This is a genomic window from Streptomyces sp. NPDC003327 (assembly GCF_053589515.1).
On the sequence record NZ_JBSFSA010000011.1, the window covers coordinates 1 to 53,923 of the forward strand.

The 53,923-nt window shown below is 74.1% G+C and carries 55 protein-coding genes and 1 tRNA gene (1 of these 56 cut by a window edge); 23 read left to right on the forward strand and 33 right to left on the reverse strand.

Features of this window, described 5'->3' with window-relative positions; translation table 11 throughout:
* Positions 1-533: ATP-binding protein (locus ACWDVG_RS12595; protein WP_451699195.1), on the reverse strand; the 533-nt coding region annotated here is incomplete at its 3' end.
* 130 nt (positions 534-663) lie between these two features.
* Positions 664-1,323: an HdeD family acid-resistance protein gene (locus ACWDVG_RS12600; protein WP_451698893.1), complete on the reverse strand. Its 660-nt coding sequence runs from the start codon at positions 1,321-1,323 to the stop codon at positions 664-666.
* 66 nt (positions 1,324-1,389) lie between these two features.
* Between ACWDVG_RS12600 and ACWDVG_RS12605 the strand changes: the two genes are divergently transcribed.
* Positions 1,390-2,136, forward strand: a complete 747-nt coding sequence (locus tag ACWDVG_RS12605; RefSeq protein ID WP_451698895.1) for an enoyl-CoA hydratase/isomerase family protein — start codon at positions 1,390-1,392, stop codon at positions 2,134-2,136.
* 57 nt (positions 2,137-2,193) lie between these two features.
* On the opposite strand, the gene ACWDVG_RS12610 is transcribed toward ACWDVG_RS12605, so the two are convergent.
* On the reverse strand, positions 2,194-2,835 hold the full coding sequence (locus ACWDVG_RS12610; RefSeq protein WP_451698897.1) for a DJ-1/PfpI family protein: 642 nt from the start codon (positions 2,833-2,835) through the stop codon (positions 2,194-2,196).
* A 51-nt stretch (positions 2,836-2,886) separates the two neighbouring features.
* Entirely contained in the window at positions 2,887-3,858 is a 972-nt protein-coding gene (locus ACWDVG_RS12615; RefSeq protein ID WP_451698899.1) for a GlxA family transcriptional regulator, read from the reverse strand.
* A gap of 241 nt (positions 3,859-4,099) precedes the next feature.
* Here ACWDVG_RS12615 and ACWDVG_RS12620 point away from each other — a divergent pair, with 241 nt between their 5' ends.
* From ACWDVG_RS12620 to ACWDVG_RS12630, 3 genes are all read left to right on the forward strand, one after another.
* Positions 4,100-4,966 (forward strand): SCO6745 family protein, encoded by an 867-nt coding sequence (locus ACWDVG_RS12620; protein ID WP_451698901.1) that lies wholly within the window; start codon positions 4,100-4,102, stop codon positions 4,964-4,966.
* 117 nt (positions 4,967-5,083) lie between these two features.
* On the forward strand, positions 5,084-7,531 hold the full coding sequence (locus ACWDVG_RS12625; RefSeq protein WP_451698903.1) for a Tex family protein: 2,448 nt from the start codon (positions 5,084-5,086) through the stop codon (positions 7,529-7,531).
* A gap of 234 nt (positions 7,532-7,765) precedes the next feature.
* Positions 7,766-8,218, forward strand: a complete 453-nt coding sequence (locus ACWDVG_RS12630) for a DUF2690 domain-containing protein (protein WP_451698905.1) — start codon at positions 7,766-7,768, stop codon at positions 8,216-8,218.
* Positions 8,219-8,311: 93 nt separating this feature from the next.
* On the opposite strand, the gene ACWDVG_RS12635 is transcribed toward ACWDVG_RS12630, so the two are convergent.
* From ACWDVG_RS12635 to ACWDVG_RS12650, 4 genes are all read right to left on the reverse strand, one after another.
* Positions 8,312-8,716: a hypothetical protein gene (locus ACWDVG_RS12635; RefSeq protein WP_451698907.1), complete on the reverse strand. Its 405-nt coding sequence runs from the start codon at positions 8,714-8,716 to the stop codon at positions 8,312-8,314.
* Positions 8,713-9,459: a 2-phosphosulfolactate phosphatase gene (locus ACWDVG_RS12640; protein ID WP_451698909.1), complete on the reverse strand. Its 747-nt coding sequence runs from the start codon at positions 9,457-9,459 to the stop codon at positions 8,713-8,715. Before ACWDVG_RS12640 ends, ACWDVG_RS12635 begins: the two co-directional genes overlap by 4 nt.
* Positions 9,459-11,096: an ABC-F family ATP-binding cassette domain-containing protein gene (locus ACWDVG_RS12645; protein WP_451698911.1), complete on the reverse strand. Its 1,638-nt coding sequence runs from the start codon at positions 11,094-11,096 to the stop codon at positions 9,459-9,461. Before ACWDVG_RS12645 ends, ACWDVG_RS12640 begins: the two co-directional genes overlap by 1 nt.
* Positions 11,097-11,205: 109 nt before the next feature.
* Positions 11,206-11,628 carry a hypothetical protein gene (locus tag ACWDVG_RS12650; RefSeq protein WP_451698913.1) on the reverse strand — a complete coding sequence of 141 codons (423 nt, stop codon included), beginning with the start codon at positions 11,626-11,628 and terminating at the stop codon, positions 11,206-11,208.
* An 82-nt stretch (positions 11,629-11,710) separates the two neighbouring features.
* Between ACWDVG_RS12650 and ACWDVG_RS12655 the strand changes: the two genes are divergently transcribed.
* Positions 11,711-12,676: an NAD(P)/FAD-dependent oxidoreductase gene (locus ACWDVG_RS12655; protein WP_451698915.1), complete on the forward strand. Its 966-nt coding sequence runs from the start codon at positions 11,711-11,713 to the stop codon at positions 12,674-12,676.
* A 97-nt stretch (positions 12,677-12,773) separates the two neighbouring features.
* Here ACWDVG_RS12655 and ACWDVG_RS12660 read toward each other — a convergent pair whose 3' ends face one another.
* The gene (locus ACWDVG_RS12660; RefSeq protein WP_451698917.1) at positions 12,774-13,079 is read right to left on the reverse strand and encodes a hypothetical protein; all 306 of its coding nucleotides are present in this window, start codon (positions 13,077-13,079) and stop codon (positions 12,774-12,776) included.
* Between the two features lie 147 nt (positions 13,080-13,226).
* Entirely contained in the window at positions 13,227-14,537 is a 1,311-nt protein-coding gene (locus ACWDVG_RS12665; protein WP_451698919.1) for a M14 family metallopeptidase, read from the reverse strand.
* Between the two features lie 234 nt (positions 14,538-14,771).
* On the opposite strand from ACWDVG_RS12665, the gene ACWDVG_RS12670 reads away from it, so the two are divergent.
* Positions 14,772-16,358, forward strand: coding sequence for a M1 family metallopeptidase (locus ACWDVG_RS12670; protein ID WP_451698921.1), 1,587 nt, complete (start codon positions 14,772-14,774; stop codon positions 16,356-16,358).
* 54 nt (positions 16,359-16,412) lie between these two features.
* On the opposite strand, the gene ACWDVG_RS12675 is transcribed toward ACWDVG_RS12670, so the two are convergent.
* Positions 16,413-17,312 carry an oxygenase MpaB family protein gene (locus ACWDVG_RS12675; protein ID WP_451698923.1) on the reverse strand — a complete coding sequence of 300 codons (900 nt, stop codon included), beginning with the start codon at positions 17,310-17,312 and terminating at the stop codon, positions 16,413-16,415.
* A 181-nt stretch (positions 17,313-17,493) separates the two neighbouring features.
* The gene (locus ACWDVG_RS12680; protein ID WP_451698925.1) at positions 17,494-17,979 is read right to left on the reverse strand and encodes a F0F1 ATP synthase subunit B family protein; all 486 of its coding nucleotides are present in this window, start codon (positions 17,977-17,979) and stop codon (positions 17,494-17,496) included.
* A 172-nt stretch (positions 17,980-18,151) separates the two neighbouring features.
* On the opposite strand from ACWDVG_RS12680, the gene sph reads away from it, so the two are divergent.
* On the forward strand, positions 18,152-19,156 hold the full coding sequence (sph, locus tag ACWDVG_RS12685; protein WP_451698927.1) for a sphingomyelin phosphodiesterase: 1,005 nt from the start codon (positions 18,152-18,154) through the stop codon (positions 19,154-19,156).
* A 6-nt stretch (positions 19,157-19,162) separates the two neighbouring features.
* On the opposite strand, the gene ACWDVG_RS12690 is transcribed toward sph, so the two are convergent.
* Complete coding sequence (locus tag ACWDVG_RS12690) at positions 19,163-19,621, reverse strand: hypothetical protein (protein WP_451698929.1); 459 nt, start codon at positions 19,619-19,621, stop codon at positions 19,163-19,165.
* Positions 19,622-19,783: 162 nt separating this feature from the next.
* On the opposite strand from ACWDVG_RS12690, the gene ACWDVG_RS12695 reads away from it, so the two are divergent.
* On the forward strand, positions 19,784-20,521 hold the full coding sequence (locus tag ACWDVG_RS12695; RefSeq protein WP_451698930.1) for a MerR family transcriptional regulator: 738 nt from the start codon (positions 19,784-19,786) through the stop codon (positions 20,519-20,521).
* On the opposite strand, the gene ACWDVG_RS12700 is transcribed toward ACWDVG_RS12695, so the two are convergent.
* The 4 genes from ACWDVG_RS12700 to ACWDVG_RS12715 all read right to left on the reverse strand — a co-directional run bounded on the left by ACWDVG_RS12700 (position 20,508) and on the right by ACWDVG_RS12715 (position 26,296).
* A complete protein-coding gene (locus ACWDVG_RS12700) occupies positions 20,508-22,682 on the reverse strand; it encodes a 3-hydroxyacyl-CoA dehydrogenase NAD-binding domain-containing protein (protein WP_451698932.1) in 2,175 nt (724 codons plus the stop codon). The two genes, ACWDVG_RS12695 and ACWDVG_RS12700, sit on opposite strands and share 14 nt — an antisense overlap.
* 39 nt (positions 22,683-22,721) lie before the next feature.
* A complete protein-coding gene (locus ACWDVG_RS12705) occupies positions 22,722-23,936 on the reverse strand; it encodes an acetyl-CoA C-acetyltransferase (RefSeq protein ID WP_451698934.1) in 1,215 nt (404 codons plus the stop codon).
* Positions 23,937-24,008: 72 nt separating this feature from the next.
* The gene (locus tag ACWDVG_RS12710; RefSeq protein ID WP_451698936.1) at positions 24,009-25,151 is read right to left on the reverse strand and encodes an acyl-CoA dehydrogenase family protein; all 1,143 of its coding nucleotides are present in this window, start codon (positions 25,149-25,151) and stop codon (positions 24,009-24,011) included.
* Positions 25,148-26,296, reverse strand: a complete 1,149-nt coding sequence (locus tag ACWDVG_RS12715) for a CaiB/BaiF CoA transferase family protein (RefSeq protein ID WP_451698939.1) — start codon at positions 26,294-26,296, stop codon at positions 25,148-25,150. The genes ACWDVG_RS12710 and ACWDVG_RS12715 overlap by 4 nt, the downstream gene beginning before the upstream one ends.
* Positions 26,297-26,500: 204 nt before the next feature.
* On the opposite strand from ACWDVG_RS12715, the gene ACWDVG_RS12720 reads away from it, so the two are divergent.
* On the forward strand, positions 26,501-27,706 hold the full coding sequence (locus ACWDVG_RS12720; protein ID WP_451698942.1) for a saccharopine dehydrogenase family protein: 1,206 nt from the start codon (positions 26,501-26,503) through the stop codon (positions 27,704-27,706).
* 128 nt (positions 27,707-27,834) lie between these two features.
* Here ACWDVG_RS12720 and mmpA read toward each other — a convergent pair whose 3' ends face one another.
* Together mmpA and ACWDVG_RS12730 are read right to left on the reverse strand one after the other, a co-directional pair.
* A complete protein-coding gene (mmpA, locus tag ACWDVG_RS12725) occupies positions 27,835-27,969 on the reverse strand; it encodes a morphogenic membrane protein MmpA (protein WP_451698944.1) in 135 nt (44 codons plus the stop codon).
* An 82-nt stretch (positions 27,970-28,051) separates the two neighbouring features.
* Positions 28,052-28,756: an endonuclease V gene (locus tag ACWDVG_RS12730; protein ID WP_451698946.1), complete on the reverse strand. Its 705-nt coding sequence runs from the start codon at positions 28,754-28,756 to the stop codon at positions 28,052-28,054.
* A 77-nt stretch (positions 28,757-28,833) separates the two neighbouring features.
* On the opposite strand from ACWDVG_RS12730, the gene ACWDVG_RS12735 reads away from it, so the two are divergent.
* Positions 28,834-29,136 carry a YciI family protein gene (locus ACWDVG_RS12735; protein WP_451698948.1) on the forward strand — a complete coding sequence of 101 codons (303 nt, stop codon included), beginning with the start codon at positions 28,834-28,836 and terminating at the stop codon, positions 29,134-29,136.
* Between the two features lie 6 nt (positions 29,137-29,142).
* Here ACWDVG_RS12735 and ACWDVG_RS12740 read toward each other — a convergent pair whose 3' ends face one another.
* Positions 29,143-30,261, reverse strand: coding sequence for a WD40/YVTN/BNR-like repeat-containing protein (locus ACWDVG_RS12740; RefSeq protein ID WP_451698950.1), 1,119 nt, complete (start codon positions 30,259-30,261; stop codon positions 29,143-29,145).
* Between the two features lie 206 nt (positions 30,262-30,467).
* On the opposite strand from ACWDVG_RS12740, the gene ACWDVG_RS12745 reads away from it, so the two are divergent.
* The 3 genes from ACWDVG_RS12745 (at position 30,468) to ACWDVG_RS12755 (ending at position 34,048) form a co-directional block, all read left to right on the forward strand.
* The gene (locus tag ACWDVG_RS12745; RefSeq protein WP_451698952.1) at positions 30,468-30,884 is read left to right on the forward strand and encodes an SsgA family sporulation/cell division regulator; all 417 of its coding nucleotides are present in this window, start codon (positions 30,468-30,470) and stop codon (positions 30,882-30,884) included.
* A gap of 239 nt (positions 30,885-31,123) precedes the next feature.
* Positions 31,124-32,773 carry an ABC-F family ATP-binding cassette domain-containing protein gene (locus ACWDVG_RS12750; protein ID WP_451698953.1) on the forward strand — a complete coding sequence of 550 codons (1,650 nt, stop codon included), beginning with the start codon at positions 31,124-31,126 and terminating at the stop codon, positions 32,771-32,773.
* Positions 32,774-33,073: 300 nt separating this feature from the next.
* Positions 33,074-34,048: an acyl-ACP desaturase gene (locus ACWDVG_RS12755; RefSeq protein ID WP_451698954.1), complete on the forward strand. Its 975-nt coding sequence runs from the start codon at positions 33,074-33,076 to the stop codon at positions 34,046-34,048.
* Positions 34,049-34,109: 61 nt separating this feature from the next.
* Here ACWDVG_RS12755 and ACWDVG_RS12760 read toward each other — a convergent pair whose 3' ends face one another.
* The gene (locus ACWDVG_RS12760; RefSeq protein WP_451698955.1) at positions 34,110-34,364 is read right to left on the reverse strand and encodes a WhiB family transcriptional regulator; all 255 of its coding nucleotides are present in this window, start codon (positions 34,362-34,364) and stop codon (positions 34,110-34,112) included.
* Between the two features lie 133 nt (positions 34,365-34,497).
* Here ACWDVG_RS12760 and ACWDVG_RS12765 point away from each other — a divergent pair, with 133 nt between their 5' ends.
* Positions 34,498-35,166 (forward strand): TetR/AcrR family transcriptional regulator, encoded by a 669-nt coding sequence (locus ACWDVG_RS12765; protein ID WP_451698956.1) that lies wholly within the window; start codon positions 34,498-34,500, stop codon positions 35,164-35,166.
* A 16-nt stretch (positions 35,167-35,182) separates the two neighbouring features.
* Here ACWDVG_RS12765 and ACWDVG_RS12770 read toward each other — a convergent pair whose 3' ends face one another.
* Together ACWDVG_RS12770 and ligD are read right to left on the reverse strand one after the other, a co-directional pair.
* A complete protein-coding gene (locus ACWDVG_RS12770) occupies positions 35,183-36,106 on the reverse strand; it encodes an alpha/beta hydrolase (RefSeq protein ID WP_451698957.1) in 924 nt (307 codons plus the stop codon).
* 106 nt (positions 36,107-36,212) lie between these two features.
* Positions 36,213-37,229 carry a non-homologous end-joining DNA ligase gene (gene ligD, locus ACWDVG_RS12775; RefSeq protein WP_451698958.1) on the reverse strand — a complete coding sequence of 339 codons (1,017 nt, stop codon included), beginning with the start codon at positions 37,227-37,229 and terminating at the stop codon, positions 36,213-36,215.
* A 52-nt stretch (positions 37,230-37,281) separates the two neighbouring features.
* Here ligD and ACWDVG_RS12780 point away from each other — a divergent pair, with 52 nt between their 5' ends.
* The 3 genes from ACWDVG_RS12780 to ACWDVG_RS12790 all read left to right on the forward strand — a co-directional run bounded on the left by ACWDVG_RS12780 (position 37,282) and on the right by ACWDVG_RS12790 (position 41,183).
* On the forward strand, positions 37,282-38,340 hold the full coding sequence (locus tag ACWDVG_RS12780) for an ATP-dependent DNA ligase (RefSeq protein WP_451698959.1): 1,059 nt from the start codon (positions 37,282-37,284) through the stop codon (positions 38,338-38,340).
* A gap of 393 nt (positions 38,341-38,733) precedes the next feature.
* Complete coding sequence (locus tag ACWDVG_RS12785) at positions 38,734-38,928, forward strand: hypothetical protein (RefSeq protein WP_451699197.1); 195 nt, start codon at positions 38,734-38,736, stop codon at positions 38,926-38,928.
* A gap of 155 nt (positions 38,929-39,083) precedes the next feature.
* Complete coding sequence (locus ACWDVG_RS12790; RefSeq protein WP_451698960.1) at positions 39,084-41,183, forward strand: MDR family MFS transporter; 2,100 nt, start codon at positions 39,084-39,086, stop codon at positions 41,181-41,183.
* An 88-nt stretch (positions 41,184-41,271) separates the two neighbouring features.
* On the opposite strand, the gene ACWDVG_RS12795 is transcribed toward ACWDVG_RS12790, so the two are convergent.
* On the reverse strand, positions 41,272-41,715 hold the full coding sequence (locus tag ACWDVG_RS12795) for a YchJ family protein (RefSeq protein WP_451698961.1): 444 nt from the start codon (positions 41,713-41,715) through the stop codon (positions 41,272-41,274).
* A gap of 105 nt (positions 41,716-41,820) precedes the next feature.
* On the opposite strand from ACWDVG_RS12795, the gene ACWDVG_RS12800 reads away from it, so the two are divergent.
* A complete protein-coding gene (locus tag ACWDVG_RS12800; protein WP_451698962.1) occupies positions 41,821-43,164 on the forward strand; it encodes a 6-phospho-beta-glucosidase in 1,344 nt (447 codons plus the stop codon).
* A 142-nt stretch (positions 43,165-43,306) separates the two neighbouring features.
* Positions 43,307-45,214: a M64 family metallopeptidase gene (locus tag ACWDVG_RS12805; protein WP_451698963.1), complete on the forward strand. Its 1,908-nt coding sequence runs from the start codon at positions 43,307-43,309 to the stop codon at positions 45,212-45,214.
* Between the two features lie 57 nt (positions 45,215-45,271).
* Here ACWDVG_RS12805 and ACWDVG_RS12810 read toward each other — a convergent pair whose 3' ends face one another.
* From ACWDVG_RS12810 to ACWDVG_RS12820, 3 genes are all read right to left on the reverse strand, one after another.
* Positions 45,272-46,078: an SAM-dependent methyltransferase gene (locus ACWDVG_RS12810; RefSeq protein WP_451698964.1), complete on the reverse strand. Its 807-nt coding sequence runs from the start codon at positions 46,076-46,078 to the stop codon at positions 45,272-45,274.
* Between the two features lie 77 nt (positions 46,079-46,155).
* Positions 46,156-46,392, reverse strand: a complete 237-nt coding sequence (locus ACWDVG_RS12815; RefSeq protein WP_015037566.1) for a DUF397 domain-containing protein — start codon at positions 46,390-46,392, stop codon at positions 46,156-46,158.
* Positions 46,393-47,256 (reverse strand): helix-turn-helix domain-containing protein, encoded by an 864-nt coding sequence (locus tag ACWDVG_RS12820; protein ID WP_451698965.1) that lies wholly within the window; start codon positions 47,254-47,256, stop codon positions 46,393-46,395.
* 243 nt (positions 47,257-47,499) lie between these two features.
* On the opposite strand from ACWDVG_RS12820, the gene ACWDVG_RS12825 reads away from it, so the two are divergent.
* From ACWDVG_RS12825 to ACWDVG_RS12835, 3 genes are all read left to right on the forward strand, one after another.
* A complete protein-coding gene (locus ACWDVG_RS12825) occupies positions 47,500-47,949 on the forward strand; it encodes an ATP-binding protein (RefSeq protein WP_451698966.1) in 450 nt (149 codons plus the stop codon).
* The gene (locus ACWDVG_RS12830; protein ID WP_451698967.1) at positions 47,943-48,401 is read left to right on the forward strand and encodes a hypothetical protein; all 459 of its coding nucleotides are present in this window, start codon (positions 47,943-47,945) and stop codon (positions 48,399-48,401) included. Before ACWDVG_RS12825 ends, ACWDVG_RS12830 begins: the two co-directional genes overlap by 7 nt.
* Before the next feature lie 87 nt (positions 48,402-48,488).
* Complete coding sequence (locus tag ACWDVG_RS12835) at positions 48,489-49,199, forward strand: class I SAM-dependent methyltransferase (RefSeq protein WP_451698968.1); 711 nt, start codon at positions 48,489-48,491, stop codon at positions 49,197-49,199.
* A gap of 24 nt (positions 49,200-49,223) precedes the next feature.
* Here the strand turns inward: ACWDVG_RS12835 and ACWDVG_RS12840 are convergent, their stop codons facing one another.
* The 5 genes from ACWDVG_RS12840 to ACWDVG_RS12860 all read right to left on the reverse strand — a co-directional run bounded on the left by ACWDVG_RS12840 (position 49,224) and on the right by ACWDVG_RS12860 (position 52,857).
* Complete coding sequence (locus ACWDVG_RS12840) at positions 49,224-49,934, reverse strand: hypothetical protein (protein ID WP_451698969.1); 711 nt, start codon at positions 49,932-49,934, stop codon at positions 49,224-49,226.
* Positions 49,935-50,057: 123 nt separating this feature from the next.
* Positions 50,058-50,145 (reverse strand) — tRNA-Leu (locus ACWDVG_RS12845).
* Between the two features lie 207 nt (positions 50,146-50,352).
* On the reverse strand, positions 50,353-51,036 hold the full coding sequence (locus ACWDVG_RS12850; protein WP_451698971.1) for a class F sortase: 684 nt from the start codon (positions 51,034-51,036) through the stop codon (positions 50,353-50,355).
* A gap of 125 nt (positions 51,037-51,161) precedes the next feature.
* Positions 51,162-51,770 carry a hypothetical protein gene (locus ACWDVG_RS12855; protein ID WP_451698973.1) on the reverse strand — a complete coding sequence of 203 codons (609 nt, stop codon included), beginning with the start codon at positions 51,768-51,770 and terminating at the stop codon, positions 51,162-51,164.
* Between the two features lie 142 nt (positions 51,771-51,912).
* Positions 51,913-52,857, reverse strand: coding sequence for a beta-ketoacyl-ACP synthase III (locus ACWDVG_RS12860; protein ID WP_451698975.1), 945 nt, complete (start codon positions 52,855-52,857; stop codon positions 51,913-51,915).
* A gap of 217 nt (positions 52,858-53,074) precedes the next feature.
* On the opposite strand from ACWDVG_RS12860, the gene fdhD reads away from it, so the two are divergent.
* Complete coding sequence (gene fdhD / locus ACWDVG_RS12865) at positions 53,075-53,902, forward strand: formate dehydrogenase accessory sulfurtransferase FdhD (RefSeq protein WP_451698977.1); 828 nt, start codon at positions 53,075-53,077, stop codon at positions 53,900-53,902.
* A gap of 18 nt (positions 53,903-53,920) precedes the next feature.
* Here fdhD and ACWDVG_RS12870 read toward each other — a convergent pair whose 3' ends face one another.
* Positions 53,921-53,923, reverse strand: partial view of a (2Fe-2S) ferredoxin domain-containing protein gene (locus ACWDVG_RS12870; protein ID WP_451698979.1) — the 3' end only. Its footprint extends 408 nt past the window's final position; only the last 3 of its 411 coding nucleotides appear in the window; the start codon falls outside the window, past its right edge — the gene reads right to left on this strand; the stop codon is at positions 53,921-53,923.

Consider the following 53,923-nt stretch of genomic DNA (forward strand, 5'->3'; position numbering starts at 1 on the left):
GCCGCCCCCTCGGGCTCCGGTGCCGGCGGCACCGGAGCCGGAGGGGCCGGAGCCGGAGGGGCCGGGGGCGTCGGAGCAAGGGCCGTCGGAGCCAGGGGCAGCGCCGCCCAGATGATCTTGCCGCCGCTCGCGGTGTGCTCGACGTCGCAGGCGCCGCCCGACCCGAGCGCGACCTCGCGCACGAGCAGCAGCCCCCGGCCCCCGGTCTGCCCGTAGTCCGCCTCCAGCGCCTTGGGGCGGTAGGGGTGGTTGTCCTCGACGGACACCCTGACCCACTCGGGACCGATGGCCACCTCCACCGCTATCTCCGGGGAGAGCAGCGCCGCGTGCCGCACGGCGTTGGTGACCAGCTCGGAGACGATCAGCAGCAGCCCGTCCATGGTGTCCTCGTGGACGGGCACGCCCTGGCGCACCAGCAGGTCGCGAACGGCATGCCGGGCCTGGGGGACGGAGACGTCGACCGCGGGAGCGGTGAAGCGCCAGACTCCTTCGTAGGACGGGGGGCGGGCGGGGACACCTCCGGGGGTCTCCATCGTCCGGTGCCCGGCCTCGTGCTCGATTCTCGCCACGGATCGAGTCTTGGCAATGCGGAGGGCCGGACCGACCTACTGACCAGAAGTCGACACTTATCGACCACCTTCTGATCGGTGGGGTATGCCAACGTCAGTTGTTCGACTGGTCCTGTGCGCTTTCTGCGGGCTTCGTCGGTGGCTCCTGAAGGGCCGTCGGCGCGACCATGCTGACGATGCGCCGACCGCCGACGCCGATCGCGATCAGCCCGAGGCCGTCGAAGAGCAGCGCGAGCGAGAAGAAGGTGCCGAGGACGTACCGGCTGCTGTCCGGCCAGTCGAAGAGGACGAGCAGACCGAGCAGCAGGCCGAAGGCGCCCTGGAGCAGGGTCCAGCCGAACTGGGGCCCCCGCACCACCACGCTGCCGACCAGCCGGAAGAGACCGCCCGTGAGGAAGAGCAGGGCGGCGAACATGGTGAGCGCCTCGGCCGAGCCCTCCGGGTGCCGGATGACCACGACTCCGGCCGCGATGTTGAGGGCCGCCACCACGACGGCCAGCCAGAAGTAGCTCGTCCCCCTCGACTGCACGGCATGGAGCAGGCCCACCGCGCCGCCGACGAGCAGCAGCCAGCCGAAGAGGATCATCGAGGTGAGCGTGGCGGCCGCGGTGTAGACGAGGCCGACGACACCGCCGAGGACCAGCAGGGTGCCGAGCGCGGCGAGCCAGCCGAAGCTGCGGTTCAGCCGCCTGCCCTCGCGGGCCGCCTCGCCGAACGGCTCCTCGCCGTGCGTCTCACGGGCGTCCTTGGCCATGCGCCGCCTCCTCGGGACCGCCCCTTCCTGATCGTACGTTCGGGCCCGGCGGATAGCATCCGGCCCATGGAGCCGCAGCTGAAGGACACCGTCGCGGACGGCGTCGCCACCGTCGTCATCGCCCACCCCGAGAAGCGCAACGCGATGACGGCCGGGATGTGGCGGGACCTGCCCGGCGTCCTCGACCGGCTCGCCGCCGACCCCGCGGTCCGGGCGCTCGTCCTCACCGGGGAGGGGGACACCTTCTGCGCGGGCGCGGACATCTCCACGCTGCGCGAACCGGGTGACGAGCAGCAGAGCCTCGCCGTGCGCGCGGAGGAGGCGCTCGCGGCCTTCCCCAAGCCGACGCTCGCGGCCGTCCGGGGCTTCTGCGTCGGGGGCGGCAGCCAGCTCGCCGCCGCTTGTGACCTGCGGTTCGCGGAGGAAGGCGCGCGCTTCGGGATCACCCCGGCGAAGCTGGGCATCGTCTACCCCTCCTCCTCGACCCGCCGGCTCACCGCCCTCGTGGGCCCCTCGGCCGCGAAGTACCTGCTCTTCTCCGGTGAGTTGATCGACACGGAGCGGGCGCTGCGGACGGGCCTCGTGGACGAGGTCCTTCCGGCGGGCGGCGGCCTGGACAAGCGGGTGGCCGACTTCTGCCGGGTGCTCGTCTCGCGCTCCCTGCTCACCCAGGCGGCGGCCAAGGAGTTCGCCGACGGCCGGACGGACCGGGACGCCCACTGGGCGGAGCAGGCGCGCGGCAGCGGCGACACCGCGGAGGGGGTCGCCGCCTTCCTGGAGCGCCGCGCGCCCCGGTTCACGTACGGACTCTGACACCCCGGCCCCCCGGCTGCGGGAGGGGCAGTCCCGGCCGGGCGCGGCCGCCGGGGGTCAGCCCCGCGCGAGCGACTCGACCTTCTCGCCGAGCCAGCGGGCGACGATATGGGCGGGGGCCTTCTCCGGCGAGCCCGCGTCGTACGGCGGCTGGGGGTCGTACTCGGTGAGGAGCTGGACGGTCTGCGCGACCTCGTCGCCGCCGATCCGGCCGAGCAGGTGCAGGGCCATGTCGATGCCGGAGGAGACGCCGGCGGCGGTGACGTACTTGCCGTCGAAGACGACCCGCTCCCCGGTGGGTTCGGCGCCGAGCGCGCGCAGTTCCTCGTACGCCAGCCAGTGGGTGGTGGCCCGGCGGCCCTCCAGGACGCCCGCGGCGCCCAGGACGAGGGAGCCGGTGCAGACCGATGTGGTCCAGGTGCTCGTCGCGTCGGCGGTGCGGACCCACTCCTGGATCTCCGGATCGTGCATGGTCCGCCGGGTCTCGGGGCCGCCCGGGATCAGGAGGATGTCGGGGCGGGGCACCTCGGCGAGGGACCGGTCGGCGACGAGGGCGAGGCTGCCCTGGTCGTTCCTGACGGGTCCGGCCTGCTGGGCGACGAAGACGGTCTCGGCCCCGGGGAGGCGGGAGAGGAGTTCGTAGGGCCCGACGGCGTCGAGCGTGGTGAAGCCCTCGAAGAGCAGCACGGCGATCTGCACGGTGGTTCCTTCCGGTGGGGTGGGGGCGGGTGGGCCGGTGGTGTGCCGCCGTCAGGTGAGGACGGCGTGGAAGCGGCGGCGGTAGTCGGCGGGCGCGGTGCCGAGGGCCTTCACGAAGGCGCGGCGCATCGTCTCGGGCGTCCCGTAGCCCGAGGCGCGGGAGACCTCCTCGACCCCGCGGGTGGTCTCCTCCAGGAGGCGGCGGGCGTGTTCGAGCCGGACCCGGTCGACGTAGCGGCCGGGCGTGGTGCCGGTCTCGGCCTGGAAGGCGCGGGCGAAGTGACGGGGCGACAGCCGGGCGCGGGCCGCGAGGGCGTCCACGGAGAGGTCGCCATCCGGGTGCTCGGCGATCCAGGCCTGGACGTCCCGCAGGGGTTCGCGGCGGGCGGTCTGCGCGGCCAGCTGGGCGCTGAACTGCGCCTGGTTGCCGGGGCGGCGCAGGAACACCACGAGGTGGCGGGCGACGGTGAGCGCGGCGTCCCGGCCGAGGTCCTCCTCGACGAGGGCCAGCGCCAGGTCGATGCCCGCGGTGACGCCCGCCGAGGTGGCGATCCGGCCGTCGCGCACGAAGATCGGGTCGGGCTCGACGCTGACCTCCGGATAGCAGCGGGCGAGGTGGTCGCAGGCGACCCAGTGGGTGGTGGCGCGGTGGCCGTCCAGGAGCCCGGCCTCGGCCAGGAGCAACGCACCGGTGCAGACCGAGACGAGCCGCTCGGCCCGCGCGCCCCGGACGCGGAGCCAGTCGATCAGCGCGGGGTCGGGGCTGCGGGTGCCCTCACCGCCCGGGACGACCAGGGTGTGGGGCGGCCCGTCGGCCACGGCCTCGGCCAGGGTGGTGTCGGGAAGCAGGCGCAGGCCGCTGCTGGTGCGCACCGGGCCGCCGTCCAGGGAGGCGGTGCGGACGGGATAGGCGTCGGGGCGGCCGATGGCGCGGCCGGCGCCGGTGAACACCTCCACGGGGCCGGTCACGTCCAGGCTCTGCACGTCGTCGAAGAGGACGACGAGGACGGGTCGCTGCGTCATGGCCCCATCCTGGGCGGCGGGTTCCGAGGGCCGCAATGACGCCCTTCCCACCTTTCCTGCCATCCGGTGCGCCGGGCCGGCCGTCGGGGGGCCGGGGCCCGGGGGGGGGGCGGGGCCGGGGGGGCGGGGCCGCGGGGGGGGGGGCCGCGGGCGGACCGGTGACCGGACCGGGCCAGGGGGGCCGCGGGCGGACCGGGGACCGGCGCTTCACGCCGTACCGACCAGTCGGTAACGTGTGCGCATGACGACTGACCTGCCCCCGCGCGCCGGCCGGCGCTGCCACAACGCCCTCAACCCGATGCACTCCACGGTCTACTTCTCGCCGGACCTGGACCGCGAGCTCACCGCGCTCGGCATCACCGACACCACCGCCATGCGGCTCGCCTCCCGCAGTGCGGCGCTCGGCGCGGTCGGCGCGGGCACGGTCGCCGCCACCTTCTACAACTACAACCACGAGCTGCTCGCCCGGCACCTGCCCGCCGTCTGGGAGACCGCCTCCCCCGCCGCCGTCCTGGAGGCCCGGCTGCGCGCCGCCGACGCCACGCTGCGCCGGCTCCTCGGCGAGGAGACCGTCGCCTCGCCCGAGATGGCCGAGGCCGCCGAGCTCGCCCTGCGGGCCACCGAGGCCTGCACCCGGCACGCCCGGCCGCTGTACTCGGCGCACGCAGACCTCCCCGTGCCGCGGGCCCCGCACCTCGTCTACTGGCACGCCGCCACGCTCCTGCGCGAGCACCGCGGCGACGGCCACCTCGCGGCCCTGCTGTCGGCCGGCCTCGACCCCGTGGAGGCGCTCGTCTCCCACACCGCCACCGGCAAGGGCATGTCCCCGCGCTGGGTGCTCGGCTCCCGGGGCTGGCGGCGCACCGACTGGGACGCGGCGGTGGGGCGGCTGCGCGGGCGCGGCCTGCTCGACGCGGACGGCGAGCTGACGGAGTCGGGGACGCGGCTGCGGGCCGAGCTGGAGGAGCACACGGACCGGCTGGACTCCGCCCCGTACGAGCACCTCGGCGCGGCCGGCGTCGAGCGGCTCACGGACCTGGCGCGCGGCTTCCTGACGACCGCGGCCCTCGCGGGCGCCTTCCCCGCGGACCTCGTCGGCAAGGGCTGAGCCCGGCCCGCCGCGCGGGCCGCGGCGCGCGGGGACGGGCCGGTTGCCGCGTACGGGTGACCGACCCGGCAGAATGCACGGGCAAGCAGGAGGCACGAGAAGGCGAGTCGGGACACCGTGACGACGTCCATCGAAGCAAGGATCGCCGAGGAGCTCGGCGTACGCGAGCGACAGGTGAGGGCGGCCGTCGAGCTGCTCGACGGCGGTTCGACCGTGCCGTTCATCGCGCGCTACCGCAAGGAAGCGACCGAGATGCTCGACGACGCGCAGCTGCGCACCCTGGAGGAGCGGCTGCGGTATCTGCGCGAGCTGGAGGACCGGCGTACGGCGATCCTCGACTCGGTGCGCGAGCAGGGCAAGCTGACCGAGGAGCTGGAGGCGCGCATCCTGGCCGCCGACACCAAGGCGCGCCTGGAGGACATCTACCTCCCGTTCAAGCCCAAGCGCCGCACCAAGGCGCAGATCGCCCGCGAGGCCGGGCTCGAACCGTTGGCGGAGGGCCTGCTCGCCGACCCCTCGGTGGAGCCCGCCGCGGCCGCGGCGGCGTTCGTGGACGCGGAGAAGGGCGTCGCCGACGCGGCCGCCGCCCTGGAGGGCGCGCGGGCCATCCTCACGGAGAAGTTCTCCGAGGACGCCGACCTCATCGGCGAGCTGCGCGAGCGCATGTGGAGCAGGGGCAGGCTGTCCGCGAAGGTGCGGGAGGGCGAGGAGGAGGCGGGAGCGAAGTTCGCCGACTACTTCGACTTCGCCGAGCCGTTCACGGCGCTCCCCTCGCACCGGATCCTCGCGATGCTGCGGGGCGAGAAGGAGGACGTGCTCAGCCTGGAGCTGGAGCCGGAGGAGCCGACGGACGGCCCGTCCTCGTACGAGCCGATCGTCGCGCACCGGTTCGGCATCGCCGACCGGGGCCGCCCCGGCGACAAGTGGCTTCAGGACACCGTGCGCTGGGCCTGGCGGACCCGCATCCTCGTGCACCTCGGCATCGACCTGCGGCTGCGGCTGCGGACGGCCGCCGAGGACGAGGCGGTCCGGGTCTTCGCCACGAACCTGCGGGACCTGCTGCTCGCGGCCCCGGCCGGGACGCGGGCGACCCTCGGGCTCGACCCCGGCTTCCGTACGGGCGTGAAGGTGGCCGTCGTCGACGCGACCGGCAAGGTCGTCGCCACCGACACCGTCTACCCGCACGTGCCCGCCAACAAGTGGGACGAGGCCCTCGCCAAGCTGGCGCGGCTCGCCGAGGAGCACGCGGTCGAGCTGATCGCCATCGGCAACGGCACGGCCTCCCGCGAGACCGACAAGCTCGCCGGTGAACTCCTGGGCAAGCACCCGGAGTTGAACCTCACCAAGGTGATGGTCTCGGAGGCCGGCGCCTCGGTGTACTCCGCCTCCGCCTTCGCCTCGCAGGAACTCCCGGGCCTCGACGTGTCCCTGCGCGGCGCCGTGTCGATCGCGCGGCGGCTCCAGGACCCGCTCGCCGAGCTGGTGAAGATCGACCCGAAGTCGATCGGCGTCGGCCAGTACCAGCACGACCTGTCCGAGGTGAAGCTCTCGCGCTCGCTCGACGCCGTGGTCGAGGACTGTGTGAACGGCGTGGGCGTCGACGTCAACACCGCCTCCGCGCCGCTGCTTTCGCGGGTCTCCGGCATCAGCGGCGGGCTCGCCGAGAACATCGTCGCGCACCGGGACGTCAACGGCCCCTTCCGGTCCCGCAAGGCGCTCAAGGACGTGGCCCGGCTGGGCCCGAAGGCGTACGAGCAGTGCGCGGGCTTCCTCCGCATCCGGGGCGGCGACGACCCGCTGGACGCCTCGGCCGTGCACCCGGAGGCGTACCCGGTGGTGCGCCGGATGGCGAAGACGACGGGCGGCGAGGTCGCCGCGCTCATCGGCGACACGGCGACCCTGCGCTCGCTGCGGGCGGACGAGTTCGTCGACGAGACCTTCGGCCTGCCGACGGTCACCGACATCCTGCGCGAGCTGGAGAAGCCGGGCCGCGACCCGCGACCCGCCTTCAGGACCGCCACCTTCAAGGAGGGCGTCGAGAAGATCGGCGACCTCGCGTCCGGGATGGTCCTGGAGGGCGTGGTCACGAACGTGGCGGCCTTCGGCGCGTTCGTCGACATCGGTGTGCACCAGGACGGTCTGGTGCACGTGTCGGCGATGTCCAAGAACTTCGTCAAGGACCCGCGCGAGGTCGTGAAGCCCGGCGACGTGGTGAAGGTGAAGGTCCTGGACGTCGACATCCCGCGCAAGCGGATCTCGCTGACGCTGCGCCTGGACGACGAGCCGGGCGCGGAGGCGGCGGGCGGCGCGCCGAGGCGGGAGCGGGGCGAGCGGGGCGGCCGCCCGCCGCAGCAGCGCCAGGGCCGGGGCCAGCGGTCGGGCCAGGGGCAGGGCGGCGGTCAGGGCCAGGGGCAGGGGCAGGGGCAGGGCGGCGGTGGCCGCCGGAACGACCGGGGCGGCCGGGACCGCGACCGCTCCCCCGCCCCCGCGCCGGCGAACAGCGCGATGGCGGACGCCCTGCGCAAGGCCGGCCTGCTCGGCGAGGGCGGCGGCAGGCGCCGGTAGGCACGGGCGCCGGTAGGCACGGGCACGGTCGGTCGCGCCCCGCCGACATTCCGTACCGAGCCGCCCTTCACCCGCCCTCCGTCCGGGGCGGGTGAGGGGCGGCTCCGCGTTCCCCGACGGCGTCCGCCACGAGTGGCCGAATCTGCACGTTGACGCGAACAGATCAAGCAACCATGATCGTCCGCGGCCTCCCCGAGGGGCCGCCCGTGATCCCCATCAGGAGGTTGCCCGCCCATGAAGCGCATGCTCACGAAGGTGGCGACGGTCTCGGCCGCCGCCCTGGCCACGGCCCTCGTCCCGCTGGGCGGCACCTCGTACGCGGCCGGGTGCAGCGGCGCCGGCTGCGACAACCTCGGCCCGGTCTCCCAGGGGTGCGACGGCGACGCCGTCACCAAGCGGACCGCCTACGCCGACGGCAGCCTCAAGGCGGAGCTGCGCTGGTCCCCCGCCTGCCAGGCGGCCTGGGTCCGCGTCACCGACCCCTCCGGGCCCAACGCCTGGTGGGACAAGTACGGCTACATCGAGAAGTGGCAGGGCTACGGCGGCACGCTCCTGCGCAGCCTGTCGGTGAAGTTCCCCGACCCGGGCAGCGACTGGTCGAACATGCTGGGCGGCAGCGGCTACTACTACCGCGTGTGCATCAAGGACACCGGCACGGGCAAGGTCGACTGCAGCGACTTCTGGTAGGCCGCACCCGTCGGCCGTACGCACGCGAGGCCGCGGCCCCACCGGGCCGCGGCCTCGCGCCGTGTTCCGCCCCGTCCGCCGGGCGGGTGGCCGTCAGGGCGCGAAGCGCAGCGCCCAGTCCGCGCGGTTCGCCACCGAGAGGTCGTCGTCCTCGGTCAGCGGCTGGAGGAGACGGCGGGCCGTCTTCGGATCGGCCTGCACGAGGTCCACGATCTCGGCGGCCAGGCCGTCCTGGTCGTCGCCGAGGTCCACGGCCGACGCCCGGACGAGGACCGGCAGCGTCTCGGCGCCGCCGACTCCGGCGACCACCCCGCCCAGCAGCTCCCGGGCGTAGCCGTTGCGCTCGGCGACCGCGCGGGAGAGCTCGGCCTCCAGGCGCGGCAGCAGCGCCCGGTCCCCGCCCTCCGTGATCTCGTCCGCGAGGTCGATCGTCGCGTCGACGTCCGCGTCGAGGTCGTCGAGCATCGTGAGGAGCCGGGTCAGGATGTCGTCGGTCATGGTGCCTCCTGGAATGCGCCGTCCACGAGGACGGGGACGGCGGTCGACGCGTCGATCTCGGCGGCCACCTCCACGTCCTGCGGACAGCCGTACTCGTACAGTTCACGGCCCGAGTCGCAGCCGTGCAAGGCGGCGACCGGGTCGTCGGTGGCGTCCCACAGCGCGGCCGCCGCGTTCGCCTCGGGCGTCGGGGTCAGGGCCGGCGCGCCGGTCCGGCGCAGGGCGGAGAGGACCGCGCCCGCGCCGAGGAGGTCCTCGAGTGCGGGGCGCAGCGAGCCGTCCGGCCACCGCTCGCCGGAGGCGATCACGGCGAGCGGGCGGCCCTCGGAGCCGTACCCCCGCTCCGCGAGCCGACGGGCGACGGCCGTGGCGTTGCGGAGCGAGGCGGCGATGACGGTCGCGCCGTCGGCGGCGGCCGCGGCGGCGATGGCGGAGCCGTTCGGGGACGGCAGGACGAGCCGGTCGGGCCAGGGCGCGGGTGCGGCGCGCAGGGCGGCCGGGGAGAGCGACCAGGGGCGCTCCGCGGTGACCTCCCGCCGGCCGACGGCGAGGACCGCGCCCTTCTCCCGCGCGTACGTGACGGCCGTGGCGTCCCCCCAGTGGTACGGGTGGACGGCGGTGCCGCCCTCGACGGCGACGCCGACGGTCGTCGTGAACGACAGCACGTCCACGACGACCACGCAGGCGGCGGTGCGGGCGAGGGCACGTGCCTCCACCGGACCCCAGCCGAAGGCGACCGGCATCAGACCTCGGTCACCTTGCCGCCGGCGACCTCGATCCGGCGGTTCACGCGCACCGCCTCCAGCATCCGCCGGTCGTGGGTGACGAGGAGGAGCGTGCCCGTGTACGAGTCGAGGGCGGACTCCAGCTGTTCGATCGCCGGCAGGTCCAGGTGGTTCGTCGGCTCGTCGAGGACGAGGAGGTTGACGCCCCGGCCCTGGAGCAGCGCGAGCGCGGCGCGGGTGCGCTCGCCCGGCGAGAGGGTGGTGGCCGGGCGCAGCACGTGGTCGGCCTTGAGGCCGAACTTGGCGAGGAGGGTGCGGACCTCCGCGGGCTCGGTCTCGGGCACGGCGGCGCAGAAGGCCTCAAGGAGCTGCTCCGTGCCGTGGAAGAGCTTCCTGGCCTGGTCGACCTCGCCGACGACGACGCCGGAGCCGAGGACGGCGTCGCCCGCGTCGAGCGGGAGGCGGCCGAGGAGGGCGGCGAGCAGCGTGGACTTCCCCGCGCCGTTGGCGCCGGTCACGGCGACCCGGTCGGCCCAGTCGATCTGGAGGGTGACGGGACCGAAGCGGAAGTCGCCGCGGCGCACCTCGGCCTCGCGGAGGGTGGCGACGACGGAGCCGGAGCGGGGGGCGGCGGCGATCTCCATCCGCAGCTCCCACTCCTTGCGGGGCTCCTCGACGACGTCGAGGCGCTCGATCATGCGCTGGGTCTGGCGGGCCTTGGCGGCCTGCTTCTCACTGGCCTCGCCGCGCAGTTTCCGGCCGATCTTGTCGTTGTCGGAGGCCTTGCGGCGGGCGTTGCGGACGCCCTTGTCCATCCAGTTGCGCTGCATGAGGGCGCGGCCTTCGAGGGCGGCCTTCTTGTCGGCGTACTCCTCGAACTCCTCGCGGGCGTGGCGGCGGGCGGTGGCCCGCTCCTCCAGATAGGCCTCGTAGCCGCCGCCGTACAGGGTGATCTGCTGCTGGGCGAGGTCGAGTTCGAGGACCTTGGTGACGGTACGGGTGAGGAACTCGCGGTCGTGGCTGACGACGACGGTTCCCGCGCGCAGCCCCCGCACGAAGGCCTCCAGGCGCTCCAGGCCGTCGAGGTCGAGGTCGTTGGTGGGCTCGTCGAGGAGGAAGACGTCGTAGCGGGAGAGGAGGAGGGAGGCGAGACCGGCGCGGGCGGCCTGGCCGCCGGAGAGCGAGGTCATCGGCTGGTCGAGGCCGACGGTGAGGCCGAGCGAGTCGGCGACCTCCTCGGCGCGCTCGTCGAGGTCGGCGCCGCCGAGGTTCAGCCAGCGCTCCAGGGTGACGGCGTAGTCGTCGTCGGCGCCCGGGGTGCCGTCGACGAGGCCCTGGGTGGCCGCGTCCATGGCGGCCTGGGCGGCGGCGACGCCCGTGCGGCGGGCGAGGAAGTCGCGGACGGTCTCGCCCTCGCGCCGCTCGGGCTCCTGCGGGAGGTGGCCGACGGTGGCGGTCGGCGGGGAGAGCCGCAGCTCGCCCTCCTCCGGGGTGTCGAGTCCGGCGAGCAGGCGCAGCAGGCTCGACTTGCCGGCGCCGTTGACGCCGACGAGGCCGATCACGTCGCCGGGGGCGACGACGAGGTCGAGCCCGGCGAAGAGGGTGCGCTCGCCGTGGCCGGCGGCGAGGTCCTTGGCGACGAGGGTTGCAGTCATCAGGCTCCGCATCCTATGCGGTGCGCCGGCCCGGACCCTCCGCCGCCCGCGGGGGCGGGGCGCCCGGCGGACGGGCGCCTTCGGGGCCCCGGCCCGTGGCGGCCGGCGGTCAAGCGGCCGCGCGGGTCGCGGTCCGGGCGGCTCCGTCGTGGAAGCGGAGCAGGGCGGCGCGGTAGGCGGGGCCGTGGAAGCGGTACGGGCCGATGCCGGGGTAGACGTCGCGCGCCGGGTCCGGATCGGGGCCGGTCTGCCAGGCGAGGTCCCGCCAGACGACGTCGTCGCCGTCGTGCTCGATCAGCACGGTCACGACGCCGCAGCCGGGGTCCTCGCAGTCGGGGCAGGAGTGCAGCACCCGGCGGCCGGTGCCGAGGAGGCGTCCGGCGTCCTCGGGCCGGACGACGGGCGGGATGTCGGACTCCAGCGGCGAGACGGCGTCGACGCCGTCGATCTCGTCGAGGAGGTGGAGCAGCGGCCGGCCGTCGACGAGAACGTCGCGGCGGGCGAGGGCGAGGCGGCTGTACGCGGACGGCATACGCCGAGTATCGGCCGGTGGAGGAGCCCCTTCCATGGCCGCCCTGTCCCGGAAATGTCCCGGTCCCGGTACGGTCCGGGCCATGGAGAGGGACGTGAGCGACGTGATCGTGGTGGGTGGCGGGGTCGTCGGTCTGACGACCGCGGTGACCCTCGCCGAGCGCGGTCTTCGGGTACGGGTCTGGTCGCGGGACGCCGTGACGGCGACGACCTCGGCGGTGGCGGGCGCGCTGTGGTGGCCGTACCGGATCGAGCCGGCGGCCGAGGCGGGCGCCTGGGCCCTCGACTCGCTGCGGGTGTACGGGGAGCTGGCCGCCGATCCGCGGAGGACGGGGGTGCGGTGGGTGCGGGGCGTCCACGCCGGCACCGCCCTGGAGGGGCTCGGGTCCTGGGCGCGGGAGGTGGAGGGGCTGCGGCCGCTGGCGCCGGAGGAGGTGCCGGGGCCGTACGCCGTGGGGCTCGCAGCCCGTCTGCCGCTGATCGACATGCCGGTTCATCTGGCCTGGCTCCGCGAGCGGTTCGAGGCCTCGGGCGGGGTCTTCGAGCGGCGTACGGTCGCGGACTTCGGGGAGGCCGCGGCTCGGGCCCGGGTGGTGGTCGACTGCGCGGGGCTCGGCGCGCGCGAGCTGGTGGCGGACTCCGGACTGCGGCCGGTACGCGGGCAGTTGGTGCTCGTGGAGAACCCGGGGATCGAGGAGTGGTTCGCCGCGGCCGACTCCGCCTCGCGGGAGACCACGTACTTCTTTCCGCAGCCGGGGCGGCTGGTCCTGGGCGGTACGGCCGAGGAGGGAGCCGAGGACCTGGTGCCGGACCCGGCGACGGCGGCGGCGATCGTGGCGCGTTGCGCGCGGGTCCGTCCGGAGATCGCGGGGGCCCGGGTCCTGGGGCACCGGGTGGGGCTGCGGCCGGTGCGGGCGGGCGGTGTGCGGATCGAGGCCGAGCCGCTGCCGGGCGGCGGACGGCTGGTGCACCACTACGGGCACGGGGGCGCGGGCGTGACGGTGGCCTGGGGGTGTGCGCGGCGGGCGGCGGAGCTCGTCCACGGCTGAGAAGCGCTGCCGCGGGTCTGCCCGGCTCGCCGGGGTGCTTCGCATGTGCGAGGGCGGGCGGTCTCCGGGGAGACCGCCCGCCCTCAGGCGTCGTCCGTCACTTCCAGAGCGGCGGGCGGGCGTTGTTGTCCGCGTCGGCGCACTGGCGGGCGCGGCGCTCCAGGGAATCGGCGCGGGCGAGGGCCTTGCGGGCCTCGGTGGGGGCGCCGAGGCGCTTGAGCTGGGCGGCGCGGTCGCGCTCCTTGCGGGCGTCCGCCCGCAGCTTCTCGATGTCGCAGGTGAAGGTCTTCGCCGCGGCGGCCGGCTCGGCGGCGACCGTCTGACCGATCAGCAGGCCCCCGGCGAGGACGGTCGTGGCGAGCAGGGCGGGCAGGGTGCGGCGCAGGGGCGTCGCAACGCGCATGGTGTTTCTCCCACTTCAGGAACGTGGGGGCGGCGGCCCCGGCAGACGGCCGGACGCCTCCCCCGTGAGGCATGGTCAGTACCGAGCAGTAACTTTACCTCGGCAAACGTCGTGTTCCCGCCACGCCTCGCGGGGGTCACACGATCGTCAACACTCCTCCACAGGACGGGCACTGACGAGGTGATAGGTGGCGCGTCCGTCGAGGAGCAGGGGGACGAGGGCGCGCTGTGACTGGCGCAGCGGGACGAACGCGGAGCCGCCGGCCTCGCGGCGCACCGTGACGCCGTGGAGCGTGAGTTCGTCGCCGACCTGCCCGTACTGGGCGGCGTCCAGGCGGTAGCCGCAGGGCGGGTCGGCGAGGACCTCCCCCGGCTCCGGCGGGTCGTTGTCGGCGCCGCCGAGCGGGATCGGACCGCGGTCGGCGAAGCCGGTGTGCCGGGCCAGGGCGGTGGCCGCCGTGAGCGGTCCGCGCCGTTCGTCGACGTAGGCGAAGGCGCCGTCCAGGGCGGCCTGTTGGGTGGCGACCCTGCGCCGCTGGTTGAGCGCGGTGTCGCCCTGCTCCGCCTCGTCCAGGGCATCCACGCGGGTCTCGACGAGCAGTCCGACGGAGTGCTTGATCCCGGCGGTGTTGCGCAGGATGCGCTCCTGGCCGTCGCCCGCGACCTGCCGGATCGGCTCGCCGGTGTGGGGGTCGGTCCAGATGCCGTAGACGCCCGTGCTGTATCCGGCCCGGGCGGCGGCGGGCCGTACGTACGACTCCGAGAGCGTCCGGGACTCGTCGTGGACGTGCGGGTCGGCGGCGAGGTTGCGGGGCCAGAGCGCCAGCAGGTCCTTGTCGTAGTACCGGGGCGTGGCGCCGTACTCGTGGAGGTCGTAGACGAGTTCGGGTCGCCGGTCGCGGATGACGGCGGCGATCGCCCGCGCCTCCTCGGTCCGCAGGGCGAGGTGGTCGCGGTTGATGTCGACGCCCCGGGCGTTGCCCCGGGTGTCGGCCTCGCGGCCGTCGGGGTTGGCGGTGGGCACGACGAGGAAGGTGGTGCGGGCGAGCAGCCGCGCGGTCTCCCCGTCCCGGGCGTGGGCCAGGTCGCGCACGCGGGACAGACAGGCCTCGCGGCCCGCCGGCTCGTCGCCGTGCTGGGTGCAGACGAGGAGGACGGTCGTGGCCCCGGCGCCGACGGTGACGAGGCGGAGCGGGCGGCCCTGCTCCGTGGTGCCGATCACGCGCACCGTCACCCGGTCGCTGCCCCGGTCGACCTCGGCGAGGAACTCCCGCTCCTCGGCCTCGGTGGTCCAGCGGGCACCGGCGCTGCGTTCGAAGCCGGTGCGGGGGACGGGGACCTCGGCCGGGCGGTCCGCGGCGGTCGCGGGGGCGCCGACGAGCGGCAGCGCCAGGGCGGCGGCCCCGGCGACGAGGGCGAGCGTCCGCCGCGAACGGCGGCGTGCGGTGGGCGGTTTCATCGGGCGGCTCCGGGTCGTCGGGGCGCGGTCATGCGCGGGAACGTACCCCGGGGGGCTGCTGGGCAAAAGGGTGCCGCGGCGATCGGAGGGACGGGCGGTACATGTCGGCCGAATGGCGATCGTGTGACGGGGGGTCCGCTTGACGTGACGCTCCGTCGGGGCGCTGCATAGGGTCCGGAACAAGACCGACGCCCACCCGCGCGTCGTACGTCTCCGAGGAATTGGGAAGCTTCCGTGCACCGCAGACTCATCCTTCCGAGCGCCCTCGCGGCCACCCTCACGCTGGCGATCCCGGCGACGGCGGCCGACTTCGAACCCGGGGCACCGGGGATCGGCGACTCCTACTACCCCGCCGCCGGGAACGGCGGTTACGACGTGTCCCACTACGACCTGCGGCTGAGCTACGAGCCGGCCACCGACCTGCTCCAGGGCACGGCGACGATCCTCGCCACGACGAAGCAGAACCTGTCCCGGTTCAACCTCGACCTCGGTCTGGAGGTCAGTGAGGTGCGCGTCGACGGCCGCCCGGCACGGTTCGCACGGTCGGGCGCGCACGAGCTGGAGGTCACCCCCGCCGTGCCGCTGGAGCGGAACAGGCCCGTCTCCGTCGTGGTCCGGTACGCGGGCAAGCCCTCCGCGTTCAAGGTCGACGGCTGGTCGGCCTGGGCCCGCACCCCGGACGGCGGGGTCGTCGCGCAGGAGCCCGACGCGGCCGCCTGGTGGTTCCCGTCCAACGACCACCCGCTGGACAAGGCCACGTTCGACGTCTCCGTCTCGGTGCCGGACGGCACCCAAGCCATCAGCAACGGCGTGCTCCAGTCGCAGACCTCGCGCCTCGGCCGGACCCGTTTCGCCTGGCGCTCCAACAAGCCGCAGGCGCCGTATCTGGCCACGCTCGCGGTGGGCCGGTTCGACGTCACGACGGGCCGGACGGCGAACGGCCTCCCCGTCCTCAACGCGTACAGCAAGGACCTCGGCGACAACGCGGGCGCGGCGCGCGCCTCGATCGAGCGGACCACCGAGGTCGCGGAGTGGCTGGAGTCGCTCTTCGGGCCGTACCCCTTCAACGCGCTCGGCGGCTACGTCCCGAACGTGACCAGCGGCTACGCGCTGGAGACCCAGACGCGGCCCTTCTACAGCCCGCGGCAGTTCGCGAACGGCGCGAACGTGTCGGTGGTCGTCCACGAGCTGGCCCACCAGTGGTACGGGGACAGCGTCTCCGTCCGCGACTGGAAGGACATCTGGGTCAACGAGGGCTTCGCCCGCTACAGCCAGTGGCTGTGGTCGGAGAAGGAGGGCGAGGGCACGGCGCAGGAGCTGGCGGACTACGTCTACGCCACGCGCGCGGCCGAGGACCCGTTCTGGACGGTCCGGCCGGGCGACCCCGGCCCGGAGAACCAGTTCCACATCGCCGTCTACGACCGGGGCGCGCTGGCGCTCCAGGCGCTGCGGAACGAGATCGGCGACGAGGACTTCTTCGCCGTCCTGAAGGGCTGGCCGACGGAGTTCGCGTACGGCAACGCCCGGGTCTCGGACTTCGTGCGGTACGCGGAGCGGGTCTCCGGCAAGCCGCTGGCCGGGCTCTTCGACACCTGGCTGTACCAGCCGTCGAAGCCGTCCGCGTCCACGGCCGCCGCGTCCGCGACGGGGTTCGCGGCGGCACCGGCGGCGCGGCCGGGAGCGGAGCCGGCGGCGCGGCCGGCGCAGCCGAAGTCCTGGAAGAAGATCGCCGCGACGAACACGGTCCACGAGCACCGGGGGCACGGCGAGCACGCGCTCCACGAAGGTCACGACGCCCGCGGGACGTCTTCCGGGCGCTGACCCGGACACCGCCGGGCCGGTCCCCGCGGACCGGCCCGGCGGCGGGGCCGTCCGTCAGCCGGCGGCGCCGCGGGCGGCCGCGCGGGCGCGACGGGCGAGCGGCAGGAAGCGCAGCCGCTCGGGCAGGACGGGGACGACGGCCCGGACGACACGGGCGAACCGGTGCAGGCGGCGCTCCTGGTCCTCGGTCCACTCCAGGCCGATCGCGGCGCGGGCGTCCGGCGGCATGAGGCCGACGGTGAGGAAGGCGCGCGCCCGCAGGAACGGCCGCCGCAGGACCGGCCACAGGAGCCGCAGTGCCAGGCGGAGCGCGCGGGGGCCGCGATCGGGAGCGGGTACGGGCGCGTCGGTGTCGAGCAGCTCGCGGACGACGACGGTGGCCTCCAGCTCCTCGGCGAGGACCCGGCGGTAGTACGGCCAGAACTCCTCGATCGTCCGCGGCATGTCCCGGTCGTGGATGCCGAGGACCCGGCCGACCCGGAGCCACTCCGCGTACAGCTGCCGGAGCTGGGCCTCGGTGAGGGGGCGGTACAGCAGGCCGAGGCCGTGCGCGTAGACGGGGAAACCGGTCGCGTGGACCCAGGAGTAGTACGCCGGGTTCAGGGCGTGGTAGCGGCGGCCGTGGGCGTCGGTGCCCCGGATGTCCCGGTGCAGCTTCCGCAGGCGCCGGCCCTCCTCGGCGGCCGCAGCGCCGCCGTACACCCAGAGCTGGAGCGAGCGCAGGGAGCGTTCGCCGCGGCCCCAGGGGTCGGTGCGGAAGACGGAGTGGTCGTCGACGCCCGCGCCGATGGCGGGGTGGGCGACCTGCATGGTGAGGGCGGCGGGCAGCATGAGGAGGCCCCGGACGTCACCGGCGACGGTCCAGAGCACGCCGCCGACGGGCGGGGGCGCCGGGTCGTGCGGCACGGCGCGGGCTTCGTCCTGCGGATGGCTCACCGGGCTGCTTCTCCTCATACGTCCAGGCTGCACCCCCGGCGGCGCCGACGGGCGGCCGGGGGCGGGGGAACCGCGCGGCCGGAAACGACGGAGGGGCCGTCGTCCGGGCCTGTGGCCCTGGACGACGACCCCGTCCCGCGCGTCTCGGTCGGTCGCGCCGCCGTGCGGTCGTACCGTCGTGCGGTGGTGCGGTCGCGGTTCAGCCGCGGTCGGCGCCGACCGGCTCGCCCACGATGCGGGCGGCCAGGGCGTGCGCCCAGGCGTCGACGTCGGCGGTCAGCTCGCGCTCGGCGGCGGCGCGCTCGGCGGCGATCTTCTCGGCACCGGCGGCCAGGATGGTGTCGCGCTCGGCGATGCCCTCGGCGCGGGCGGCGGCGATGGCGGCCGAGCCCTCCTCGACGGCCTTGGAGCGGATGCGCGCGGCCTCGTGACGGGCCTCGGCCAGCTCCGCCTCGTACTGCTCGCGGATCTGGGTGGCCTCGGAACGCAGGTCGTCGGCGCGCTCGGAGCCGCCGTCGATGGCGTCCTCGCGCTCGTCGAGGGTGCGGCGGATCTTCGGCAGGATGCCCTTCGCCAGGAAGAGGAAGGTCAGTCCGAAGAGCACGAGACCGAGGATGAGCTCGGCCCACACGGGGTTGAGCGGACCGAGGTCCATCTTGAAGATCGTCGAGTTCGCGAGGGTCATGGCGCGCAGTCTACCCGGCCCCCGGAGGTGACCCGCGTCACACTCGCACCGGAGTTCGTGCGCTTGTGCGAGTCCCGAAAGATTCCCGGCATCCACAGGCTACCCGAAGGTAACCACGGCTGGTTGTATGTGCGGCGCCAGAACAACCCCCCACCCTCACTTGGGAGTTCACGTGCCGCTCGCCGCATCCCGCCGCACCCCCGGCGTCGCCCTTTCGCTCGCGCTCGCCGCCGCCACGCTGGCCGCGACGGCTCCGGCCGCCTCCGCGGTGCCGAAGGCCACGGCCACCGGCACGGCCGTCGAGACCCCGCGCCTGAAGGTCCTCACCTATAACGCGTTCCTCTTCTCCCGCTCGCTCTACCCGAACTGGGGACAGGACCACCGGGCCAAGGCGATCCCCGCCGCCCCCTTCTTCCAGGGCCAGGACGTCGTCGTCCTCCAGGAGGCCTTCGACAACTCCTCCTCCGACGCGCTCAAGGCGAACGCCGCCGACCGCTACCCGCACCAGACCCCCGTCGTCGGCCGCGGCAGGACGGGCTGGGACGCCACCGGCGGCGCGTACTCCGGCACCACCCCCGAGGACGGCGGCGTGACGATCCTCAGCAAGTGGCCCATCCTCCGCAAGGAGCAGCACGTCTACAAGGACGCGTGCGGCGCCGACTGGTACTCGAACAAGGGCTTCGCCTACGCGGTGCTCGACGTGAACGGCAGCCGGGTCCACGTCCTCGGCACCCACGCCCAGTCCACCGACCCGGGCTGCGCGGCGGGCGAGGCGGCGCGGACGCGGTCGCTCCAGTTCAAGACGATCGACGCCTTCCTCGACGCCAAGAACATCCCGGCGCGAGAGCAGGTGATCGTCGCGGGCGACCTGAACGTCGACTCGCACAGCGCCGAGTACGGCACGATGCTCGCCGACGCGGGCCTGGCCGGGGCCGACGCCCGGACCGGCCACCCGTACTCCTTCGACACCGCGCTCAACACGATCGCCGCCGAGCGCTACCCGGACGACCCGCGCGAGGACCTCGACCACGTCCTCCACCGGGCCGGGAACGCCCGCCCCGCCGGCTGGACCAACCACGTCGTCCCGGAGCAGAGCGCGCCGTGGACGGTCTCCAGCTGGGGCCGCACGTACACGTACACCAACCTCAGCGACCACTACCCCGTCCTGGGGTACTGACCGGGGTCAGGAACCGGCCCGGCCGAAGGTGGTGTAGATCCAGAGGCCGACGACGGCGGCGACACCGAGCAGCACCACGGCCGAGCCGAAGCCCGTGTGCCGCCGCTTGCGGGGACGGGACGGCGCGCGCCGGCCCGCGCGGGCCCTGGCCGGGGCCGGTGCGGCGGGTTCGGCGGCGGCAGCCACCTCGGCGAGCAGCCGCCGGCAGACGGCCGCGAGCTCGGCCGTCCCGGCGGTCAGGTCGACGACCACCTCGGTACGGGCCGGGGCGGTCGTCCCCCCGTCGAGCAGCCGCCCCGCGCGCAGCAGCGCCCGGTCCTTGCCGCCGGTCGGCGCGAGGCTGATCCACCGCTCCACGTGCTCGCCCCGGATGACGACGCCCCCGCCGCGCTCGCGGTACACGGTGCACTCCCGCCACAGCACGGCCGCCAACTCGTCAGCGGTCTCCCTGAGTTGCGCGTACATCTCTCCCCCTCGTCCCGTTCCCCATATTCGAACAGCCGCCGACTCTAGCCGCTCCCCGGTTCCCCCGGACCGGCGTCCTCTTTTACACCGTCGGTGAGACAGCAATACTGTTGCAGTGGTCGGACGGAACCGGCCGACGGCGGCGGAAGTGAGGCGGCTCGGGTGGACGTCGGGAGCGGTGACGGGCAGACGGCGGGCTACACCGTGGACGAGCTGGCCGCGCGGGCCGGGGTGACGGTGCGGACCGTGCGGTTCTACGGCACCCGGGGGCTGCTGCCGCCCCCCGTCATCGGCGCCCGGCGGGTGGGCCGCTACGGGCCCGACCACCTCTCGCGGCTCGCGCTCATCGAGGAGCTCCAGCGCCAGGGCATGACGCTCGCGGCCATCGAGCGGTATCTGGAGCAGCTGCCCGCGGACCTGAGCGCGCAGGACCTGGCCGTCCACCGGGCCCTGGTGGCCTCGTGGGCGCCCGAGTCCGCGGAGACCATCACCCGGCAGGAGCTGGAGCGGCGGGCCGGGCGGCCGCTGACGGGGCGGGACGTGGAGCGGCTGGCCGCGATGGGTGTCCTGGACCGGACCGAGGAGGCCGACACGTTCCGGCTGGACGGGTCGCTGCTGCGGCTCGGGGTCGAGCTGCTGGACGTGCCGATCGAGCACGAGACGATCCTGGCCTCCCGCACCGTGCTCCTGGAGCACGCGCGGGCCGCGGCGCAGGAGCTGGCGCGGCTCTTCCAGGAGCAGGTGTGGAACCCGTACCGGGAGAGCGGCGAGGACCCGGACCACCTGACCGCGATGAAGTCGCTCTCGGCGCACATGCAGCCGATGGTGGTCCAGGCCCTCGTGACGGCCTTCCGGCGGTCCCTCAGCGAGGAGCTGAGGGGCGCGTTCAGGAGTCGGTGAAGACCTCGCCGCGCCCGGCCTTCTCGACGAGGAGGGCCGGGGGCTCGAAGCGCTCGCCGTACGTCTCCGCCAGCTCGCGCGCCCGTGCGACGAAGCCGGGCAGTCCGCCCTCGTACCCGTTGATGTACTGGAGGATGCCGCCGGTCCAGGCGGGGAAGCCGATGCCCATGATGGAGCCGATGTTGGCGTCGGCGACGGAGGTCAGGACGCCCTCCTCCAGGAGGCGGACGGTGTCGAGGGCCTCCGCGAACAGCATCCGCTCCTGCATGTCGCGGAACGGGATCTCGTACCCGGGCTTGGCGAAGTGCTCCCGCAGGCCCGGCCACAGCCGGCCCCGCCTGCCGTCCTCGCCGTACTCGTAGAAGCCCGCGCCGCCGCTGCGGCCGGGGCGGCCGAACTCGTCGACCATGCGGTCGATGACGGCCTCGCCCGGGTGCGTGACCCAGGTGCCGCCCGCCTCCTCGACGGCCCGCTTGGTCTCGTTGCGGATCTTGCGGGGCAGGGTGAGGGTCAGCTCGTCCATGAGGGAGAGCACCTTGGCCGGGTAGCCGGCCTGGGCCGCGGCCTGCTCGACGGAGGCGGGCTCGATGCCCTCGCCGACCATGGCGACGCCCTCGTTGATGAAGTGGCCGATGACCCGCGAGGTGAAGAAGCCGCGCGAGTCGTTGACGACGATCGGCGTCTTGTTGATCTGGCGGACCAGGTCGAAGGCGCGGGCGAGGGCCTCGTCGCCGGTCCGCTCTCCCTTGATGATCTCGACGAGCGGCATCTTGTCGACGGGCGAGAAGAAGTGCAGGCCGATGAAGTCGGCCTGGCGCTCGACGCCCTCGGCGAGGACGGTGATCGGGAGGGTGGAGGTGTTGGAGCAGAGCAGCGCGTCGGGGGCGACGACGTGCTGGACCTCCTGGAACACCTTGTGCTTGAGGGCGGTGTCCTCGAAGACGGCCTCGATCACCGCGTCGCAGCCGGCCAGGGCCTGCGGGTCGGCGGTGGGGGTGATGCGGGCGAGGAGGGCGTCCGCCTTCTCCTGGGTCGTACGGCCTCGGGAGACGGCCTTGGCGCAGAGCTTCTCCGAGTACGCCTTGCCCTTGGCGGCGGCCTCGTCGGTGACGTCCTTGAGGACGACCTCGATGCCGGCGCGGGCGCAGGAGTAGGCGATGCCGGCGCCCATCATGCCGGCGCCGAGGACGGCGACCTTGCGGACCTGGCGCTTCTCGACGTCCTTGGGGCGGCTGGCGCCGGAGTTCACGGCCTGGAGGTCGAAGAAGAACGCCTGGATCATGTTCTTGGCGGTCTGTCCGGTGACCAGCTCGGTGAAGTACCGGGACTCGATGACCTGCGCCGTCTCGAAGTCGACCTGGGAGCCCTCGACGGCGGCGGCCATGATGTTGCGGGGGGCCGGGTAGGGGGCGCCGTTCAGCTGCTTGCGCAGGTTCGCGGGGAAGGCCGGCAGGTTGGCGGCGAACTTCGGGTGCGAGGGGGTGCCGCCGGGGATGCGGTAGCCGGGGACGTCCCAGGGCTGCCGCGACTCGGGGTGGGCGTCGATGAAGGCGATGGCCTTGGCCATCATCTCCTCGGCGGTGGCGGCGACCTCGTGCACGAGGCCGTTGTCCAGGGCGCGCTGCGGGTTGTACTGGGTGCCCTGGAGGAGCACCTTGAGGAGGGCGTCGGTGATGCCCATGAGGCGTACGGTGCGGGTGACGCCGCCGCCGCCGGGCAGCAGGCCGAGGGTGACCTCGGGCAGACCGATCTTGGACCCGGGGGCGTCGAGCGCGATCCGGTGGTGCGAGGCGAGCGCGATCTCGTAGCCGCCGCCGAGCGCGGCTCCGTTGATGGCGGCGACGACCGGCTTGCCGAGGGTCTCGATGCGGCGCAGCGCGCGCTTCATCTCCAGGGCGCCCTCGAAGATGTCCCGGGCGTGCTCGGGGCCCGCCTGGATCATGTCCTTGAGGTCGCCGCCCGCGAAGAAGGTCTTCTTGGCGGAGGTGTAGATGATGCCGCGGATGGAGTCCTGCTCGGCCTCGACGCGGTCGGCGACGGCGGCGATGGAGGCCCGGAAGGCCCGGTTCATGGTGTTGGCGGACTGGGCGGGGTCGTCGAGGACGAGGGTGACGATCCCGGTCTCGTCCTGCTCCCAGCGGATGGTGGTGCTCTCGCTCATGTCTCTGCTTCTCCGTGAAGAGGGGTTCGGACGGGACGGTCAGACGCGCTCGACGACGGTGGCGATGCCCATGCCGCCGCCCACGCAGAGGGTGGCGAGGCCGTAGCGCTTGTCCTGCCGCTCCAGCTCGTCGACGAGGGTGCCGAGGATCATCGCGCCGGTGGCGCCGAGGGGGTGGCCGAGCGCGATGGCGCCGCCGTTGACGTTGACCTTGTCCAGGGTGGTGCCCATGTCCTTGACGAAGCGGAGGACGACGGCGGCGAAGGCCTCGTTGATCTCGATCAGGTCGATGTCGTCGATGGTGAGGCCCGCCTTGGCGAGGGCCTTGCGGGTGGCCGGGGCGGGGCCGGTGAGCATGATGGTCGGCTCGGAGCCGGAGACGGCGGCGGAGACGATGCGGGCGCGCGGCGTCAGCCCGTACCGCTCGCCGACCTCCTTGGAGCCGATGGCGACGAGGGAGGCGCCGTCGACGATGCCGGAGGAGTTGCCGGCGTGGTGGACGTGGTCGATCTCCTCGATCCAGTGGTACTTCTGCAGGGCGACCGCGTCGAAGCCGCCGAGTTCGCCGATGTCGGCGAAGGACGGCTTCAGCCGGGCGAGGGAGTCGGCGGTGGTGCCGGGGCGCAGGTGCTCGTCGTGGTCGAGGACGGTCAGGCCCGCTCGGTCCCTGACGGGGACGACGGAGCGCGCGAAGCGGCCGTCCTTCCAGGCGGTGGCGGCGCGCTCCTGGGAGAGGGCCGCGTACTCGTCGACGTCGCGGCGGGTGAAGCCCTCGATGGTGGCGATGAGGTCGGCGCCGATGCCCTGGGGGACGAAGTTGGTCTCCAGGTTCGTCATCGGGTCGGCGAACCAGGCGCCGCCGTCGGAGGCCATCGGGACGCGGGACATGGACTCGACGCCGCCGGCGAGGACGAGGTCCTCCCAGCCGGAACGGACCTTCATGGCGGCCATGTTGACCGCTTCGAGGCCGGAGGCACAGAAGCGGTTCTCCTGGACGCCGGCCACGGTGTCGGGCAGTCCGGCGGCGATGGCGGCGATCCGGGCGATGTCGGAGCCCTGGTCGCCGACCGGGCCGACGACGCCGAGGACGATGTCGTCGATGGCGGCCGGGTCGAGTCCGGGGTGGCGGGCCTGGATCTCCCGGATGAGGCCGACGACCAGGTCGATCGGCTTGGTGCCGTGCAGGGAGCCGTTGGCCTTGCCGCGACCGCGCGGGGTGCGGATCGCGTCGTACACGTACGCTTCGGTGCTCACGGGAGGCCTTTCGCGATGAGGGTGGGTGCGGGGCGGAGGAGGGTCGGCGCGGGGCGGGTCGGCGGAGGGGGCTCAGCCGAGGAGGGACCGGCCGATGATCTCCTTCATGATCTCGGTGGTGCCGCCGTAGATGGTCTGGATGCGGCCGTCGGTGTAGGCGCGGGCCACCGGGAATTCGCTCATGTAGCCGTATCCGCCGTGCAGTTGCAGGCAGCGGTCGGCGACCCGCTTCTGGAGTTCGGTCGCCCACCACTTGGCCATGGAGGCGTGGACGGCGTCCAGTGTCCCGGCGGCGTGTTCCTCGATGCAGCGGTCGAGGAAGGCCCGGGTGACGGCGCACTCGGTGGCCATCTCGGCGATCTCGAAGCGGATGTGCTGGAGCCGGGAGAGCGGGCGGCCGAACGCCTCGCGCTCCTTGACGTACGTGGTGGTGAGCTCCAGGAGGTGTTCGGCGGCGGCGATGCCGGCGACGGCGATCGCCATGCGCTCCTGGGCGAGGTTGGTCATCAGGTGGAGGAAGGCGCCGTTGAGCTCGCCGAGGAGGTTCTCCTTGGGGACGCGGACGTCCTTGAAGAAGAGCTCGGCGGTGTCCTGGGACTTCTGGCCGATCTTGTCGAGGTTCCGGCCGCGCTCGAATCCCTCGGCGCCGCGCTCGACGACGAGGAGGGAGAGGCCGTGGGCGCCGCCCTCGGGGGTGGTCTTCGCGACGACGATCACCAGGTCGGCGAGGATGCCGTTGGAGATGAAGGTCTTGGAGCCGTTGAGGACCCAGTGGTCGCCGTGGTCCTCGGCGGTGGTGCGGATGCCCTGGAGGTCGGAGCCGGCGCCGGGTTCGGTCATGGCGATGGCGGTGATCGTCTCGCCGGAGCAGAAGCCGGGGAGCCAGCGCCGCTTCTGTTCCTCGGTGGCGAGCGAGGTGAGGTACGGGCCGATGATGTCGTTGTGCAGGCCGATGGCGAGGCCGGGGGTGCCGGCCCGGGTGAACTCCTCGGCGAGGACGGCGCCGTAGCGGAAGTCGGGGGCGCCGCCGCCTCCGTACTCCTCGTCGACGGCGATGCCGAGGAGGCCCTGTCGTCCGGCGGCGAGCCAGACCTCGCGGGAGACGATGCCGTCCTTCTCCCACCGCTCGTAGTGGGGCAGCACCTCCTTCTCCAGGAAGGTGCGCACGGTGGCGCGGAAGGCCTCGTGGTCCTCGGTGTAGATCCGTCGCTTCATGCGGGGGACTCCTGGGTCTGGAGGGAGGGTACGGCCCAGTCGCGGGCGACCTCCGCGGTGTGGGCGCCGGGCAGGGCGGGGCCCGTGCGCAGGGTGCCGGGGGTGGCGGAGAAGCGGGGTGCGGGCGCGGGCTGGGTGTGGCCCGCGTGCTCGGTGAAGGTGGCGCGGGCGGCGAGGTGGGGGTGCGCGGGTGCCTCGCGCAGGGAGAGGACGGGGGCGACGCAGGCGTCGCTGCCGTCGAAGACGGCCGTCCACTCGTCGCGGGTACGGCTCCGGAAGCGGGCGGCGACGGCGGCGCGCAGCTCGGGCCAGCGGGCGAGGTCGCGGCGGGCGGGGGCGACGTCCTCGATGCCGAGGAGGCGGGCGAACTCGGCGTAGAACCGCTCCTCCAGGGCGCCGACCGCCATGTGGCCGCCGTCGGAGGTGGCGTAGACGCCGTAGAAGGGGCAGCCGCCGTCGAGGAGGTTGACGCCCCTGCGGTCCTGCCAGCCGCCGGCGGCGAGCATGCCGTGGATCATGGTGGTGAGGTGCGCGGCGCCGTCGACGACGGCGGCGTCGACGACCTGGCCCTCGCCGTGCGCGCGGGCGTGCTGGAGGGCGGCGAGGACGCCGACGACGAGGTAGAGCGAGCCGCCCGCGTAGTCGCCGACGAGGTTGGCGGGGACGGTGGGCGGCCCTTCGGGGTCGGGGCCGATCATGCCGAGGGTGCCGGTGATCGCGATGTAGCCGATGTCGTGGCCGGCGGTGGGGGCCAGCGGGCCGTCCTGGCCCCAGCCGGTCATCCGGCCGTAGACGAGGCGGGGGTTGCGGGCGAGGCAGGCGTCCGGGCCGACGCCGAGGCGTTCGGCGACGCCGGGGCGGTACCCCTCGACGAGGATGTCGGCCCGTTCCACGAGGTCGAGCACGGTGGCGGGGCCGCCGTCGGCCTTGAGGTCGACGAGGACGGAGCGCTTGTTGCGGTTGGTGAGGTCGTGGGCGGGGTCGATGCCGAGGCCGGGGCCGCCGGGCCGGTCGACGCGGACGACGTCGGCGCCGAGGTCGGCGAGGAGCATGGCGGCGAAGGGGCCGGGGCCGATGCCGGCGAGTTCGACCACCCGCACCCCGGCGAGCGGGCCGCCGTCGCGGGCGGTGTGCGTCGTGCTCATCGAGCCCCCAGAGTGTGTGACACCAATGCTGTAACACCGACGATGCTAGGAACGTGTTCCACTCCGCACAAGCCCCCCGGCCGAGCAAGCGCTTGGAAAATCCCGTCGGCCGCGCGGGCGGCGGAGCGACCGCCTTCCGCTATCCTCCGCCGACGGCATGCGCGAGCGCGCGGCGCGGTGGAGCGGGTGAAGGTGAGGGGCCGGATGGCGACAGGGGCGGTCGCGGGGCGGGACGCGGGAGCGAGGCCGTACGACGTGGTGCTCTTCGGGGCGACCGGGTTCGTGGGCGGGCTCACCGCCGCGTATCTCGCCGAGCACGCGCCGCGGGAGTGCCGCTGGGCGCTCGGCGGGCGCAGCCTCGGCAAGCTGGAGAAGCTGCGGGACCGGCTCGCCGCGCGGTACCCGCACTGCGCGGAGCTGCCGCTCGTCGTGGCGGACTCGGGCGACGCGGAGGCGCTGCGCGCGCTCGCCGGGTCCGCCCGGGTGGTCGCCAGCACGGTCGGCCCGTACGTCTGGTACGGCGAGGGCCTCGTCGCCGCCTGCGCGGAGGCCGGCACGGACTACGTGGACCTGACGGGCGAGGCCGAGTTCGTCGACCTGATGTATGTGCGGCACGACGCGCGGGCGCGGGAGACCGGCGCCCGGATCGTGCACGCCTGCGGCTTCGACTCGGTCCCGCACGACCTCGGCGTGTACTTCACGGTGCGGCAGCTCCCCGAGGGGGTGCCGCTCCGCGTCGACGGGTTCGTCAGGGCCGGGGCGATGTTCTCGGGCGGCACCTTCGCCTCGGCGATCACGGCGTTCGGCCGGGGCCGGGAGATCCTGCGGGCCGCGCACGAACGGCGGCTCCACGAGCCGCGGTTGGTGGGCAGGCGGGCCCGGGCGCCGCTGGCGGGACCGCGCTTCAGCCGGGAGACCGGCACCTGGGCGCTGCCGCTGCCGACACTGGACCCGCAGGTGGTGGCGCGCTCGGCGGCCGCCGTCGAACGGTACGGACCGGACTTCCGCTACCGCCACTACGCCTCCGTGAAGACGCTGCCGATGGCCCTCGGCGGCGCCGCCGCGGTCGGCGCGGGCGTGGCGGCGGCCCAACTCCCCTGGGTGCGGAACTGGCTGATGGGCCGTTACTCTGCGGGCCAGGGGCCGTCGGCCGAGCGGCGCGCCCGCAGCTGGTTCACCGTGCGGTTCGTCGGCGAGGGCGGCGGACGACGGGTCTTCACCGAGGTCGCGGGCGGCGATCCGGGGTACGACGAGACGGCCAGGATGCTGGCCGAGTCGGCGCTCTGCCTCGCGTTCGACCCGCTGCCGAAGACGGCGGGCCAGGTGACGACGGCGGCGGCGATGGGCGACGCCCTCATCGACCGCCTGCGGGCGGCAGGCATCCGCTTCCGGGTGGCCCACCGGGGGTGAGGGGTCCTGGCTCTCCCAAGACCTCGAGCGGGCGCGTTGTCTGACGTTTCGTCAGAGGTGGACGAGCCGGAAGGGGCGCCCCGCGGGGGCGTCGGGGCGGTCGGGCACGACGCGCCGGAGCCGCTCCGTCACCCGGCGACCCAGGCGACGAGGACGTACAGCATGGCGCAGACCCAGGCGAGGGCCGCGCCTCCGGCGGCGAGGAGGGCCAGCGCCAGGCCGCGGCGCACGGGGGTCGAGGAGGTGGGAACCGGCGTCGTCATGGCCACCACTCTGCCCGGTGGGTCTGACAACGGGCATCCGTACGGGTACTCAGGTACCCGTACGGTCCCGGCGTCCCGGTGCTCAGGCCGGCCCGAGCGCCTCCAGCGCCTCCTTCAGCGCCCTGCGGCACAGGGAGTCGGCGTGCCGGGTGGTCTCCGGGACGCGGAAGCGCGGCGCCAGGTGCAGGGTCTGGGCGCAGGCGTTGTCGAGGGAGACGCGGTGGCCGACGGAGACGAAGACGGGCTTGACCCCGGTCTGGGTGCGCAACGCCCGTCCGACCTCCTCCCCTTCGGCCCGCAGCGCGGCGAAGCGGCCGCGATCGGCGCCCGGTTGCTCGTACGTGAAGGTGAAGGGGTTCTTGGCGACGCCGAGGGAGGGCCGTCCGGTCAGGACGCCGAGGTGGCTCGCGAGACCGAAGCGGCGCGGGTGGGCGATGCCGTAGCCGTCGCAGACGAGCAGGCCCGGGTCGGCGTCCAGGGCGCCGAGCGCGGCGAGCACGGCCGGGAGTTCGCGGAAGGCGAGGAGGCCGGGGACGTACGGGAACGAGACCCGGCCGACGGCCGTGGCCTCCTCCACGACGTCGAGGGTGCGGGCGTCGAGGACGACGGCGGCCGCGGCGACGAGGTCCCGCTCGTCGTCGTACGCCACGTCGAGGCCCGTGACGTGCCCCTCGCCGACCGCGGGACCGGTCTCGTCGAGCACGAGCCGCCCGCGCAGCTCCCGCTGGATCTCCCGGGCGGCGCTCTCGTCGGCGGGCCAGCCCGCCGGATTCTCGATGATCGTCATGATGCGGCCACCCTACGGGCGGGCGCGGGCCGGGACGCCCCGCGGGGAGCGCGGGGCTCGCGGGTAGCCTGGCCGGCATGTTCGTACTCGAATTGACCTACACCGCCCCCGTCGAGCGGGCCGACGCCCTGATGGACGCGCACATCGCGTGGCTGGACGCGCAGTACGCCGCCGGGGTGTTCCTCGCCTCCGGGCGGAAGAACCCCCGTGACGGCGGCGTGATCCTCGCCGCCGGGGCCGACCGCGCGGAGATCGAGAGGATCGCGGCGGCCGACCCGTTCAGCACCGAGGGTGTCTGCGCCTACCGCATCACGGAGTTCCACGCGACGAGGACCGCCGAGGGCCTCGCCGCGTACCGGGAGGAACTGCCGCAGGCCTGACGGCCGTCAGCCGCGGTCGCGGGCGAGGCGGGCGATGCGGCCCTTCTCGCCCGAGGCCCAGCAGGAGCCGTCGTCCGTGCAGTCGACCGTGTCGTACGAGCCGGTGTCGACGGTCCGCCAGGTGCGGCCGCCGTCGGTCGTCAGGTCCGTGCCGGTCGGGCCGACGGCGAGGGCGGCCCGGGAGCTGTGCGGCAGCCAGGCGACGCCCGAGCGGTAGGCGGGCGGCGGCGTGCCTGCGGGACCCCAGGTGCGGCCGCCGTCGCCGGTGACGGCGGCGGCGAGCGGGGACGGCTGGTCCTTGCGGTAGTCGCCGCCGACCGCGAGGCCGTGCGCGCGGTCCCGGAAGGCGAGCCCGAAGACGCCCCGGGCGGGGTCGCCCGCCGGAATGCCCGCCTCGGTGGCGGTCCAGGTCAGGCCCCGGTCGCCGGAGTGCAGCACGCGGGCGGTGGCCCCGCCGCCGGTGGCGAGCCACACGTCGCGGGGACCCGCCGACACCAGGCACTGGCCGCTCGCGGCGAACCCGGCCTCGCCGGGGAGCGCCGCCGGCATCCCGTCGTCGGGCAACACCTCCCAGGACCGGCCGCCGTCGCGGGTGGCGAGGATGCGGTACTTGCCGTCGACGGGGTCGCTCATGGCCAGGCCGTGGCGGCGGTCGAAGAAGGTCATGCAGTCGTAGAAGGCGCGCGGGTCGGTGTTCCGGAAGGACTCGGTCCAGGTCGCGCCGCCGTCCTCGGTGCGCAGGACGCGGGACGCCTCGCCCTCGCCGATGGCGAGGACGACGGCCCGGCGGGCGTCGAAGGCCTCCACGTCGCGGAACTCCAGGGCGCCGGCGCCGGGCGGCGAGACGTTTCGCCAGCTCCGTCCGCCGTCGGTGGTCCGCAGCACCGTGCCCCGGGAACCCGCCGCCCAGGCGGTGCGCCGGTCGACGGCCGCGAGGCCGCGGAACCGGGCGTCCGTTCCCGTGGTGGTGAGCTGCCAGCCGGCCGCGGCCGCGGGGGTCTCCCCCGTCCGCGCCGGGGCCGTGGGGGTCCCCCCGGCCCGCGCGGGGGCCGCGAGGGTCAGCGCGAGCGCCGCCCCGACCAGCCCCACCGACATCGTTCGTCTCGTCTTTCCCTTGGACGTCATGGCGCCGGAAGCTAGTACCCCCGGGCGGCCCCGTCCAGAGGGCCTCGGCGCTCCCCCCGCGCGGGGCCGGGGTGCCCCTCGGGAAGGAGATGTAGGTCACGTGGCGGCCGAGTGCACGTTCCGGTCGTTCCCGTCGTCTTCCTGGTGTCAGGTGCCCTGGTGTCGGGGAGACGCACAGGATCCGAGAACCGTGAGAGGAGCCGGTCGTGTCCGCCGTCATAGAGCAGGCCGTCGAGGCCCGTCTGGTCGCATCCGCTCCGCGCATGGAGTCGGTGCCCGCCACCCTGAGGTACGACCGCGGGGACCCGTACGCCGTGTGCATGGCGTTCCCTCCCCCGGCGACGCTGGGCGGCGTCGAGGTGTCGTGGTCCTTCGCGCGCGAGCTGCTCGCCCAGGGGGTCGAGCGCCCGGCGGGCGTGGGGGACGTGCGGCTGCGGCCGTACGGCTACGACCGCACCGTGGTCGAGTTCCACGCACCCGAGGGAGTGGCGATGGTGCACGTGCGGACGTCGGAGCTGCGCCGGTTCCTCGAGGCCTCGCAGCACCTCGTGCCGGAGGGGCGCGAGCACCAGTACCTGGACTGGGAGCGGGACTTGGCGCGGCTGCTGCACGAGCGCCCGTAAATCGTTTGCCGTGTTCCCGGGCGCGGCCGTAGCGTCGTACCCGACCTTGTCGTCGCCCGATCGGAGAACGGACCTTGCTCGTCTGAGGTGGTGAGACACCGTGCCGCGCGTGCCCTTCGTGCCGTGCGTGCCGTTCTCGACCTCGGCGTACGAGCCGGTCTTCCCCCGTCGCCCGCGCCCCGGTGTCTCCCGCGTCCGCTGTCAGCCCACGCTCGCGCTCGCGCCACCGGGAGGCCTCCATGGCACATCACCCCACCTTCGTCACCTGTTCTTCCCTCTCCTTCTCCTGGCCGGACGGCACGGAGGTCCTCGACGACTTCCGGCTCACCGTCGGCCCCGGCAGGACCGGGCTCGTCGGCCTGAACGGCTCCGGCAAGTCGACCCTCCTGAAGCTGATCGCCGGCGAGCTGACGCCGGCGTCCGGCACGGTCCGGGTCTCCGGCGAGATCGGCTACCTGTCGCAGACCCTGGTCCTGGACACCGGGCGCCGGGTCGACGACATCCTCGGCATCGCCGCGAAGCGGGCCGCGCTGCACGCCATCGAGGCGGGCGATCCGGCGGAGGAGCACTTCGCGGCGCTCGGCGACGACTGGGACGTCGAGGAGCGCGCGCGGGCCGTGCTGGACGAGCTGGGCCTCGGCGCGATCGGCCTCGACCGGACCGTCGGCGACGTCTCCGGCGGCGAGTCGGTGCTGCTGCGCCTGGCCGCGCTGCTGCTCGCCCGGCCCGACGTACTGCTGCTCGACGAGCCGACGAACAACCTGGACCTGTACGCCCGGGCCCGGCTGTACGAGGCGGTGGAGCGCTGGTCCGGGGTCCTGGTCGTGGTGAGCCACGACCGTGAACTGCTGGAGCGGGTCGACCAGATCGCCGACCTCAGGGACGGGGAGGTCTCCTGGTACGGCGGCGCCTGGTCCGCCTACGAGGAGGCGCTCGCCGCCGAACAGGAGGCGGCGGAGCGGACGGTCCGCGTCGCCGAGGCCGACGTCCAGCGCCAGAAGCGCGAACTCGCCGACGCCCACATGAAGTTGGCGCGGCGGAAGCGGTACGCGCAGAAGAGCTACGCGAACAAGGTCGTCCCGAAGATCGTGGCGAACGGCCGCCGCGACGCGGCCCAGGTCTCGGCCGGCAAGCACCGCGCCCTGCACACCGAGCGCCTTTCGGAGGCCAGGGAGCGCCTCGACACCGCGGTCGAGGCCGTACGGGACGACGACGAGATCCGCGTCGAGCTGCCGCACACCTCGGTGCCACCGGGGCGCGAGGTGCTGCTGCTGCGCGACCTGGAACTGCGCCACGGGGCCCGGGTCAGGGGCGGCTTCGAGCTGCGGGGTCCGGAGCGGATCGCCCTGGTGGGGCGGAACGGCGCGGGCAAGACGACGCTGCTGCGGACGATCGCCGGTGAGTGGGAGCCGCTCGCGGGCGAGGTGGAGGCGCGCGTGCCGCTCCGCTTCCTGCCGCAGCGGCTCGACGTCCTCGACGACGGGCTGAGCGTCGTGGAGAACGTGGCGCGGTTCGCGCCCGCTGCGACGGGGAACGCGATCCGGGCCCGGCTCGCGCGGTTCCTGTTCCGGGGCGCGCGGGCGGACCGGCTCGCGGGCACCCTGTCGGGCGGCGAGCGGTTCCGGGCGACGCTCGCGGCGCTGCTCCTGGCGGAGCCGGCTCCCCAGCTGCTGATGCTGGACGAGCCGACGAACAACCTGGACATGGCGTCGGTGCGGAAGCTGACGGCGGCCCTCGACGCGTACGAGGGGGCGTTGATCGTGGCGAGCCACGACATGGCGTTCCTGGAGTCGCTGGGGATCACCCGCTGGCTGCTGCTCGACGGCGAGCTGCGGCCGACGACGCCGGAGGAGGTGCGGGAGTCCGCGTCGCGTGCGGAGGCGGGGTAGCCGGCGTCACGGGAGGGCGCGCGGGGTGCGGCGGGCGTGGGCGGTTCGGGCCTTCCTGACCGCGCCCCTCGCATGCGCTGTGTAGCCGTACTGACGCGCGAGGTGCAACGCGAGGTGGCGCACGGACGACGTGACCTGCGCCTCCGGCACGCCTCGCGAGCAGCACGCATAACGGAACGTAATCGGACATCGCCGGGACGGGCTTGGCCGAAGCCTTATGGAGGCTTAACCTACGGTCTCGTAACCTACGAAGCCGTAGGTACCCGCATGCCCGTAAGCCCTCCGTCCCCTGGAGTCCCTGTGACGCTCACTTCTCCCCATCTCGGCAGCTCGGCAGGGTGGACCGACGCTCGGTTGCTCTACGCGCTCGAAGAGGTCGTGGAGAAGGAGCTCAACCGGCACCTGAAGGTCACCAAGGACTGGATGCCGCACGAGTACGTGCCGTGGTCGGACGCCCGCAACTTCCCCGGCTTCTTCGAGGACGGCGAGGCCTGGGAGCCGTCGCAGTCCAAGGTCACGGACATCGGCAAGATCGCCCTCGTCGTCAACCTGCTCACCGAGGACAACCTCCCGAGCTACCACCACGAGATCGCGTCGCTCTTCGGCCGCGACGGCGCCTGGGGCACCTGGGTGCACCGCTGGACCGCCGAGGAGGGCCGCCACGGCATCGTGATGCGCGACTACCTGCTCGCCTCGCGCGCGGTCGACCCGGACAAGCTGGAGCAGTTCCGGATGGCGCACATGAGCGAGGGCTTCGAGTCGGACAACCGGCACTCGATGCTGCACTCGGTGGCGTACGTCGCCTTCCAGGAGCTCGCCACCCGCATCTCGCACCGCAACACCGGCCACCAGTCGGGCGACCCGGTCTGCGACCGGATGCTGTCGCGCATCGCGACCGACGAGAACCTGCACATGGTCTTCTACCGGAACCTGCTGGGCGCGGCCTTCGAGATCGCCCCGGACCTGACCATGGAGGCCGTGCGCGACGTCGTGGTCAACTTCCGGATGCCCGGACACGGCATGCCCGGCTTCGAGCGGGCCGCCGCGCAGATGGCGATCGGCGAGATCTACAACCTGCGCATCCACCACGACGACGTGCTCCAGCCCGTGCTGCGCTTCCTCAAGGTCCTCCAGATCGAGGGCCTCGGCCCGGAGGGCCTGCGCGCCCAGGAGGAGCTGGGGCTCTACATGAACGGGCTCGACAGCGAGGCCAGCACGTTCGACGAGAAGCTCGCGGCCCGCAAGGCCCGGATGGCCGCCCGCGCCGCCGGCTGAGACCGGCCCGGCGGGGCGGCACCGGCCCGGCGGGACGGGTGCGGGGCTGGTGCGGGGCGGTTCAGTGGCGCTGACCGCGCTTGAGCCGACCCCGCTCCTTCTCGGAGAGGCCGCCCCACACCCCGAACCGCTCGTCGTGGGTGAGGGCGTACTCCAGGCAGGCGAGCCGTCCCTCGCAGGCTCCGCACAGCTGCTTGGCCTCGCGCGTCGACGAGCCGGGGGCCGGGAAGAAGAACTCCGGTCCGGCCTGGGCGCACAGGGCGTTCTCGCGCCAGGAGAGGTCGGGGGCGGTGAGCACGTCGGTATCCGTCTGCATGACCCCCACGCTGCCGGACGGGCGTAAACAGGCCATCAACGTTCGATCAATGGCGTGGGCACGGCCGCCGGAAACACAAGGCGGCGCGCGGGAGAGATATCCGCACGGTCGTGCGTTCAGTACGATGTGGGGCATGAGCGCCACCACCGGGAACACCCCCGCCGCCAGGACGGACGGCCGGGTCGAACGCGGCAACCAGACCCGGCGCCTCGTGCTCGGCCGGACGATGGACATCGCCTCGGTCGAGGGCCTGGAGGGCCTGTCGCTGGGGCGGATCGCCACCGAGCTGAAGCTCAGCAAGAGCGGCGTCTTCGCGCTCTTCGGCTCCAAGGAGGAGCTCCAGCTCGCCACGGTCAGGGCGGCGGTCGCCGTCTTCGCCGAGCGGGTCGTCACGCCGCTGGCCGAGGTGCCGCCGGGCGCGCGACGGGTCCGCGACCTGTGCCGGAACTGGCTCGCGTACTCCGCGGAGCGCGTCTTCGCGGGCGGCTGCTTCTTCTACGCGGTCTCGGCGGAGTTCGACGCGCGGACGGGCCCGGTCCACGACGCGGTGGCACAGGCCCGGCGGGACTGGACGGCGTACGTGGAGCGGGCCCTGACGGAGGCGCGCGCGGCCGGCGAGTTCGCCGGGGACCTGGACGCGGAGCAGGTGGCGTTCGAGATCATCGCGCTGATGGAGGCCGGGAACGCCCAGTCGGTGCTGTTCGGCGACACCGCCGCGTACGAGCGTGCCGACCGGGGCGTCCTGGCCCGCCTCCGCGCGGCCGCCACCCCCCGGGGCCGCGCGGCCCTCGACGCCCCCTGAGCCGCCGCGGGTCCGGTCAGAGGGTCGCCGCCCGGTCGCGTGACCGGACGTCCGCCGCGGTGATGACGTCCCCGGCCCCGTCCCCGTCCCCGTGCAGGAACGCGAGCGCCTCGCCGAGCACCGTCGGGTCCGTGAGGATGCGCCGGTGTCCGAGGCCCCGGGTGACGACGAGCCGCGCCCGCGCGCCGTGGGCGTCCGCGATCAGGCGGGCGTGGGCGAGCGGGACCATGTCGTCGCCCTCGTCGTGGAACAGCAGGACGGGCGCGCCGAGTTCCTCCGGGGCCCGGTCGGCGCCGAAGCGCTCCCAGATGCCGGGTTCGGCCGGGGCGAGGTGCCGCTCGACGTGCTCGCGCATGCGCCGGACCACCAGGTCGTCGACGCCGAGGTGGGACCGGAAGCCCGCGAGGAGCAGATCGAAGGAGCCGACGCCTCCGAGGCCGACGAACCGGCCGGTGCGGACGCCGTCGCGCAGGGCGAAGAGGGAGGCGAGGACGCCGAAGGAGTGGGCGACGACGACCTCGAAGCGGCCGTCGCGCGCGTGCCGGGCGTGCAACTCCCTGATGATCTCGCGGTATTCGAGGATGTTGCTCGCACTGCCCGTGGACTCCCCGTGGCCGGGCGCGTCGAAGGTGACCGGGCTGTAGCCGAGGGCGAGGAGCCGCTCGGCGAAGGCGCTCATCCGTGAGGCGCGCGAGGACCAGCCGTGGACGAGGAGCACGGGCCGCCGCCCGTCGCCCCACGCGTAGGTGACGACGTCCTTGCCGTGGACGCGCAGGCGGTCGGTGCGGGCGCGGTCGAAGAGCTCCCGCTCGACGGGCCTGAGGGCGGCGCGGCCGAGCGGGCGGACGAAGAGGTGGAAGGCCCAGCGGCCGGCCGGGCCGGGGGCGAGGCGCGCGGCGGCGTTGAGGGCGGTGCGTACGAGCGGAGCCATCGGGAACATGCCGGATCTCCTCGGTCGGCCTGGATGTGAAAAAATGCTAGCACGACCGTTCGTGTTGTTTTAGGGCCAGCGAGCGACGGCGGGCCGACGCCGACCCGCCGGCCCCTCACTCCTTCTTCGCGCGGCTCGGCTGCACCCGCTTCGGCTCGCCCGGCATCTTCGGGTACTCCGGCGGATACGGCAGGTCGCCGAGCCCGTGTTCCGCCTCGTCCCGGCGCGCCAGTTCGAGCAGGGAGTCGAGCCCGAAGCGCTCGTCGTCCATGTCCGCGTGCACGTCGCCCAGCTCGGCGTACCGGGCCGGCATCGTACGGATGTCGAAGTCCTCCGGTGCCGCGTCGTCGACCTCGTCCCAGCGCAGCGGCGCGGAGACCGGGGCGTGCGGCCGGGGGCGTACGGAGTAGGCGGAGGCGATGGTCCGGTCGCGGGCCGTCTGGTTGTAGTCCACGAAGATCCGCTCGCCGCGTTCCTCCTTCCACCACCGGGTGGTCACCCTGTCCGGCATCCGCCGCTCCAGCTCCCGGCCGCAGGCGATGGCGGCCCGTCTGACCTGGGTGAAGGTCCAGCGGGGCGCGATCGGCACGAACACGTGGAGGCCCCGTCCACCGGAGGTCTTGGGCCAGCCGCGCAGCCCGTGCTCGTCGAGGACCGCGCGCAGCTCGTGGGCGGCGCGCACGGCGTCGCCGTAGTCGGTGCCGGGCTGCGGGTCGAGGTCGATGCGCAGTTCGTCGGGGTGGTCGGTGTCGTCCCGCCGGACCGGCCAGGGGTGGAAGGTGACGGCGCCGAGGTTGGCGGCCCACAGCACGGCCGCCGGTTCCGTCGGGCACATCTCGTCGGCGGACCGGCCGCTCGGGAAGGTGATGTGGGCGGTGGGGATCCAGTCGGGGAGGTACTTCGGGGCCCGCTTCTGGAAGAAGGACTCGCCCGTCACCCCGTCGGGGTAACGCTCCAGGGTGGTGGGCCGGTTCCGCAGGGCCCGGGTGATGCCGTCGCCGACCGCCAGGTAGTAGCCGACCATGTCCAGCTTCGTGTAGCCGCGTTCGGGGAAGTAGACCTTGTCCGGGTTGGAGACCCGCACGGTCCTGTCGCCGACTTCGAGTTCCACCGCTGCCGCCTTGCCTGCCATGCGGGCCAGCCTAGGGCTCGCCGACAACTCCCGCATACCGGACAATCAACCCATGGATCTGCCGGTGATGCCGCCCGTGAAGCCGATGCTCGCCAAGTCCGTGAAGAAGATCCCGCCCGGGATGCACTACGAGGCGAAGTGGGACGGCTTCCGCGCCGTCGTCCACCGCGACGGGCCCGAGCTGGTCATCGGCAGCCGCACCGGCAAGCCGCTCACCCGCTACTTCCCCGAGTTGGTCGAGGCGCTGACCGCGCGTCTGCCGGAGCGCTGCGTGGTCGACGGGGAGATCGTGATCGAGCACGAGGGCCGCCTCGACTTCGACCGGCTCAGCGAGCGCATCCACCCGGCCGACTCCCGGGTCCGCATGCTCGCGGAGACCACGCCGGCCCGCTTCGTCGCCTTCGACCTGCTCGCCCTCGACGACACCGCGCTCCTCGACGCCCCGCTGACCGAGCGGCGGGCGGCCCTGGAGCGGGTGCTCGACGGGGTCGACGCCCCCGTCCACCTGGCCCCCGCCACCCGGGACTCGGCCGTCGTCGCCGAGTGGTTCGAGCAGTACGAGGGCGCGGGCCTGGACGGGGTCGTGGCGAAGCCGCTCGACCTGCCGTACCGGCCGGACGCCCGCCTCATGTACAAGATCAAGCACGAGCGGACGGCCGACGTCGTCGTCGCCGGATACCGCTTCCACAAGAGCGGCCCGGTGGTCGGCTCGCTGCTGCTCGGCCTGTACGACGGCGGCGGCACGCTCCAGCACGTCGGCGTCTGCGCGGCCTTCACCGCCGCACGGCGGGCCCAGCTGATCGAGGAGCTGGAGCCGCTGCGCATGGACCCGCCGGACGGCCACCCCTGGGCGGCGTGGGCGGACGAGGCGGCCCACGCGGCGGCGCGGCTGCCGGGTGCCCCGAGCCGCTGGTCGGGCAAGAAGGACCTGTCGTGGGTGCCGCTGCGGCCCGAGCGGGTCTGCGAGGTGGGGTACGACCACATGGAGGGCGACCGGTTCCGGCACACGGCCCAGTTCAAGCGGTGGCGCCCGGACCGCACGCCCGAGACCTGCGGATACGAACAGCTGGACGAACCCGTCTCGTACGACCTGTCGGAGATCCTGTCCTAGGAACGCACCGGCGGGAGTGAGATGCCACACACTCCGACGACGGCCCAAGATCCTCAACGGCTTGCCGAGGGCCGCCCGTTCGTCGTACACGCGCGCGATGCGCGGCGTCGGCGCACAACCCCCCGGCGGCCGCCCGGCCCCGCACCTGCGGGAACGTCCGCGGCCGCGATCACCGGGGCGGCGCGCCTTGGCGCGTGCGGGGGCGCGCGTGACGCGGGGCGGGCGCCCGGGCGTTGCCCGGCCGCGACGGGGCCGTTCCTGAACCGGGACGGCCATCCGGTACGTATGAGAGGGAGACCCCTTCCGTACCGTTCCCGGACCGACTAGGACTGACCCGTGATCGCCTCGCCCTCGCCCCTCGTACCCGTACCGATCCCCGACCGCGTGGCCGCCATGATCGGTTCCTGTCTGCCGCTGCACGTCCTCCAGGCGGAGGTCGACGCGGACTGCGCGGCGCGCGAGGTGTCCCGTTTCCGTGGGCCGCTCTGCGCGGAGGACCGGGCGGACCGGGAACACGCCCTCGCCGCGCTCGCCCGCGCGAACAAGATCCTCGCCAAGCACCACCCCCGCCTGCTCGTCACCCGCTGAGCGGCGGCGCGCCGCCGCACCGGCCGGCCGCCGCGCCGGAGCCGTGAGCAGTGCGCCCGTCAGGCGTGAGCCGTAGACCGGTTCAGCCGTCAGCCGTACACCGGTTCGGCCGTCCCCCGCATGCACGGGGACGGCCCCGGTGTGACGCTGCCAGGGTGACCACCACCAGCGACGCAGCGCCCGCACCCCCGGCCGCGACCGAGCCGCCCGTGCTCGACAACCGCCGCCGCAACATCGTCTTCGGCACGATCATGCTCGGCGTCCTCCTCGCCGCCCTCGACCAGACGATCGTCGGCACGGCGCTGCCCACGATCGTCGCGGACCTCGGCGGCGCCGCCCACATGTCGTGGGTGGTCACCTCGTACCTCCTCGCCGAGACGGTCGCGACCGTGCTCGTCGGCAAGTTCGGCGACCTCTTCGGCCGCAAGGTGATCTTCCAGATCTCGGCGGTCGTCTTCATCACCGGCTCGTTCCTCTGCGGCCTCGCCACCAACATGACGCTGCTGATCGTCTGGCGCGGCCTCCAGGGCATCGGCGCCGGCGGTCTGATGGTCACCTCGATGGCGCTGATCGCCGACGTCATCCCGCTGCGCGAGCGCGGCAAGTACCAGGGCGCGATCGGCGCGGTGTTCGGTGTCTCGACCGTCATCGGACCGCTGCTCGGCGGCCTGTTCACCGACCACGCCAGCTGGCGCTGGGCCTTCTACGTCAACGTGCCCATCGCGATCCTCGTCGTGATCGCCGCCGCCCGCACGATCCCCTCCGTGCGCTCCGCGAGCCGTCCGGTCATCGACTACACGGGCATCGCGCTGGTCGCCGCGGGCTCCAGTGCCCTGATCCTGGCCACGAGTTGGGGCGGCAACGAGTACGCCTGGGGCTCCGGCGTCATCATCGGCCTCTTCGCCGGCGGTCTGCTCGCGCTCGCCCTCTTCTGCTGGGTGGAGACGCGGGCCGCGGAACCGATGCTGCCCATGCGGCTGTTCTCGAACCCGGTCTTCACCGTCTGCTCGGTCCTCAGCTTCGTCGTCGGCTTCGCCATGCTCGGCGCGATGACCTTTCTGCCGACCTACCTCCAGTACGTCGACGGGGACTCGGCCACGGTCTCCGGCATCCGCACGCTGCCCATGGTCATCGGCCTGCTGATCGCCTCCGTCTTCAGCGGCAACGTCGTCAGCAAGACCGGCCACTACCGGATCTTCCCCATCCTCGGCTGCCTGGTGATGGGGATCGGCCTCTTCCTGCTCTCCCTCATGGAGCCCGGCACCAGCGCCTGGCTCGCGTCCCTGTACATGTTCGTGCTCGGCGTCGGCATCGGTCTGTGCATGCAGGTGCTGACCATCGCCGTGCAGAACACCGTGCCCTACGCCGACCTCGGCACCGCCACCTCCGGCGTCACCTTCTTCCGTACGCTCGGCAGCTCCTTCGGCACCGCCGTCTTCGGCACCATCTACGCCAACTCCCTCGGCCCGAACCTGCGGACGGGCGTCGCCGAGGCCGCGGCCCTCGGCGCGGGCGCCGGGCTCGACCCGGCGGCGATCGCGACCGCCGCGCAGAGCCCGGCCGGGGTCCACGGCCTGCCCGACCAGGTCGCCGAGCCCGTGGTGCAGGCCTACGCCGACACCCTCCACACCGTCTTCCTGTGGACGGTGCCCGTCGCGGCCGTCGGCTTCGTCGTGGCGCTCTTCCTCAAGCAGGTCGCCCTGCACGACTCCGCCCGCGGCGCCGCGGGCGACATGGGCGAGGGCTTCGCCTCCCCCACCACCAGCGGCGACTCGGCGAAGCTGCTCGAACTCGCCGTCGGCCGGCTGTTGCGGCGCATGGACATGGACACGGCCCGGCGGATCATCGCCGCCTCCGACACCCGGCTCGACACGGCCGGCGCCTGGGCGGTGATGCAGGTGGAGCTCTTCACCCGGACCGTGGGACACGCGAGCCTCGGGCTGATCGCCGCGGGGCGGCGGATCCCGCCGGAGGTGCTGCTCCCCGCCTTCGACCGGATGGTCGACGAGGGGTTCCTCACCCGGCACGGCAATCTGCTCTCGCACACGCCGGCGGGCAAGCGGGAGGCGGAGATCATCACGCGGGCGTGGGCCGACTGGCTCGCCGACCGGCTGGAGCGCGAGCGCGGCCGGCCGAGCGGTCCCGAACTGCGGGTCGCGACGGACGCGATCGCCAAGAAGATCGTCGCCGAGGACCTCGCGGACGGCCTGCCGTCGGGGCGGACGCGCACCCCGGCGCTCTCCTCCCCCCGGTGAACCCGCGCGCGCCTCGCGCCCTTCGCCCGGCGCCCGCCCGGCCGGTCGGCGCCTGCCCGGGCGGCGCCTGCCCGGGCGGCGCCCGTCGCTACCCGAGGAACTCCCCGTTCACGTACACCCACGCCCCCTCGTGGCGGACGAAGCGGCTCCGCTCGTGCAGCGCGCCCGGCTCGCCGCCGTGGACGTAGCGGGCGACGAAGGTGACGGTGCCCCGCTGGTGGAAGGCGGTGCCCTCGCCGGTCTCCCGGATCTCCAGGCCGCTCCAGCGCAGCGCCGGATCGAAGTCGACCCCGCCCGGCCGTGTCTCCGGCGCCCACGTCCGCAGCAGATAGGCCTCGTCGCGGACGACGAAGGCGCTGTAGCGGGAGCGCATCAGCAGCTCGGCGGTGGGCGCCGTACCGCCCGTACCGTCGTGAAAGCGGCCGCAGCAGGCGCCGTACGCGGCGTCGAGGCCGCAGGGGCACGGGGAGGTCGCGGTCACCGCCGGCGCGGGCGCGGCGGACGTGCGGGGGCGGGTCTTGCGTCGGGACATGGGGCCATTGTTCCCCACCGGGCCGCGCACCCGGGCCGCTCGGGCGGGGTGCCACCGAGGGGTGTCCGGCCCGGGCGGCGGGACGCGCGCGAGTAGCGTACGGGCATGCGACTGACGATTCTCGGAGGCGGCGGATTCCGGGTGCCGCTGGTGTACGGCGCCCTCCTCGGCGACCACGCCGAGGGGCGGATCACCCACGTCACCCTGTACGACCTCGACGAGCGGCGGCTCTCGGCCGTCGCCCGGGTCCTCGCCGAGCAGGCCGACGACGTGCCGGACGCCCCGGCGGTGACCGCGACGACGGACCTCGACGAGGCGCTGCGCGGGGCCGACTTCGTGTTCTCCGCGATCCGGGTCGGCGGTCTGGAGGGGCGGGCGGCCGACGAGCGGATCGCGCTCGCCGAGGGGGTGCTGGGGCAGGAGACCGTCGGCGCGGGCGGGATCGCGTACGGGCTGCGGACCGTGCCCGTCGCGGTGCGGATCGCCGAGCGGATCGCCGCGCTCGCCCCGGACGCCTGGGTCATCAACTTCACCAACCCGGCGGGCCTGGTCACCGAGGCGATGTCCCGCATCCTCGGCGACCGGGTCGTCGGCATCTGCGACTCCCCCGTCGGCCTCGGCCGCCGGGTGGCCCGCGTGCTCGGCGCGGACCCGGACGCGGCGTGGATCGACTACGTCGGCCTCAACCACCTGGGCTGGCTGCGCGGGCTCCGGGTCGGCGGCGTCGACGTGCTGCCCCGGCTGTTCGCCGACGAGGAGGCGCTCGGCTCCTTCGAGGAGGGGAAGCTGTTCGGCACCGAGTGGCTGCGCGCGCTCGGCGCGGTCCCCAACGAGTACCTGCACTACTACTACTTCAACCGGGAGGCGGTGGCCGCCTACCGGTCCGCGGAGCGGACCCGCGGCGCCTTCCTCCTCGACCAGCAGGCCGGTTTCTACGAGGAGGCCGGCCGTCCCGGCACCCCGGCCCTCGCCGCCTGGCGGCGGACGCTCGCGGACCGGGAGGCGACGTACATGGCGGCCAACCGCGAGGCCGCGGGGGTCGGCGAGCGCGACGAGGAGGACCTGGAGTCCGGTGGCTACGAGAAGGTGGCGCTCGCGCTGATGCGGGCGGTCGCACGCGACGAGCGGAGCACGCTGATCCTGAACGTGCGCAACGGCGCCACGCTCGCCGCCCTCGACGCCGACGCGGTGATCGAGGTGCCCTGCCTCGTGGACGCGAACGGCGCGCACCCGGTGTCGGTGGCGCCGCTGCCCGGCCACGCCACCGGTCTGGTGACGGCGGTCAAGGCGGTGGAGCGGGAGGTCCTCGCGGCGGCGGGGAGCGGTTCGTGGGCCACGGCGGTGAAGGCCTTCGCGCTCCATCCGCTGGTGGACTCGGTGTCGGTGGCCCGCCGCCTGCTGGAGGGGTACGCGGCGGAGCACCCCGGCCTCGCGTACCTGCGCCGCTGACCGCGTTGCCGTTGTCGCCGTGCCGCGCACGCACGGATCTCGCGCCGGGCCTGCCCCGCCGACGCCGCGTCCACGTGTCGCCGGGGTGGACGACTGACGAACGTCTTTACGCGGCAGGGGGTGCGGCCTAGGCTCGCGCCCCATGACCTCACAGCCGCGCACGGCCGTTCGAAGAGGAGCGGCCCGGCTCACCGCGGTGTGCCTGCTGGCCGCCGGGCTGGTGGGCACCGCTCCGGCGGCCGCCGAGACCCCGACGGTCGGCGAGGGGCCGGTCGTCGTCCCCGTGCAGACCACCGGTCCCGCCGACAAGCGGTTCAACCTCGTGTTCCTGGGGGACGGCTACACCGCGGCCGAACTCCCCTTGTTCCGCGCGGACCTGACGAAGCACCTCAGCACCCTGTGGAGCATCGAGCCGTTCGCGTCCTACCGCTCGTACATCAACGTCTGGGCGGTGGAGGTGCCGTCGAAGGATTCCGGCGTGGACTGCGACCCGGGGCTCGACGCCCCGGACCGCGACACCGCGCTCGGCATGGGGTTCTGGGGCGGCTGCGACCCGCGGAGCGTGCAGCGGCTCCTCACCGTGGACGGTGCCAGGGCGGCCGCGCTAGCCGATCTCGTCCCCGGCACCGGACGGGGCAACCGGCAGGTCGTCGCCCTCGCCCACAGCTCCACCTACGGCGGCGCGGGCGGCCGTCACGCCACCGCGTCCGGCGGCAACGCGCTCTCCGCGCTCGTCACCCCGCACGAGATCGGCCATTCGCTCGGCGGCCTCCAGGACGAGTACGACTACTACGGGCGCGGCGTGCCCGGTGGGACGTACGAGGGCGAGGAGCCGGACTCCGCCCACCACACGCTCCTCACCGAGAGGGAGATGCGCGAGCGGCGGGCCAAGTGGTGGCGCTGGCTCGGCGAGGAGAGCGAGGCCGGCGGCATTATCGGCCGCCACGAGGGCGGTCTGTACAGCACGAAGGGGGTCTGGCGCCCGTCCCGCCACTCCCTGATGAAGACGCTCGGCTACGCCTTCGACCAGGTCGAGCGGGAGGTCATGGTCCGGGCGATCGCCGCGAAGGTCGACCTGGTCCAGGGCCACACGCCGAACGACGCCCCGCTCGGCGCCGACCGCACGGTCTGGGTGGACACTCTGCACCCGCTCGGCGGGCCGCTCTCCGTGACCTGGCGGCTCGACGGCCGGACGCTCCCGACCCGGGGCGCCCGGACGGTCGACCTGCGCCGGCTGGCCCTCGCGCCGGGCGGCCACACGCTGACGGCGACCGTGACCGATCCGACGCCGTTCGTCAGGGACCCGGCGGTCCGCGGCTCGGCCGCCCTGACCCGTACCGTCTCCTGGACGGTGGACCCGTCGCTCGCCACCCCTGCCTCGCCTCCTGTGGAGGCCGCCTTCACCGGGCACACCCCGCTCGGGGCGCCGGTCGGCGCCGGGACCGTCGTCCACGCGGACACCACGCACCCGGTGGACCGGGCGCTCGCGGTCCGGTGGCGGCTCGACGGCCGGCCCGTCCCGACCGGGGCGAACGACCGGGACCTGGACCTGCGGTCGCTGCGGCTGCGGCCGGGGACGCACACGCTCACCGCGCGGATCGCCGGCACGCGCGAGGAGCTGCGGTGGACGGTGGACGCCCGCCCGGCCACCGCCTCGTACGCGCTCTCCGCGCCGCTGCGCACCGTGCACCGGCCGGGGCGGCCCGTGGAGTACGTGTACGACGGGCCGTTCACCATGCGGCTGGCCGCGCGGGACGATCAGGAGGGCGCGGTGGTGAGCCAGTTCCGGGTCGACGGCGACGGCTGGTACACGTACTACGGCTGGCCGACCGACGCCGACGCGCCGTTCCGCTTCTCGCCGGAGGGCACGGTGATCGACGACCTCGTGTACGGGAAGCTGGGGCGGAGCCGGGCGGTGCCGTGGGACGACCCGACGCCGGACCACGGCACGCACACCGTCGAGTACCGCACGATCGACGCCGCCGGGAACGTGAGCCGCCCGCGGAGCTTCCGCGTGACGCTGGTCGAACCGGCGGCGCCGGGTTCGTGAACGGCCGAAGGCCCGCGGACCACCGGGGTCCACGGGCCTTCGTCGTCTCGCGTGGGATCAGGGTTTGCGGGCCACGCCGGCCCAGCCCGGGATCGGGTCGTCGCCCTGGACGGGCACCGGCTCGCCGAGCTCCGGGTGCCAGTCGGCGGTCAGCGAGACGCCGGGCTCGACGATCTCCAGGCCGTCGAAGAACGCGGCGAGTTCGTCGCGCGAGCGCGGCCGCAGGGTCAGCCCGCGCGCCTTGTACAGGGCGGCCGCCTTCGCCGCGCCCTCGGGGTCGAAGTCCCCGGTGACGTGGGAGAGGACGAGGTAGCTGCCCGGCGCGAGCTTGTCGACGATCTTCGCGACCAGCTCGTACGCGCCGTCCTCGTCGCCCACGAAGTGGAGCAGCGCGAGCATCGACAGCGCGATCGGCCGGTCGAAATCAAGGACCTTTCCGGCCCTTTCGAGGATGACGTCGGGCTCCCGCGCGTCCGCCTGGATGTACTCGGTGGCCCCCTCCGGGGTCGAGCGCAGCAGGGCGGCCGCGTGGGCGAGGACGATGGGGTCGTTGTCGCAGTAGACGACACGGGCCTCCGGCGCGGCCCCCTGCGCGATCTGGTGCAGGTTGGGCTCGGTCGGGATGCCCGTGCCGACGTCGAGGAACTGGCGCACGCCCCGGGCGCCGAGCCAGCGGATGGCGCGGTGCATGAAGGCGCGGTTGACCCGGGCCATGTCCCGGCCGCGGGCGTCGACGGTGAGGAGCTGGCGGGCCATCTCCTCGTCGACGGGGTAGTTGTCCTTGCCGCCCAGGAACCAGTCGTACATGCGCGCCGGATGCGGCTTGCTGGTGTCGATCCTCACGGATGCGGGGTCCTGGGTCATCGGCTCGGCTCTCCTGGTCGGTACGGACGGTGGCGCTGCTGCAAGAGGTACGCGACGGTTCGGGCGGGACGGAAGGGTCAGGTGAGCAGGAAGTCGGCCTGACCGGATTTCGCTCCCTGGATGAAGGCGGCGATCTCCCCGTGGGTGTAGATGAGGGCGGGTCCTTCAGGGTCTGCGGACTGTCGCACGGCGACCCTGCCGTCGGCCAGCTTCATGGCCTCCACGCAGTTGCCCCCGTTCCCGCCGCTCCACGGCTTGTGCCAGCCCTCGGCACCGAGCTCAGCGGCGGGCATGCCGTTGTATATGCGATCCATTCACAGCTCCTTGCGGAGAACCCGGAGGATCTCCTTCGTGCGTTGTGCAGTCGCGGCCTGCGCCGCCATACGGTCCATGACCTCCAGGTGGGACGCCACCTCGGGCCGCGCGTCGAGGTAGACGGCGCCGGTGAGGTACTCGCTGTAGACCATGTCCGGGAGTTCGGGCATGGCGAAGCGGAAGAGGACGAACGGACCGTACGTGCCGGGGTGATGGCCGGACGCGAACTCCGCGATCTGCAGGGTGACGTTCGGCGACTCGGACGCTTCGAGCAGCCGGTCGAGCTGGTCGCGCATCACCTCGGGCCCGTGACCGACCGGTCGGCGGAGAACCGTCTCGTCCATGATCACCCAGAACTTGGGGGCGTCCTCCCTGGTCAACAGGGACTGACGCTCCATCCGGAGGGCTACATGGCGCTCGATCTCCTCGGCATCGCTGCCGCCGACCGCCCCGCTGCGCAGAATGGCACGGGCGTACTCCTCGGTCTGCAGCAGACCGGGGACGAACTGGGGTTCGTAGGCCCGGATGAGGCTCGCGGCCCCCTCCAGGCTCACGTACATGGAGAACCAGCCGGGCAGCACGTCGTGGAACCGCTGCCACCAGCCGGGGAGGTTGGCCTCCTCCGCGAGGGCGACGAAGCCCTCCGCCTCGGAGTCCGTGATGCCGTACGCCTTGAGCAGCAGCTGGACGTACGGGATCTTCAGCGCGACCTCGGCGGTCTCCATGCGCCGCACGGTGGCCGGGGCCACCCGGAGGATCTTGGCGGCCTCCTCCCGCTTCAGGCCGGCCCGCTCCCGAAGGTCCTGCAGACGCCTGCCGAGAACGACCTGTCCGACCGTGGGGGCGGACCGCGGCTCACTCACTCCTGACCTCCCCGACGCACTGTTTCGACGAGTGTGCCACGAAGCCAGTCCAGAGAGAACAGCGCACTCTGCAATTTTCAGAGTGCCACTTGCCAAGTGTCCGAGTCAGGAGGACAGTGTTCCGGTGAACCAGTACACGCTGCCTCCGCGCGCTCGCGCCCGGCGGAAGCGCCGTACGGCAGTCCTGCCCACTGTTGTGAGGAACCGGTCGTGGCTTCTGGTAACGCGCAGCCTTCAGGTCTCATGAGCCCTCGAGTCACGGCCCCGCGCCCTCAGCCCCGCACCGACGCCTCCGTGCGCCGTTTCGCCTTCGAACTCCCCGCCCGCACCGAATCGGTGGGCCGCGCCCGCCGCCTCGCGGAGGAACGGCTCATCCTCTGGGGCTGCGGCCCCGGCATACGCGACACGGTCGCGCTCCTCGTCTCCGAACTCGTCACCAACGCCGTCCTGCACACCGCGAGCCTCCGCGTGGTCTGCGAGCTGCGCGAGGGCGAGGAGAAGCTGCGCATAGCCGTACGCGACGAGGGCGGCCCGGCCGGGCCGCGCATCCGCGACTGCGGCGCCGAGGAACGCGGCCGCGGCCTCCTCATCGTCGACGCGCTCTGCAGCTCCTGGGGCGCCGAGCGCACCGGTCAGGGCACGTCCCAGATCGTCTGGGCGGAGCTCGCCCACGGCATGGGGGAACCGTGCTGAAGTCCGTGACGACCCTGCTGCTCCCCCGCAGCCGCCGCTCCTCCGAGGACCCCGCCGCTCCCGGCACGGTCCCCCTCCGCTCCCCCGCGCTCGGCGGCACCCGGCTGACCGTCCCCGGCGGCCTGCGCGCCGGCCTCGGCCGCGACGCGGTCGGCGTCCCCGCCCGCTTCGGCTTCCGCATCCTGTCCCGGCTGCCCGCCAAGGGCTGCGTCTACGCCGACAGCGACTGGTGGTGGTGGCTGGTCCCGGCCGGCTCCGACCACGACGTCACCTGGCCGCTGCCCGCCTGCTACGCCCCGGGCGCCGAGATCCCCGACCGGGGCCCCCGGCTGATCCACCACCCCGACGGGGACTCCCCGTACACGCCGCCGATCCCGCTCTACCTCCTGGTCTGCCAGCTGACGGGCACGGCCCCCTCCTGGTCGCCGCCCCCGGTGGGCAGCACGCTCTGAGAGCGCCGCGGTCCCGGAAGCCGGGCGGTCACCGCTCCGGGCGCCGGTCACCGTGACCGTACGGCTCCGAGCGCATAGGCTCGGGCCATGTTCACCCCGCAGGGCCCCAGCCTCCGCGAGTTGACCCGGCAGGCGCTCAGCTCCGTCGAGCACGGTTACGACCTGCTCGCCGACAAGTTCGACGCCACCCCCTTCCGCACCCCGGACCGGCTCCTCGACCCGGTGACCCGCACCCTGGAAGAGCTCGGTCCGTTCGACACGGGGCTCGACGTCTGCTGCGGCACCGGCGCGGGGCTCTCCGTCCTGCGGTCGGTGTGCGCGGGCCGGGTCGCGGGAGTCGACCTCAGTACGGGCATGCTGCGGCGGGCCCGCCGCGCCCACCCCGCCGCCACCCTTGTCCGGGCCGACGCGCTGGCCCTCCCCTTCGCACCGGTCTTCGACCTCGCGGTCAGCTTCGGCGCCTTCGGCCACTTCCTCCCGGACGCGCAGCGCACCCTGTTCACGCAGGTCCACGCCGCGCTGCGCCCCGGCGGCACCTTCGCCTTCCCGCTCCCCGCGCCGCCTCCGGTGGGCTCCCGCCCCTATTGGACGCTGTGGGGCTTCGACGCGGTCATGCGGGTCAGGAACGCCCTGTGGCGTCCGCCGTTCGTCATGTACTACCGCACCTTCCGCCTCGCGGACGTCGTCGCCCGCCTGGAGGACGCGGGCTTCACCGTCTCCCTCACCCCGCTGGACGCGCTGGGCCGCCGCCCGGACGGCAGCCCGAACTGCCGCCTGGTCGTGGCCCGCAAGCCCTGAGGCCGCCGAAGGCCCCGGTCGCGGTCAGGGCACCGGCCCGCTCCAGAAGGCGGCGTCCCGCTCGACGTCGACCCGCACCTCGACGTCGAGGACGGGCTGCGCGGCGGCCGGCAGGTCGAAGCCGTACGCGGCGACGGCCTGCCGTCCCGGCAGCACGGAGCCGCTCAGCCCGAGGTTCTCGTGCGGCTCCACGTCGAAGACCCGGGCGGCCTCCCGCCCGTCGCCGCCCCGTCCGTACACCTGCGCGAGGTCGAGCCGCAGCGGGGTCTCCGTCCCGTTGCGCACCGTGATCTCCACGGTCACCGCGGTGTTCCCCGGCGTGTGACCGGCGGCCGCGGCCGAGGGGGTGAACCGGACGGGTGCCGAGACCGTGACCTCGACGCCGTCCTCGTACCGCTGCGTCCGGCCGAAGGCGTGCGCCCCGGTGTCCGCGGCGGGGCTCTCCGCCGTCGGCCGCCCGGTCCGCGTGGGCGCCGTGGCGCCCGCGGAGTCCGGCTGCGCCGAGGAACCGGTGGCCGCTCCCCCGCCGCCGTCCTTCCGCGTACCGACCAGGAGCCCGGCGATGCCCGTCGCGAGGACGAGGACCCCGATCACGACGAGGACGAGCGGCCGCCACCGGCTGCGCCGCGGCCGCTCCGGCGGGTGCTGCCCCCGCAGCGGGCCGGAGGGCGGCCCGTCCGCCGGGGGCCCACCGCCCCACGACGCTCCCCCTGGTCTCCTGCCGTCATCGGCCATGACTGCCTCCGCCGTTCGCCGGGGCGACGCATGATCGTCCAGGGTAGGCCGGGGCGGCGCGGCCCGCGCGCCGAGGAGCGAACGAGAAATGCCGGTCGATCAGTGATCGACCGGCATTTCTGCTGGTGTCCGAGGGGGGACTTGAACCCCCACGCCCGATAAAGGGCACTAGCACCTCAAGCTAGCGCGTCTGCCATTCCGCCACCCGGACGGGGTGTGTGTCGCGCCGGGGTGTTCCCCCTGGCGACACGGATAACTCTACCAGGGGTTCGCGGTGGCTTTCACCAGCGTTTTCCCCGGTGACAGGGGGGAGCCCGACGCCCCCCGACGCCGGCTCCGTGCGGTCACCCTGACAAGCGGCGGGTGGTCCAGGCCAATCATTCGGCGGGAGTACGTCAGGTCCGGGCGGCGCCGGGCGTCAGCGGACCCCGGTGAGGCGGGCGGAGACCACGACGTTGCCCTGGTAGCCGGTCTCGCGGGAGAAGGGGCCGCCGCAGGTGATGAGGCGGAGCTCCGGGCGGCCCGCGTCCCCGTAGACCCGGGCGGCCGGGAAGCGGTCCTTGGGGACGACCTCGACGCCGTAGACGGTGAAGACGGCGGTACGGCCGTCGCGGCGGGCGACCTCCACGCGGTGGCCCTTGGCGAGGGCACCGAGGTCGTAGAAGACGGCCGGGCCGAACGGGGTGTCGACGTGGCCGACGACGACGGCGGTGCCGCGTTCACCGGGGGTGACGGAGCCGGTGAACCAGCCGGCGAGGTGGTCCTCCTCCGGGGGCGGCGCCTCGATCCAGCCGTCGGCGTCCAGGCCGGTCTTCGCCACGGGCGCGTCGACCCGGACGGACGGGATCCGGACGCGGACCGGGGAGGAGGCGGGCAGCGGGTCGGCGAGGGCGGTGGCGGCGAGGGCCCCGGTGCCTTCGGTGCCGAGCCGGTCGGGGGCCGCGGCCGCCAGGGGCTGCGGGGGCCCGGCCGGGTCGAGGCCGGCAGCGCCGCCGCGCACGAGGTGCACCCCGACGAGCAGGGCGACGAGGACGAGGCCCCAGGCCCCGTGCCGGCCGGTGCCGGCGGGCCCGCCGGCCTCGTTGGTCGACGACTCGCGCACGTACGCCCTCCTCGGCGCCCGTGGGGCGGCGCCCGCGGCGGGGCGCGCCCCCGGTGTGGCGCCCCTCCGCCCCGGACCTCGTCACACCGGGGCGGAGGGGCCGTTCTTCGGCCCCGGTCCCGGGGTCAGGCGCGGCCGTCGGCGCCGCGGCGGCGGGTGAGGACGACGGCGGCGCCGAGCGCGCCGGCGATCAGGGCGGCGCCGGTGACCAGCTCGGTGGCGCCGAGGTCCTCGGAGGCGGCCGGGCCGCCGTAGCCGGCCTTCACGCCCTTGTGGGCGCCGGGCGGCATGCCGGAGCCCTCGCCGGGGCCCTCGCCGGTGTCGGGGCGCGGGTGCGGGGCGCCGCCGGACGCGATGGTCAGCGTGGTCGTGCCGCGCTCGCCCTTGCAGTCGAAGGCGATCTCGTACTGGGCGCCGACCTTGGCCTCGACGTCGACGGTGGCGGTGCCGGGGCGGCCCTCGGTGAGGGTGACCGTGTCGAAGACGCCCGAGGTGACGGTCACGGACGGCACCTCGCAGCCGTCGGACGCGAGGGTGACGGTCCCGCCGGGGGCGATGGTCGCGGGGGTGACGGAGAAGCCGAACGACGTGACGTCGTGGTTCCCGCCGTCGCCGCTGCCGCCGCCCTCGCCGGTGCCCTCGCCTTCGCCCTCGGCCGCGGATGCCGTCGGCGCGGCGAGGACCAGGGCGGCCGCGGAGAGCAGGGCGGCGGAAGCGACACGTATCGCGCGCATGGCGGTCCTCCAGATCGCGCGAGGGTGCGGGGCACGGAGCCGTTCCGTACCGGGCGGTGCGGCGACCCTCGCCGCGATCGAAGCTAGGCCCGCCCCCGGCCCGCCGCCACCGGGCTCCGCCGAACGGGGCGCGCCGCGGCCGTCAGGGGACGCGGACCACCTGACCGGCGTACGAGAGGTTGCCGCCGAAGCCGAAGAGGAGGACGGGCGCGCCGGAGGCGAGTTCGCCGCGCTCGACGAGCTTGGCGAGGGCCATGGGGATCGAGGCGGCTGAGGTGTTGCCGGAGTCGACGACGTCCCGGGCGACGACCGCGTTGACGGCGCCGATCTTGGCGGCGAGCGGCTCGATGATCCGCAGGTTGGCCTGGTGGAGCACGACGCCGGCGAGCTCCTCGGGCGCGACGCCGCCGCGCGCGCAGGCCTCCCGGGCGAGGGCGGGGAGCTGCTGGGTGGCCCAGCGGTAGACGCTCTGGCCCTCCTGGGCGAAGCGCGGCGGGGTGCCCTCGATGCGGACGGCGTGGCCCATCTCGGGGACGGAGCCCCACAGGACGGGGCCGATGGCGCCGGTGTCCGTCTCGGTGGCCTCGACGACGACGGCGCCCGCGCCGTCGCCGACGAGGACGCAGGTGGTCCGGTCCGTCCAGTCGGTGACGTCGGTCATCTTGTCGGCGCCGATGACGAGGGCGCGGCGGGCGGCCCCGGCGCGGACGGTGTGGTCGGCGGTGGCCAGGGCGTGCGTGAATCCGGCGCAGACGACGTTGAGGTCGAGGGTGGCGGGCGAAGCCATGCCGAGGCGGGCGGCGACCCGGGCGGCGGTGTTGGGCGAGCGGTCGATCGCCGTGGAGGTCGCGACGAGGACGAGGTCGACGTCGGCGGCGGTGAGGCCCGCGGCGGCGAGGGCCTTCCCGGCGGCGTGCGCGGCGAGTTCGTCGACGGGCTCCTCGGGGCCGGCGACGTGGCGGGTGCGGATGCCGACCCGGGAGGTGATCCACGCGTCGTCGGTCTCGACGATCTCGGCGAGGTCGTGGTTGGTGAGCACCTTGGCGGGCTGGTAGTGCCCGAGCCCCGAGATGCGAGTGCCCGTCATGCCCGGGACCCCCTAGGTGAATCGTTCGTCCGGCAGGAACCACCCAGTCTTGCCAGCGACTGATCGGTAACCGGTGACGTAAACCACCAAGATTCCCCCGAATCGGTTGGCCGACCGCGACAAGGCCCGTGCGCCGCCCCGGCTCGCCGGGTGGGGGGGCGGAAGGAGGAGAATGGGCGCTCGGATTCCGGTACGGGGAGAGAGAGGGGTGCGTGGGATGGGACGGGTCACCGAGCGACGGCGTGTCGTGCGGATCCGGGGCGGGGCGGTGAACACCCGGCCGGACACGCTGGTCGCCGAGGAGCCGCTGGAGATCCGGCTGAACGGCCGCCCGATCGCGATCACGATGCGGACCCCGGGCGACGACTTCGCCCTCGCGGCCGGGTTCCTGGTGAGCGAGGGGGTGTTCGCCGCCGCTTCCGACGTGCGGAACATCCTGTACTGCGCGGGGGCGACGGCCGAGGGCGTCAACACGTACAACGTGGTGGACGTGCAGTCGGCCCCGGGCGTGAGGATCCCCGACATCTCCCTGGAGCGGAACGTCTACACCACCTCGTCCTGCGGGCTGTGCGGCAAGGCGAGCCTGGACGCGGTCCGTACGACCGCCCGGTTCCCGATCGCCGACGCTCCCCCGCTGCGGCTGACGCCCGCGGTGCTCGCCGCCCTTCCGGACCGGCTGCGGGCGGCGCAGCGGGTCTTCGACTCGACCGGCGGGCTGCACGCGGCGGCGCTGTTCACGGAGGACGGCGAGCTGCTGGACGTGCAGGAGGACGTGGGCCGGCACAACGCCGTGGACAAGCTGGTGGGGCGGGCGCTGCGGGAGGGGCTGCTGCCGCTGAGCCGGGCGGTGCTCCTGGTGTCGGGGCGGGCCTCCTTCGAACTGGCGCAGAAGGCCGTCATGGCGGGGATCCCGGTGCTCGCCGCGGTCTCCGCGCCGTCCTCGCTCGCCGTGGACCTGGCGGCGGAGACGGGGATGACGCTGGTCGGCTTCCTGCGCGGGGCCGACATGAACGTGTACGCGGGAGAGCACCGGATCGCGCTCTGAGCGGTCCTCGCCGGAGCGTCA

Excerpts from the sequence above, each read along its gene's own strand:
- ACWDVG_RS12600 (WP_451698893.1), bottom strand. The coding sequence starts at position 1,323 with ATGGCCAAGGACGCCCGTGAGACGCACGGCGAGGAGCCGTTCGGCGAG.
- ACWDVG_RS12605 (WP_451698895.1), top strand. The coding sequence starts at position 1,390 with ATGGAGCCGCAGCTGAAGGACACCGTCGCGGACGGCGTCGCCACCGTC.
- ACWDVG_RS12615 (WP_451698899.1), bottom strand. The coding sequence starts at position 3,858 with ATGACGCAGCGACCCGTCCTCGTCGTCCTCTTCGACGACGTGCAGAGC.
- ACWDVG_RS12620 (WP_451698901.1), top strand. The coding sequence starts at position 4,100 with ATGACGACTGACCTGCCCCCGCGCGCCGGCCGGCGCTGCCACAACGCC.
- ACWDVG_RS12630 (WP_451698905.1), top strand. The coding sequence starts at position 7,766 with ATGAAGCGCATGCTCACGAAGGTGGCGACGGTCTCGGCCGCCGCCCTG.
- ACWDVG_RS12635 (WP_451698907.1), bottom strand. The coding sequence starts at position 8,716 with ATGACCGACGACATCCTGACCCGGCTCCTCACGATGCTCGACGACCTC.
- ACWDVG_RS12640 (WP_451698909.1), bottom strand. The coding sequence starts at position 9,459 with ATGCCGGTCGCCTTCGGCTGGGGTCCGGTGGAGGCACGTGCCCTCGCC.
- ACWDVG_RS12645 (WP_451698911.1), bottom strand. The coding sequence starts at position 11,096 with ATGACTGCAACCCTCGTCGCCAAGGACCTCGCCGCCGGCCACGGCGAG.
- ACWDVG_RS12650 (WP_451698913.1), bottom strand. The coding sequence starts at position 11,628 with ATGCCGTCCGCGTACAGCCGCCTCGCCCTCGCCCGCCGCGACGTTCTC.
- ACWDVG_RS12655 (WP_451698915.1), top strand. The coding sequence starts at position 11,711 with ATGGAGAGGGACGTGAGCGACGTGATCGTGGTGGGTGGCGGGGTCGTC.
- ACWDVG_RS12660 (WP_451698917.1), bottom strand. The coding sequence starts at position 13,079 with ATGCGCGTTGCGACGCCCCTGCGCCGCACCCTGCCCGCCCTGCTCGCC.
- ACWDVG_RS12665 (WP_451698919.1), bottom strand. The coding sequence starts at position 14,537 with ATGAAACCGCCCACCGCACGCCGCCGTTCGCGGCGGACGCTCGCCCTC.
- ACWDVG_RS12675 (WP_451698923.1), bottom strand. The coding sequence starts at position 17,312 with ATGAGGAGAAGCAGCCCGGTGAGCCATCCGCAGGACGAAGCCCGCGCC.
- ACWDVG_RS12680 (WP_451698925.1), bottom strand. The coding sequence starts at position 17,979 with ATGACCCTCGCGAACTCGACGATCTTCAAGATGGACCTCGGTCCGCTC.
- ACWDVG_RS12690 (WP_451698929.1), bottom strand. The coding sequence starts at position 19,621 with ATGTACGCGCAACTCAGGGAGACCGCTGACGAGTTGGCGGCCGTGCTG.
- ACWDVG_RS12700 (WP_451698932.1), bottom strand. The coding sequence starts at position 22,682 with ATGAGCGAGAGCACCACCATCCGCTGGGAGCAGGACGAGACCGGGATC.
- ACWDVG_RS12710 (WP_451698936.1), bottom strand. The coding sequence starts at position 25,151 with ATGAAGCGACGGATCTACACCGAGGACCACGAGGCCTTCCGCGCCACC.
- ACWDVG_RS12715 (WP_451698939.1), bottom strand. The coding sequence starts at position 26,296 with ATGAGCACGACGCACACCGCCCGCGACGGCGGCCCGCTCGCCGGGGTG.
- ACWDVG_RS12720 (WP_451698942.1), top strand. The coding sequence starts at position 26,501 with ATGGCGACAGGGGCGGTCGCGGGGCGGGACGCGGGAGCGAGGCCGTAC.
- mmpA (WP_451698944.1), bottom strand. The coding sequence starts at position 27,969 with ATGACGACGCCGGTTCCCACCTCCTCGACCCCCGTGCGCCGCGGCCTG.
- ACWDVG_RS12730 (WP_451698946.1), bottom strand. The coding sequence starts at position 28,756 with ATGACGATCATCGAGAATCCGGCGGGCTGGCCCGCCGACGAGAGCGCC.
- ACWDVG_RS12735 (WP_451698948.1), top strand. The coding sequence starts at position 28,834 with ATGTTCGTACTCGAATTGACCTACACCGCCCCCGTCGAGCGGGCCGAC.
- ACWDVG_RS12740 (WP_451698950.1), bottom strand. The coding sequence starts at position 30,261 with ATGACGTCCAAGGGAAAGACGAGACGAACGATGTCGGTGGGGCTGGTC.
- ACWDVG_RS12750 (WP_451698953.1), top strand. The coding sequence starts at position 31,124 with ATGGCACATCACCCCACCTTCGTCACCTGTTCTTCCCTCTCCTTCTCC.
- ACWDVG_RS12760 (WP_451698955.1), bottom strand. The coding sequence starts at position 34,364 with ATGCAGACGGATACCGACGTGCTCACCGCCCCCGACCTCTCCTGGCGC.
- ACWDVG_RS12765 (WP_451698956.1), top strand. The coding sequence starts at position 34,498 with ATGAGCGCCACCACCGGGAACACCCCCGCCGCCAGGACGGACGGCCGG.
- ACWDVG_RS12770 (WP_451698957.1), bottom strand. The coding sequence starts at position 36,106 with ATGTTCCCGATGGCTCCGCTCGTACGCACCGCCCTCAACGCCGCCGCG.
- ligD (WP_451698958.1), bottom strand. The coding sequence starts at position 37,229 with ATGGCAGGCAAGGCGGCAGCGGTGGAACTCGAAGTCGGCGACAGGACC.
- ACWDVG_RS12780 (WP_451698959.1), top strand. The coding sequence starts at position 37,282 with ATGGATCTGCCGGTGATGCCGCCCGTGAAGCCGATGCTCGCCAAGTCC.
- ACWDVG_RS12785 (WP_451699197.1), top strand. The coding sequence starts at position 38,734 with ATGATCGGTTCCTGTCTGCCGCTGCACGTCCTCCAGGCGGAGGTCGAC.
- ACWDVG_RS12795 (WP_451698961.1), bottom strand. The coding sequence starts at position 41,715 with ATGTCCCGACGCAAGACCCGCCCCCGCACGTCCGCCGCGCCCGCGCCG.
- ACWDVG_RS12800 (WP_451698962.1), top strand. The coding sequence starts at position 41,821 with ATGCGACTGACGATTCTCGGAGGCGGCGGATTCCGGGTGCCGCTGGTG.
- ACWDVG_RS12805 (WP_451698963.1), top strand. The coding sequence starts at position 43,307 with ATGACCTCACAGCCGCGCACGGCCGTTCGAAGAGGAGCGGCCCGGCTC.
- ACWDVG_RS12810 (WP_451698964.1), bottom strand. The coding sequence starts at position 46,078 with ATGACCCAGGACCCCGCATCCGTGAGGATCGACACCAGCAAGCCGCAT.
- ACWDVG_RS12815 (WP_015037566.1), bottom strand. The coding sequence starts at position 46,392 with ATGGATCGCATATACAACGGCATGCCCGCCGCTGAGCTCGGTGCCGAG.
- ACWDVG_RS12825 (WP_451698966.1), top strand. The coding sequence starts at position 47,500 with ATGAGCCCTCGAGTCACGGCCCCGCGCCCTCAGCCCCGCACCGACGCC.
- ACWDVG_RS12835 (WP_451698968.1), top strand. The coding sequence starts at position 48,489 with ATGTTCACCCCGCAGGGCCCCAGCCTCCGCGAGTTGACCCGGCAGGCG.
- ACWDVG_RS12840 (WP_451698969.1), bottom strand. The coding sequence starts at position 49,934 with ATGGCCGATGACGGCAGGAGACCAGGGGGAGCGTCGTGGGGCGGTGGG.
- ACWDVG_RS12855 (WP_451698973.1), bottom strand. The coding sequence starts at position 51,770 with ATGCGCGCGATACGTGTCGCTTCCGCCGCCCTGCTCTCCGCGGCCGCC.
- ACWDVG_RS12860 (WP_451698975.1), bottom strand. The coding sequence starts at position 52,857 with ATGACGGGCACTCGCATCTCGGGGCTCGGGCACTACCAGCCCGCCAAG.
- fdhD (WP_451698977.1), top strand. The coding sequence starts at position 53,075 with ATGGGACGGGTCACCGAGCGACGGCGTGTCGTGCGGATCCGGGGCGGG.